This is a genomic window from Halorubrum sp. Boch-26 (assembly GCF_029889805.1).
Lineage (GTDB): Archaea > Halobacteriota > Halobacteria > Halobacteriales > Haloferacaceae > Halorubrum.
In genome coordinates this window covers 1-48,997 of the sequence record NZ_JARANT010000009.1, presented here as the reverse complement: position 1 = coordinate 48,997, position 48,997 = coordinate 1, and the positions used below count along the sequence as shown (strand labels likewise).

The following is a 48,997-nucleotide window of genomic DNA, read 5'->3' as shown; positions in this document are numbered from 1 at the left end:
TCGCCGGGCGGTTTTGCGAGGTTGCCGGCAGTTGTCTGCTGCTCGACCGGGATCTCGTAGGCCGCGCGGGCGTCGACGATCATCGGGAACGCCGCGGTCGCGACCACGACGGCGAGCGCGAGCGCCGCCGCAACGGCGAGCTCCCGCGACCCGATTCCGCCGAGAGCCGTCGCATCGTCAGCCGTCATCGTCGAACACCTCCAGCCGGTATTGGTCGTCGTTGTTCACGGTCGAGAGGATCTCCATGAGTTCGCTCTCCTCGCCGCGCTCGGCCTTCTCCCGCTCGCGGGTGATCGTGTTGAGCGCCGACTCGACCTCGGGGCCGAACAGCTCTTCCAGGTAGTTGCGCGGGATGCGGTCGGCGTCCACCGTCTCGCCGCTCTCCGAGGTTTGCGGCGGCGCGAACGGCGGGATGTAGTAGACGTTCGGCTCCGTCCGGTACTCGGGGTGGAGCCGCAGGGCGACCTCGTACTCGTTGACGAGCTTGTGTATCGGGCCGTCCTCGTCGTCGAGGAAGCCGACGTGCCGGAGCTGCGGCGGGCAGTCCTCGGCGCACGACGGCGGTCGGACCTCGCCCTCTGGCCCCTCCCCCTCGATCCGGGGGTAACAGAAGATGCACTTCTCGCTGGTCTTCGTCTGCGCGTTGTAGAACACCTTCTTGTAGGGGCACCCCTCGACGCAGTAGCGGTAGCCGCGACAGCGGTCCTGATCGACCAGAACGATGCCGTCCTCCTCGCGCTTGTAGATCGCGGAGCGCGGGCACGCCTCCACGCAGGAGGGGTGCGTGCAGTGGTTGCAGATCCGTGGGAGGTAGAAGTAGTACGAGTTCGGGTACTCGCCGGCGCCCTCGTCCTCGTCCCAGTTCGGCCCCCAGTCGGCGTTCTCCATGGGGCGGAGCGGCTCGTCGCTGCCCTCGTACATGATCGCCTCGTGGTTGAAGTCCCACGCGCGACCGTAGTCCTCTTGCTCCGGGAGTTCGCCGGGCGTTCGGGACTGCCCCTCCTCATCCCAGCCGCCGCCCATCTCCTCCCAGTCGCGCGGGTAGCCGGCGCCGGGCTTCGTCTCGACGTTGTTCCAGTACATGTACTCGCGCCCCCCGGACTCGGTCCAGTTGGTCTTACACGCGATCGTACACGTCTGGCAGCCGATGCACTTGTTCAGGTCCATCACCATCGCCACCTGGTGATCGACGCCCTCCGCGAGCGGGACGTCGCCGTCCTCGGTCTGATGAACCGTGTCGTCGGTGGTCTTACTCATCAGTCGTCACCTCCGAGTAGGTCCGAGATGCGACCCAACGCGCCGCGCGACTCGGACCCCGAACGGAGCGACGCTGACCCCGCTTCCGACGCCCCGAGCGAGTCGGAAACGATCGACGCCGCCTCCGCTTCGACCTTCTCGACTTCGATCCGAACGTCGCTGTTCACGCCGGTCGGTCCCCAGTAGTTCGGGAAGAAGTGGAGGTGCTCGCCCGTGTCTTCGGGGTACTGGACGAGCTGCGTCGGCTTCATGTACATCGGCACGAGCGAGTTGAAGTTGTTCCGGTCGGGATACTGGAACCGTTCCCAGCTGAAGAAGTGCCGGACAGTTCCCGGCTCCCCGCTCGGGTAGATCTTCGCCTGCACCTCCACGGAGTCGAGGTCGTTGTACACCCGCACGGTGTCGCCGTCCTCGATCCCCCGTTCCTCGGCGTCCTCGGGGTTGAGATAGACGGTCGGCTCGCCGCGCTGCAGTCGGAGCATCTTGCTGTCGTCGCGCCACGTCGAGTGGATCGCCCAGCGGCTGTGGGGCGTGTTGTAGCCGAGCGGGTACTCCGACTTCTCCTGTAACACCGGAGCCTCCTTGTGCGTCGGGAGCTGCTCGTCGAGCTCCAGGAACCAGTCGTGGTCGATGTAGTACTGCTGCCGTCCGGTGAACGTCGGCCACGGGTTCTTGTCCTGCACGTAGTCTTTCCACGGCGCGTACGCCTCGCCCTCCTCGATGTCCGACGACCAGTGGTCGCCGGCTTCGAGGAGGCGCCGCGGCTGCTCGTCGATGTCGTCGAACGTGAGCTGCTCGTCGGTCCCCTCGGGATTGGTCTCTTCGGAGTTATCGAGGATGAACTCCGCGGCCGCCTTGTCCTCCGCGAGGGCGCCGGGCTCCTCGTCGAGCCAGTCGCGGACGTAGTCGTCGTGAATCGACTGGAGATCGATCTGTCGGTCGAACTTCCGGTCGTCGACCGGCTCCGTGCCGCGCTCCGCGGCCAGCTCCTGGATCTTCGCGGCGAGCTCACGGAAGATCTGCCAGTCCGTCTTCGACTCGCCCAGCGGCTCGACAGCCGGCGTGAACGGGTGCACGTAGGTGTGCATGTCCGTCACCGACAGGTCGTGTTTCTCGTAGTGGCTCGCCGTCGGCAGGACGATGTCGCTGTTGAGCGCCGTCGAGTCCATCCGGAAGTTGATGTCGACGACCAGATCGAGCTTCGGCCACAGCTCCTCTTCGAGCGCGATGTTCCCTTTGGCCTGATTGAAGTAGTTCCCGCGCCAGACGAACATGAGTCTGGGGTCGGGGCGGCTGCCGTCGTCGCGCTCGCTCGGGTACAGCGGCATCCACCCCTTGTCGATCGACTCCCGGATCTTCGCCGCCGTGTCCGGGTCGGTGTTCTCCATGATCCCGGCGTGGTAGTACGTCCAGAGCGTCGTCGGGACGCCCCGGACGCTTCCGGTCGGGAACGAGAGGTTCTTCCAGCCGTTGAACGTCCAGATCTTCTCCTGACCGACGTAGTGGTCGAGGCCGGTCCCCTGTCGGCCGAGGTTCCCCGTGAGCGTGACGAGCAGCTGGATCGCGCGGTTTCCGAGGTCGTTGTGGTACCAGTCGTTTACCCCCTTGCCGTGGATGATCTTCGCGCGATCGACGTCGGCGAACTCGCGGGCGATCTTCTGGTGGGTCCGCTCGCCGACGCCGGTGATCTCGTTGACCTGCTCGGGGGTGTACTCCGACAGCTCGTCGCGGAGGTTCAACCACACGGAGCGCGTCTCGACGTCGCCGTCGGTCGTGTCGACCGTGCGCTCGACGGCGAGTTCGGGGTCGAAGTCGAGCTCGATGCTCACGGAGTGGTCGTTCTGGCCGTCGCGCTCGCCCAGCGATCCGGGCGCGGTGCGGAGGGTGCCGTCGGCGTCCTGCATGACGAACACCTTCTCCGGCCGGTCGGCGTCGACGTCGAGCCCGGACACCTCGCTCGCGCGGAGGAACTTCCCGGTGTCCTCGCGGACGAGCAGCGGCATGTCCGTCTGCTCTTTCAAGTGCTCCTCGTCGTACAGCCCCTCGTCGACGATGGTGCGCGCCATCCCGAGCGCGAGCGCGGTGTCGCTCCCGGGCTCCGGCCCGATCCACTCGTCGCAGTGGATGGCCGTCTGGCTGTAGTCGGTGAAGATCCCGACGCGCTTGGCGCCGTCGTACCCCGCTTCGAGGAAGTACTTCGCGTCGGGGATCCGCGTGACGTTGATGTTCGAGCCCCACGCGATGATGTAGTCGGCGTTGTACCAGTCCGCGCTCTCGGCGTTGTCGGTCTGGGTCCCCCACGTGATCGGCTGTCCCGGCGGAAGGTCGGAGTACCAGTCGTAAAAGGAGTGACTGACGCCGCCGAGCAGGTTGACGAGTCGACTCCCCGAGGCGAACGACACCGGGCTCATCGCCGGAATCGGGGTGAAACCGCTGATCGCGTCGTACTCCTCGTCTTCCACGGTGTCGATGACCTCCTCGGCGATCTCGGTGAGCGCCTCGTCCCAAGAGATCCGCTCCCACTTGCCCTCCCCGCGCTCGCCGGTCCGGCGGAGCGGGTGTGTGACGCGCTGGTCCGCGTTGACGTAGTCGGTGAAACACGCCCCCTTCTGACAGCCCCGCGGGTTGGGGTCGGGAAGCGACTCGTCGAAGCGCGGGTAGTCACCGGCCTGCTCCTCGCGCCATACCTGCCCGTTCCGCGTGTACACCTGCCACGAGCAGCTGCCCGTACAGTTGACGCTGTGCGTCGAGCGGGCCTTGTCGTCCCAGTCCCACTCCTCGCGATAGAGGTCCTCCCAGTCGCGGTACGGGTAGTTCCCGATCGGGTCGTCGACGACGTCCAGCGCGGTCATCTCCGTGAGGTCCTGCGCGGATCCCAGCCCGGTGGCGCCGACGGCGGCCGCCGCCCCGACCCCCTTCAGGAAGTCGCGGCGCGCGGCGCCGCTGCCGTCGCGTGTCGATTCGTTCGGTGTATCTGTCGTGTCAGTCATTGTTTCTCTATGAGAACGGTTGCGAGGCCGAGCGCGACGCCGAGCGCCGCGAACGCGACGCCCTCGGGGGTACCGCCGCCCGCGTCCAGCCCGGCGGCGATCAGCCCCACGCCGGCCAGTTTCGTCGCTCGATCCGCCCAGCGGTACCGACGGGGCGACAGCTCGGCCAGCCGGAACGCGCTCGACTCAGTCATCGCTCGATCCCTCCGTGGCCGACGCGGTTCCGTCGTCTTCCGACATCGTCGGCTCCGCGCCGCCCTCTCCCGAATCGTCCTCGAAGCCGCCGAGAATGGCGTAGGTGAGGGTGCCGGCCGCGGCCGGGACGAGCACGAGCGCCGCGGTCAGGTAGGGCCGGAGCACCGCCGTCGACGTACCGAGTATCTCGGCGAGGATCACGTCCATCCCGGCGATAGAGGCCACCATGACGAGCGTGACCCCGAGGATGCCGACCGCGGTCGGGAACGGGCGGTCGAGGTAGTTCCGGGTGAAGTGTTCCGGCTTCTCCGCGCGGTCGATGAACGGCCAGACCGCCACGGCGACGAACACCAGCCCGGGCAAGAGCAGGCCGCCCACGAACTCCGAGCTGACGTGGATCCCGAGCACGTCGAAGCTCAGCCACGAGGGAGTGAGCTTTAAGAATCCGTACCCCCACATCAGGAACCAGTCCGGCATGACGAGCGACGGCGTCGACGCCGGGTCGTTCGGGCCGTACTCGGCGATGTTGTGAACGGGAAGCAGCCCCGCGAGCAGCGAGAGCACGGCCATCGTGAGGAAGAACACGACCGCGCTCACGGCGGCTTGGTTCGGGAACGCGGGGAGCCCGATAACGACGCTGTCGTCGTCGCGGTCGATCAGGCGCGCGCCGCCGTCGGTCGCCTCGGCGCCTCCGCCCGCGGCCGCGGTGCCGCCGCTCGTCTCGGCGGCGGCCACGTCCCCGTCGCGCTGCGCCTCGGTGTGTTTCTGCCGGACGAGGATGGCCATATGTACCGCGATGAGTCCCGCGATCGCGGCCGGGATGAGGAAGACGTGGAGGAAGAACAGGCGCGGGATCGTCGCGCTCGTCGGGAACTGCCCGCCGAACACGATGCTCGCGAGCGGGTCGCCCACGATCGGGACAGAGGCGGCGACGTTGTAGCCGATGCCGACCGCCGTGCTCGCGAACTCGTCGTACGGGAGCGAGTACCCGGTGTACGCGGCGAACATCGCCAGCCCGGCGAGGCCGGTCCCGACGAGCCAGTTCGGCTCGCGCGGGTTGCGATACGCCCCGGTGAAGAACACGCGGAGCATGTGCAGGGCGATCGCGGCGACGAACAGGTGCGCCGCCCAGTGGTGCATGCGCCGCAGGAACATCCCGAACGGCACGTCGTAGGTGATGTTGAGGACGCTTTTGAACGCCGCCGGCACCTCTTGGCCTTGGTACTGCGCGACGCTGCCGCCGTACTCGACGGCGGCCGTGCTCGGCTCGTAGAAGAACGCGAGGAACGTTCCGGTCGAGACGAGGATGGCGAAACAGAACAGCGCGACCTCGCCGAGCAGGAAGGAGTCCTCCGCGGGGAACGCCTTCCCGAGGAAGTCGCTCCCGCCCTCCAGGTCCAGCCGCGAGTCGACCCAGTCGTAGGCTGACTCGGCCCGGTCGGTCGCGGCGTCGATCCGGGACATCACTCACCCCCCGGGCCGACCGGCCCCCGGAAGTCGCCCGTGGCGACGAGGTAGCCGTCGCCCGAGAGCGTGATCGGGAGCTGCGGCAGCGACCGCGGCGCCGGCCCCCCGACGACTTGTCCGCCGGTTACCGGGTCGAACCGCCCGGAGTGACACGGGCAGACGAGCACGTCGCCGTCGCGGTCGGCGACCATACAGCCCGCGTGAGTACACACCTTCGAGAACGCGGCGTACCCGCCGACGGTGTACTCGTCGCGCACGTCGTCGCTGTACGCCGACTCCTCGAAGCGCACGAGCAGCGTCGGGGCGTCCTCGACCCCCGGACGCGGCTCGGGGAACACCGTGAGCTGTTCGCCCGGAGCGATGCGGTCCTCCGCGATCCGTTCGCCGGCGTCGTCGACGAGGGGGATCCCGTCTTCGTACACCGGCCCCCGATACTTCGTGTCGAACACCCGAGTGAGCCCGGCGACGGGGGCTGCGAGACTCCCGACCGCGGTGATCCCCCCGACGGTCGCGAGGATCTTCGCGTAGTCACGGCGCTTGAGTTCGGCGCGCGCGTCCCGCCAGAACGGCCGGTAGATGCTCGGGTTGACCGCGAGCCCGTCGTCGTTCTCCGGGCACGCGTCGCACAGCTCGCCGCCGCCGGCGTCGGTCCGCCCGCTCGGGCCCTCGTCGCCGTGCGACGCGGCGCTCGGCGGGGCGTCGGTGCCGTCTCCCGTCGGTCGTGGGTCGGTTACGTCGTCTTCCATCAGTGGTCCCTCCGTTCGGCGACTTCGACGTGGGGCATGAACCACGCGTAGTACGACACCGTCGAGCCCAGCAGCGACATGAACAGCCCGAAGGCGTAGATCCCGAAGTACTGGGTCCGGGCGAGCGTGAGGTACTCGGCGGTGAGCAGCGCAGAGAACACGATGGCGAGGGCGGTGAGCCCGCCCATCGCGACGAGCCCCTCGATGGCGTCGCTCGCGTCGTGGTACTCGACGACCCACCGGTCCTCGGTCTCGAACCAGGGGAACGTCGCTCGATTCACTCCCTCCGGCGGCGGTGCGTCGAGTCCGCCGCCGTCTGTGGCCGCTGCCTCGGTTGTGTCGGCCGCATCACCCGGGCCCCCGCCGCTCGCGTCGGGCCGCGCGGCCCGGTTCATGAAGCGGTGGAAAAAGGCCATGGCTCCCAAGAGACCCAGCAGCGCGACCCAGACGATCACGCCGACCTGACTCGGCGAGAGCTTGTTCGGCGTGTCTACGAACCCCTCCAGCGGTTGCATCTCGCTCACGCTCTGGTCGATCCGAACCTCCTCCGACGGCGGCTCGCCGTGGAGCCCGACGTACCACGTCGGCAGCAGCACGGCGAGCACGATGAGGAGGATGGCAATCGTTCGTCGGTCCATTGTGTTGTATCGTGTGTCGTGTCGATGAGCCGGCTCAGCGGCGCGAACGCGCTCCCGCGGCGCCGGCCCGCCGTCCGCCGCGGTGATCGCTCGTGAGATCTCGATACCCCGTGGGCGTCTGGTCGGTGTTAATTACGGTGGACAGACCCCTGACATACTGTAACGTTGGACCGGAAACGAACAACTAGCTACTCCCGAACTATTCGGTGATTTAAATACGGTCGCCGGATGTCCGGGACAGACATGGCAGCTTCTCAGTCGTCGCCGAACAGCTGGGACAGCACGGTCGCCGTCACGAGCCGAAGGTGTTCCGAGACGGTCGACTTGGCCAGACCGAGGTCGGCGGCGATCTCGTCGGCAGTGGCGGCGTCCGGCTCGAAATATCCCTTCTCGACCGCGACGGCGGCGACCGTCGCCTGTCGCTCCGTCACGCCGGAGAGGTCGATCGGGATCACGGTCGGTCGTCCGTCGTCTTCCCCGTCACCCGCGTCCCTGTCGACGAGGATCTGCCGGACCTCCACCGTACCGAGCGCGTCGACGATCGCCTGTAGCTCTCCGTAGCCGGTCAACACGAACGTCGCGATCAGCTCCCCGTCGTCGATCCGCGTCTTTCGCGGCAACACCGGGAAGCTGGCGAACGCCGGCGGGAACCGGGCGCAGGCGCAGCCACCGCGGGCGCCGCCGTTGAGGTCGTACCGCCCGTGCGACTCGCCGGCGAACTCCACCACATCCAGTTCGCTCGGCGGGTCGGGGGGAGGGTCGCTCGCGACGAACTCGACGCGCTCGTCGTCGGGGTCGACTCGGACCTCTCGCAGGGTTGTCCGTTCTGAAAGCGCGGCTACGGGACAGCGATCGCAGGCGGCGGCCGCCAGTTGGACTTGGATCGTGTCGACCACGCCGTTCGCACGTACGGAGGGCGGTTTCAAAAAGATTGGAGTCAGCCTCGATCGGGTGTCCCCGCTCGAAGAGCGCGCTGCCGCCCCGCACGCGGCGGTCGCCAACGAGGGAACGTTTAAAAACATCCGGCCGGAACGAGGGGTATGCCCACCTTCGAACTGAACCTCTCGGACGACGTCTACGCGGAGTTCCAGCAGCTCGCCGACCAGGAGTTCGTCTCCGAGGAACAGGCCGCAGAGGACCTCATCGCCTCCGGCATCGAGGCGTACAACGTGAGCGTCGTCGACGACGAGCCGCGCGACGAGATGCTCGACGGCGCGGAGAACAACATGTTCGACACCGCACAAGACCCCGGTAGCCTCGAAGACGACCGGCTGTAAGCGGGTCCGCTTTCACACCGAGTCTGCTCCGTCAGTACCCGAGCCCGAGCAGCCGGTTCGCGAGGAGCGCGGCTAGCCCGAGCGCCATCACGCCCGCGAGCAGCCCGAACGCGGCACCCCAGCCGGCCGCGTCGGACACCGTCCCGACGACGACGCTGCCGGACGCGCCGACGACCATGTAGGCGGTCCGGACGAGCCCGAACCCGGCGCCGCGCTCCTCGTCCGAGAGCAGGTCCATGAACCGCGACTGAACGGGCGCGCCCCACGACATCGCGACGCCGACGAGACAGACGGCGACGACCGTCGGCGCGAGGCCGAGATCGAACCGCGCCGTCGCGACGAGGAGGGCGTAGCCGACGATTCCCGTACTCATCGTGCCCATCGCCGTCACGTCGCGGCCGAACCGGTCGGAGAGCGAGCCCGTGATCGGTTGGGTCCCGCCGTGGACGAGGAAGTACAGCGAGAACAGCAGCGCCGACAGCGCCGTCGAGAGCCCGCTCCCGACGTCGAGGAACGTCGGGAGGAAGGAGGCGGTCGCCTGCCACGTGAACGCGCCCATCGTCGCCAGCGCGGTCGTGTAGAGGATCGGCGGCCGCGAGAGCAGCTCGACGAGCGGCGCGAGCGCGAACCTCTCGCGCATCGGCTGATCGGGACGGATCGGTTCGGTGGGCCGCACCCGCCACGCGAACAGGGCGAACACGGGAACCGCGACCGCGACGCCGAGGAGGATCCCGGCGCGCCAGCCGTACCGCGAGCCGACGAGCGCGGCGACGGGCGGCGCGGCGAGCCCGGCGATCGGTCCCCCGGCGACGTGAACCCCGATCGCGCGGCCGATGTCGTCGAACTGCTTCGCGAGGAACGTCGTCGCCACCGAGTAATGGAGGCCGGCGCCCGCGCCGAGGACCACGGTGAACAGCATGAAGACGCCGATCGACGGCGAGACGGCGATGAGGAGGGAGGAGACGGCGGTGGCGCCGACCGCGGTCAGGATGACGGCGCGCTCCCCGTACCGGTCGCCGAGCACCCCGGAGGGGAACTGCGCCAGCGCGTACGCCAGCCACATTCCCGAGAGCGCGAGACCGACGGTCGCGTTCGTGACGCCGAACTGCGTCGTGATCCGCGGGACCAGCGGGCTGATGGCCAGCCGCGCGACCATCGTCGCGGTGAACGCGAGCGTACAGAGGGCGAGCGCGGTGTGCCGATACCGCCAGTTCACGGTCGCCGTTCTCGACCCGGGTGGAAGCGGGTTCCGGTCGCGGCCAGCCGGGCCGGATGTGGTGTGCGACCGGTCACCGAACCGCGGCGGGACCGACGCCCGAACCCCCTCAGACCTCGAAGGCGATCGGGTACTCCGTGAGGTTCTCGTACCCGTCGTCGGTGACGACCACGAGGTCCTCGATCCTGACGCCGCCGACGTCCGGGTCGTACAGCCCCGGTTCGACGGTGATCACGTGGCCCGGCTCCAACTCGCCCCCGCCGCTCGCGAGTCGGGGAGACTCGTGGACGTCGAGGCCGATGCCGTGGCCGGTCGAGTGGATGAACCCCGTCTCCGTCTCGGGGTCGGTGCGGAACGTCGGCTCGTCGGCGTCCTCGTACACCTCACAGGCGGCGGCGTGGACGTCTTCGCCGGTCGCGCCCGGCTCGACGGCGTCGAGGGCGGCGACCAGCGCGCGCTCGGTGAGATCGTACCACTTTCGGAGCGCGGCCGGCGGCTCGCCGACGCAGAACGTCCGGGTCATGTCGGCGTTGTACTTCGTCGCCTTCGACCGGGGAAAGACGTCGACGATGATCGCCTCGTTCGCCCGGAGCGGGCCGGAGCCGCGGTCGTGGGGGTCGGCCGCCTGCGCGCCGCCGGCGACGATCGTCTCGTCGAGCGCGCAGCCGTTGCGGAGCAGGGTCGCCTCGATCTCCTCCGCGACGCGCTCGCTGGTGAGCGGCTTTCCGTCCGCGAGCAGGAGCGTCCCGGCCTCCACGTCGCCGTCGACAGGCGCGTCCTCGCCCGCCACGTCCGCGCTCGCGAGCAGCTCCTCGGCGGCGCGCATCGCGGCCTCGTTCGCCCGCTGGGCCTCGCGGATCGCGTCGACCTCCTCGTCGGTCTTCACGGCGCGGACCTCCCGGAGGAGGTCGTCGCCGTCGACCGCGACGTCGACCCCGCGCTCGCGCATCGCGTCGGCGGTGCCCACCGGGCCGCGGGGCGGCATCGACACCGACTCGACGCCCTTGTCGCGGACGAACGCGGCGTACATGTCGTAGCGCTCCTCGCGGCCGCCGTACTCGTAGCCGTAGTCGGCGTGGCGCTCGACGGTGTCGGCGGCGGCCTCCGTTCGCGCCCGCCCGTACTCCAGCCCGGAGACGAGCACGTGAACCTCGCCGCCGGCGTACAGCGTCAGGAAGGGGTCTGGGCCGGTGAACCCGGAGAGGTACAGCTGGTTCGCGTCCTCCTGCGAGGCGTCGAGCAGGTAGCCGTCGGTGTCGAGGTCGGCGAGCGTCTCGTTGAGGCGTGTCCGGTTCATACGCGAGTTGCTCGGGCGATCCCCAAATCGGTTGCCCTCGCGGAACCCCGTCCCCGCAACGAGCCGGATCGGCTATCACGAAATATCTATATAGTAGCGCTCGACGCACCGCCGAGATCCGTCCGCAGTTGGCGAACTCAGATCAGCTCTCGGCTATGATCGCCGTGATGGCGTTTGCGATGCCCTCTTCCGCCGGTTTTCAATTCTGAGATCGGCACAAGGATTTAAATGCTCTCGACCCTTATCTGTTAGTGAGGAAACCAGCCGAGGCGCGTCCCTCGGTCCCCTCGTTCCCTCCATCTGAACCAACCAATGAGCGAAAACGTTCGAACGTACACGGCGGAGCACGTCGACGACGAGGAGGAGACCGAGTCGTCGGACGAAGAACTGCGATGTCCCGAGTGCAACGGTCAGCTCGCGACCGACACGGAGCACGGCGAAACGGTGTGTGTCGACTGCGGGCTCGTCGTCGAGGAAGACGAGATCGACCGCGGGCCGGAGTGGCGCGCGTTCGACTCCAAGGAGAAGGACAGCAAGTCCCGCGTCGGGGCCCCGACGACGAACATGATGCACGACAAGGGGCTCTCGACGAACATCGGCTGGCAGGACAAAGACGCCTACGGCAAGTCGCTGTCCAGCCGCCAGCGCGAGAAGATGCAGCGGCTCCGCACCTGGAACGAGCGGTTCCGAACCCGCGACTCCAAGGAACGGAACCTGAAACAGGCGCTCGGCGAGATCGACCGCATGGCCTCGGCGCTCGGCCTCCCGGACAACGTCCGCGAAACCGCCTCCGTCATCTACCGCCGCGCGCTCGACGAGGATCTCCTGCCGGGGCGCTCCATCGAGGGCGTCTCGACCGCGTCGCTGTACGCGGCCGCCCGGCAGGCGGGCACGCCGCGCAGCCTCGACGAGATCGCGGCCGTCTCCCGCGTCGAGAAGGACGAGATCGCCCGGACGTACCGCTACGTCGTCCGCGAGCTCAAGCTTGAGATCCAGCCCGCGGACCCCGAGAGCTACGTCCCGCGGTTCGCCTCCGACCTCGGCCTCTCGGACGAGGCCGAGCGCCGCGCCCGGTCGCTGCTCGGCACCGCGAAGTCGCAGGGGATCCACTCCGGCAAGTCGCCGGTCGGTCTCGCGGCCGCGGCGGTGTACGCCGCCTCCCTGCTGGTCAACGAGAAGGTGACCCAGAGCGAGGTCAGCGACGTGGCGAACATCAGCGAGGTCACGATCCGGAACCGCTACCACGAGCTGTTAGAGGCCGAGGACGGCGTCGCGCTGAACTGAACCGAGGCCGTCGACGCCCGCCGTTTTTCCGAACGCCCAAGCCACAGCGGGCCGAGCCACAGATATGGAGACAACCCGTCACTTCACCGCGACGACGTACGTCGTCAACGACGGTGCGACCGCGCTTCACGCCCACGATCGGCTCGGGATACACCTCCCGCCGGGCGGCCACGTCGACCGCGACGAGCTGCCCCACGAGGCGGCCCTTCGCGAGGTCCGCGAGGAGACCGGCCTGACCGCCGAGCTGGTCGCGACCCGGTCGCCGATAGCGGGGCCCAACACGCGCGGGCTGCCGGAGCCGGCGCATCTCATGCTCCACGACATCAACGTCCACGAGGACGGCTCCGTGGGCCACCAGCACGTCGACCACCTCTACTACGCTCGCGTCGGCTCCCGCGAGATAGCGCCCGACGGCGACGACGAGGCCGACCCGGACGCGTGGCGCTGGTACACTCCGGCCGAACTGGCGGCGAGCGATCTCCAGCCGGACGTGATCGAGCTCGGACGCGAGGCGATCGCGGCGGTCGAGGACGCGTAGCCGATCGACGGCGTGACGGATTCCGGTCCGAATCGCGCCGGGCGACGCGCCGACCGTCCCCGACCGAACTCCGTCCGATCGGCGTCAGACGGTCCGGAAGGTATTTGGGCCGTTGTAGGCGACATAAACCAAGATGGACGCAGAGCGACGATCGGAGATCACCGGGTGGGACGCCCGCGAGTTCTCTGGCGGGTTCGCCGAGCTCGGGCGGCTCGTCGACCGCGGGTTCTCCGGCGCGGTAACCGACGGCACGGCGTGGCTGTTCGTGTTCGAGGGCCGCGTCGTCGGGGCGGTAGACGGCGACCTAGAGGCGTTCGCGGAAGCCTCCGGCACGCTGTACGAGGCCCCCGAAGCGGTCCTCCCAGTCCTGTTCGCCATGCAGGAGCGAGGCGGCGAGCCGCGGGCGCAGTACTACACGAACGACACCCCGCTCTCGGAGGCGGACCGCAAGCTCTCGCAGGGGGGGTTCACCGGCTACGTCGAACTCTCGGAGAACGTGCTCTCGGGCGACTACTACGTCACGTACACGGCGGGCGAATCGATGGCCGCTGCGTACGTCGGCAACTCTCGACGGCTGGAGACCGGCGAGAAGGCATTCTCGCTGGCCGACGACGAGGTCGGCATCTACACCGTCTACGAGGTCGATCTGAACGTCCGCGAGATCCCCTCCGGAGACGACGCCGGGACCGGGGCGTCGGCGAGCACCGCGTCGACGGAGACCGCGTCGGACGACGGGGGAACCGACGACGCGGAGTCCGACGACCGGTCCGCGTCCGACGAGACGGGTGCCGGCGACCGGTCGGAGCCCGACGACATCGCCGCGTCCGACGAGCCGACCCCCGACGATTCGAACGGCGTCGCCGAAGGGGGCCGAGCCTCGGGGGTCGGCGGAGCCGAGGCGGCCGACGGAACCCGCAAAGATTCCGACGGCCGGAGCGAGGACGAGTCCGACACCGACGCGCGGCAGTCGCCCGTCGAGGTCGGTGCGGCGGATGATCACGACGAGAGCGGCGGACCCCGGACCGCGGATGACGAGAGCGGCGGACCCCGGACCGCGGATGAGACGCCGCGCGCGAACGACTCCGAAAGCGCGGGGAACGCCACCAGTGCGCGATCGGCCGACGCCACCGCCGACCGGAGCGACGAGGTCGGGGTCGCCGACGCCGCCGACCGAGACGGATCCGGAGACGCGGGGGACGAGCCGCACCCGAACGACGACGTGTTCTCGGAAGAGGAGCAGTGGCGCGAGCAGAAGTCGATCCCGGCGCTCGACCCGTCGGAGGCGAGCGATCCGTCGAGCGCCCCCGACCGCAACGGGACGACCGCCGCGCGCGGGTCCCGGCAGTCGCACGGGTCGAACGAGGCCGCACGTCGCGACGACGCCGATCGGGCCGGGCGGTCCGCGGAGGAGCCGTCGCCGGAGCCGCGTTCCACCGGCCGGACCGAATCGAACCGGTCGGCCGTGTCGCAGCGTTCTCGGGGGCCCGACCAGTCGCGCGGCGAGGGGTCCCGGGGAGAGCGCCTTCGGCAACTGGAGGGCGCGCTGGAGGAGTCCGAGCGGGAGCGCGAGTCGCTGGCGGCGGAGTTAGACGAGGTCGCTGCGGAGCGAGACGACGTCGCCGCGGAACGCGACGAACTGGTCGCCGAAGTCGATCGCTTGGAGTCCGAGGTCTCGACTCTCCGGGAGGAGCGGGACCAGCTCCGCGACGAACTCGCCGCGGCCCGCGACCAGCTCCCCGAGAGCGACCGATCGCTCTCGCCCGCGGAGGCACGGAGCGGGACGAATCTCTTCGTCAGGTACGACTCCAAGGGCGGCGCGACGCTGGAGGACGCTCACGGCGGGGCGGTGGACCGCGACATGCTCCGCGAGAACCTGCGGATCGAGCACCACACGAGCTTCGAGACGGACGGGCTCTCGGTCGACGGGAAACCGTACGAGGAGTTCCTGCGGAACACGATCGAATACGGCTTCACTCGGTGGCTCGTCGAGGACCTCCCGTTCGAGGTGAGCGGGACCGGCAACCAGAGCGTCCTCCGCGACCTCTACGACGCGCTCCCCGAGATCGACCGCGCCGAGATCGGCGGCTCGGTGTCGATCGCGATCCGCGAAAACGGCGAGGAGACGCGCGAGCAGCGCGCGTTCGATCTCGTCTTGCGCGACCGGATGGGGAACCCCCTGTTCGTCGCCGACCTCAACGACAGCCGGGACCCGACCGCCAAGGGAACGTTGGAGTCGCTCGTGGGCAACGGCCGCGACATCGCCGAGTCCAACGACTCGTTCGCGGGGGCGTTCGCGGTGACGGAGAGCTTCTTCGAGCCGGGCGCGTTGGAGACCGCGAGCGACGCCGTCGGCGGCGGGCTGTTCAGTCGGTCGAAGCGCGCGAGCTTCGTGAAGCTCTCGCGCAAACGGGGGTACCACCTCTGTCTGGTCGAGGCCCGCGACGGCGGCTTCCACATGACGGTCCCCGACCTGTAGCGCTGTTCCATCCGAGACGGAGAGCGGGGGCCCGGCTCCGAACGGATTCTCCGCTGAGGCGACGGGCTACCGACGCGAACGGACCACAGTCAAAACACGGACTCTCGGCCGGCGGTACGTGCGAACGCGAACGTTCAGTTCTCGAGTTCGGCGGCGTCGTCGATCCGCATGGACCCGAGCTTCTCGACCGTCTCGTCGAGCTTCTCGTCGAGTTCGTCGACGAACTCGTGGGTGCGCTCGGTCGTGATGGCTCCCTGGCTGGACGGCTCGATGAGGTTCTCCTCCTCGAGCACGCGCAGCGAGTAGCGGACCTTGTGGTGGGGGTAGCCGGTCTCGTTCGACATCTTTACGATGCCGATCGGTTCGTTTTCGATGACCATCCGCAGAACCTGGAGGTGTCGTTCCAGCATGTCTACCTCCTTCTCTAGTCGATCTATCATGGCACATGTTAACTCGTCGTGCCCCGGTTTAAAAGTTGCTGTCGGCGGCCGGGTCGGGGTCGCTCGATCCCACGATTCGACGTGACAGTAGTTAACGTGTTCGATCGGCTCGAGTCAGCGCGGTTCGCGAGTCGGCCGGAGCGATCGGTCGGGGTCGATCACAGCGAGCGGGGAGAGCGGGCGATCGACAGCACGAACGGGGACATCTCACGCGAACGCACCTCGATGTGATACACGTCCGTGGGGTATTCGCGTCCGCGGACCGTAATCGGTTTTACCCCCCGGCCGGAAGTTGCGGGCCGTATGACACTCACCATCGTCGGCTCCCAGCTGGGTGACGAGGGCAAGGGCGCGCTCGTCGACCGGTGGGGAGGGGACGCGGACGTCGTAGTCCGTTATCAGGGCGGCGACAACGCCGGCCACACCGTCGTCGAGGGAGGCGCAGAGTACAAGCTGTCGCTGGTCCCGAGCGGCGCCGTCCGGGGCACGGTCGGCATTCTCGGCAACGGCTGCGTCGTCAACCCGCGCACGCTGTTCACCGAGATCGATGACCTGCGCGAGCGCGGGCTCGACCCCGACGTGCGGGTCGCCCGCCGAGCGCACGTCATCATGCCGTACCACCGCGTGCTGGACGGGATCGAAGAGGAGGTCAAAGCGGACGACGACGCCGGCGACGAGGTCGGCACGACCGGCCGCGGAATCGGCCCGACGTACGAGGACAAGGCGGGGCGACGGGGGGTCCGGGTCGCCGACCTGCTCGACCCCGACGTGCTCCGAGAGAAGCTGGAGTACGCCGTCCCGCAGAAGCGCGCGCTCGTCGAGGACGTGTACGGGCTCGAGATCGACGCCGAAGAGGAGCGCGCCGAGGCGTTCGACGTCGACGCGCTCCACGAGGAGTTCACCGCGATCGGCGAGCGCCTCGCCGACGAGGGAATGACCGTCAACTGCAGCGACTACCTCTACCGCCGCCGCGAGGCCGGCGATCAGATCCTCTTCGAGGGCGCGCAGGGGACGCACATCGACGTCGATCACGGGAACTACCCGTTCGTCACGTCCTCGAACCCGACCGCGGGCGCCGCGGCCGTCGGCTCCGGGGTCGGCATCACGACGGTCGGCGACGGCGAGGTCGTCGGCATCGTGAAGGCGTACCTCTCGCGGGTCGGCGAAGGACCGATGCCGACCGAGCTCGACGGCGACACCGACGAGGAGGCGCTCGCCGACGAGATCCGCGAGAAGGGCGGCGAGTTCGGAACCGTCACGGGTCGCCCGCGCCGGATCGGGTGGCTCGACCTCCCGATGCTCCGCCACGCCGCGCGCGTCTCCGGCTTCACGGGCGTCGCGGTCAACCACGTCGACGTGCTCGCCGGGCTCGACGAGCTGAAGGTGTGTACCCGCTACGAGCTCGATGGTGAAGTGATCGACACCGTCCCCACCACGACCGACCGCTGGGAGCGCTGTGACCCGGTGTTCGCGGAGCTGGACACCTGGGAGGAGTTCGACTCGGCCGCGGTCGCCGAGGGCGGCTACGACGCCCTCCCCGAGGCCGCCCGCGAGTACCTGAAGTTCGTCGCCGACGAGATCGACACGCCCGTCTACGCGGTCGGCGTCGGCCCCGACCGGGAGGAGACGGTCGAGCTGACCAACCCGTTCGACGAGTAGGTCGTCCGACTACCCCTTTTAAGCTGAGTCGCCGCTACGGCTGCGGGTCGATCTCGTTCAGCGCGGCCGCGTCCTCGTCCGTCAGCGACAGCTCCGCGGCCGCGACGTTCGATTCGAGGTGCTCGACGCTGGACGTGCCCGGGATCGGGAGCGTCACGTCGGAGTGGTCGAGGAGCCACGCGAGCGCGACCTGCCGCGCCGTCGCGTCGTTCCGGTCGGCGACCGCAGCGAGCGCGCCCGCGACGCCCGCCTCGTCCACCGTGTACATCGGCCCCCACGGGATGAACCCCACCTCGGTGCGCTCGCAGGCGCGGAGGACGTCCTCGTCGTCGCGGTGCCCGACGTTGTACCGGTTCTGGACGGTGGCGATATCGACGATATCGGTCGCGGTCTCCAACTGCTCGACGGTGACGTTCGAGAGCCCGACGTGAGCGATCTGCCCGGCGTCTTTCATCTCCGCGAACGCGTGGACCGACGCCTCGAAATCGCTGTCCGGATCGGGCCGGTGATACTGGTAGAGGTCGATCGTGTCGGTATCGAGCCGGTCGAGGCTACACAGCACCTGATTCTTGAGGAAGTCCGGATCGCCGTGGGGGAGCCAGTCGCCGTCGCGGTTGCGGAGCAGGCCGGCCTTCGAGGCGACGACCACGTCGTCGCGGTCGCCGAGCGCCTCACCGATCAGGCGCTCCGAGACGCCCGGTCCGTAGGAGTCGGCGGTATCGACGAAATCGACGCCGAGCTCGACGGCCCGTTCGAGGACTGCCTTCGCGTCGTCCTCGTCGTCGGGCCGACCGACGATGTCGTCGCCGGTGATCCGCATCGCGCCGAGGCCGAGGCGGTTGACGGTCAGCTCGCCGCCGACGTCGAACGTGTCGCTCCGAGCCGTGGTGTCTGAAGCCATGGTCGAGCGATCGCGCGCCACGCTGAAAGCCGTGGGGATGGCGGAAGGAGCGTCGCCGGACGGCCGCGGTCCGCCGTCCGGAGCGCTCGCCCGTCTTGCGCACGTCGCTACTAATAAACCGCCCCCGTGCGATCGGTAAGTATGGACGCCGAGCGCGAGGTACTCGACGTGTTGGCGCGGAACGCCCGCGAGGACATCGACGACATCGCGGCCCAGACGGGCCTCGACGCGGACGCGGTAGCGGACGCGATCGACGCGCTGGAGGCGGACAACGTGGTCCACGGCTACCAGGCGGTCGTCGACTGGGACCGCGTCGACGAGGGGAAGATCCGTGCGGTCGTCGAGATCAACGTCGAACTCGACCGCGAGACCGGCTACGAGCAGGTCGCCGACCGGATCGCGAAGTTCCCCGCGGTCGACGCCCTCCACCTCGTCTCCGGGGACTACGACTTCGCCGTCGAGGTCCTCGGCGAGACGATGCAGGACGTCTCGCGGTTCATCTCCGAACAGGTCGCGCCCATGCCGGAGGTCACCCAGACGGTGACCCACTACATCATGGAGACCTACAAGGACGGCGGGATCCGGTTCGAGGACGGCGACGACGACGACCGCCTCTCCGTGTCGCCATGAGGCTCTCGGACCGCGCCAGCGACCTCCCGGAGTCGGGGATCCGGAAGTTCTTCGAGCTCGCGGAGGCGCGCGACGACGTGATCTCGCTGGGCGTCGGCGAGCCCGACTTCTCGGCGCCGTGGGCGGCCCGCACCGCCGCGATCGACTCGCTCGAACGCGGGAAGACCTCCTACACGTCAAACCGCGGGATGGCCGCGCTCCGCGAGCGGATCGCCGCCCACCACGAGCGCTACGACCAGTCGTACGACCCGACCGACGAGGTGCTCGTCACCACCGGCGCGAGCGAGGCGGTCGATCTGGCGTTCCGCGCGCTCGTCGACCCCGGCGACACGGTCGCGGTCCACGAGCCGACGTACATCTCCTACGGACCGGGGATCGAACTGGCCGGCGGCGAGCAGCTGACGGTCCCCACGCGGGCCGAGGACGACTTCGCGCTCACGCGGGAGGCGCTGGAGGCGTCCGGCGCCGCCGACGCGGACCTCCTCGTCTGCTGTTACCCGAACAACCCGACGGGAGCGACGATGACCGAGGAGGAGTACGCCGAGGTCGCGGCGTTCTGTCGCGACGAGGACCTCCGGGTGATCGCCGACGAGATCTACGCCGCGCTTACTTACGGGGCCGACCACGCCTCCATCGCCACGCGGCCGGGGATGCGCGAGCGGACCGTCGTCGTCAACGGCTTCTCGAAGGCGTACGCCATGACCGGGCTCCGGTTGGGGTACGCCCTCGGACCGAGCGAAGCGATCGACGCGATGAACCGGATCCATCAGTACACGATGCTGTCGGCGCCCACGACGCCCCAGTACGCGGCCATCGAGGCGCTGGACCGCTGCGACGACGAGGTTCAGGAGATGATCGACGAGTACAACCGCCGCCGCCGGCTCGTCGTCTCTCGGTTCAACGAGATGGGGCTCGACACGTTCGAGCCCGGCGGCGCGTTCTACGCGTTCCCCGACTGCGGCGGCGACGACGAGGCCTTCGCCGAGGAGCTGCTGGAGGCCCAGGGCGTCGCGGTCGTCCCCGGCTCCGTCTTCGGCGCGGGCGGGGAGGGGCACCTCCGCGTCTCGTACGCGACCTCGATGCGCGAGCTGAAGGAGGCGACCGATCGGATCGCGACGTTCGTCGAGAACCGCTGAGGCGACTCTCGACGGTCGCGTTCGCTGATCGGAGTGGGGGGACCGGCATATAAACGGACAACTCTTTTCGAATTGTTCGGCGTTCGCCAACGATTATCACGGTTTACGCTGATACTCGAGGTATGGAGTTCCAGCTAACGGACGAACAGAAGCAGCTACGCGAGGAGGTACGGAAGTTCGCCGACGAGGAGATCCGGCCGGTGGCGACCGAATACGACGTGGAGGAGGAGTACCCCTACGAGGTGATGGAGAAGGCGGCCGACATGGGACTGCTCGCGCCGCACGTCCCGGTGGAGTACGGCGGCGTCGGCTACTCCTCGCTAGAGAACGCGATCCTCACGGAGGAGCTGTTCGCGGCCGACCCCGGGATCGGCCTCAGCGTCTCCAGTGCCGGCTTCGGCGCCGAGGCGCTGATGGAGTTCGGCACGGAAGCACAGAAGGAGCGCGTCCTCCCCGAGGTGACCGCCGGCGACGCGGTGATGGGCTCGGCCATCTCGGAGCCGCAGGCGGGCTCGGACGTGACCTCGGTCGCGACCCGGGCCGAGAAGGACGGCGACGAGTGGGTGATCAACGGCTCGAAGATGTGGATCACGAACGGCACCGTCGCGGACTACTTCGTCGTCGTCTGCGAGACCGACCCGGAGATCGACGACCGCTACTCCGGCTACTCGCAGATCCTCGTCGAGGGCGACCGCGACGGGCTCACCCGTGACAAGATCACTGGCAAGCTCGGGATCCGCGCGAGCGACACCGCGGAGCTCCGCTTTGACGATGTCCGCGTCCCGGAGGAGAACCTGATCGGCCAGCGCGGGATGGGCTTTCTTCAACTCATGCAGTTTTTCGACGAGACGCGCACCGCAGTCGCGGCGCAGGGCGTCGGGATCGCCCGAGGCGCAGCCGAGCGTGCGCTCGAGTACGCCGAGGAGCGCGAGCAGTTCGACCGCCCGATCGCCGACTTCCAAGCAATTAAACACAAACTCGCGGAGATGCACACGAACACGGAGGCAGCCCGGTGGCTCACCTATCGCTCCGCGTGGGCCGTCGACAACGAGTCGGGGGACCTCACGGCCCTCGCGTCGATGGCCAAGGAGTTCGCCTCGCGGGTCGCCGTCGACGTCGCCGACGAGGCGGTCCAGGTCCACGGCGGCGCCGGCTTCGTCAACGACCACGACGTCGAGCGGCTCTACCGCGACGCGAAGATCACTCAGATATACGAGGGGACCACGGAGATCCAGAAGAACATCATCGCCCGCGAACTGCTCGACGACGGGATCTGAGCGCGGACGCTCCCAACGCCGGCATCCCCGCAGTCGATATATAAAAACGGCATGAAGACCAACCAACCATCGATGGACGACGCCTGTGGCGACGGCACCGAGACCGATTCCGATCGCGAGGCGAACGCCGAGGAGCGTCTCAAGCGCCAGCGCGACGACCTCCGACTGTTAAATCAGGTTATGCGCCACGACATCCGCAACGATCTCCAGCTCGTGGAGGCATACGCGGAGCTGCTCGACGGTCACGTCGACGAGGAGGGCGAGGAGTACCTCTCGGTGATCAAAGAGAGCGCGCACAACGCCGTCGGACTGACGACCTCCGCGCGCGACCTCGCGCAGGTGATGCTTCGCGACGAGGCCGATCCGACGAGCGTCCCGCTCGATCGGGTGCTCGCCCAGCAGGTCGAGGAGGTCAGGTCGGCCTATCCGGGAGCGGTCGTGACGGTCGATGGGTCGTTCCCGGAGCGCAGAGTCGTCGGCGACGATCTGCTCGGCTCGGTGTTCCGGAACGTCCTCCGGAACGCGATCCAGCACAACGACGAGACGCCGGCGGAGGTCGACGTATCCGCCGTCGAGCGCGACGGCATCGTCGAGGTGCGGATCGCCGACAACGGGCCGGGAATCCCCGAAGACCACCGCGAGGAGGTGTTCGGGAAAGGCGAGAAAGGGCTCGACAGTCCGGGTGCGGGGATCGGGCTCTATCTGGTACAGTCGCTCGTCGACCTGTACGGCGGCGACGTGCGGATCGAGGACAACGAGCCGAAAGGCACCGTGTTCGTCCTCACGCTTCCGATATACGAGGACTGACGCCCTGTAATTCCTCTCCGTCCGTCTCGCGCGACGAGTCCCCCGGCCGTCGGGAGCGACCTACTCCTCGTCGTACTCCATCGCGACCGAGTTGATGCAGAACCGTTCGCCGGTTGGCTCGGGGCCGTCGTCGAACACGTGCCCGAGGTGCGAGTCGCAGTTCGCACACCGAACCTCGGTGCGGCGCATCCCGTGACTGGTGTCAACCGTCGTCGTCACCGACTCCTCCTCGGCGGCGTAGAACGCGGGCCAGCCGCAGCCGGACTCGTACTTCGTCTCGGCGTCGAACAGCACCGCCCCGCAGGCCCGACAGCGGTACTCCCCGTGGTCTGGGTGGTGGTCGACGTACTCGCCGGAGAACTTCGCCTCCGTGCCGCTCTCGCGAAGCACGCGGTACTCCTCCTCGGAGAGTCGCTCGCGCCACTCCTCGTCGGTCAGTTCCTCGGGATCGATTCCCTTTCGCTCGTCGGTTTCGCTCATACAACGGATACGGGACCCATGCTCAAGGCGGTTGCGGCGACCGAGGTCGCCACAAACCGTATACCGACCGACGCGGATGTCCGAACATGGCACGCGAGGTAACTCACGAAGAGCGGGGACCGGCACGACTCGACGAATCGGATATGGGTGACGACGATATGATATACGTCTGTCAGTGCGGCCTCTCGGGATCGAAGCCCTTCTGTGACGGATCGCACAACGCGACGACCGACGAGGCGGACGATGTCCGTTATAAGTACGACGGCGACGACCCGGACGGAAAGCGTCGCGAGATTGCCGCGATCGAGTACGAAAGCGGATAAGCGGACGTAATGCGTTCAGGGGTCGGAGAGGGTGGCAGCCACTCAAGACTCGACCGGGGGCCGTTCCCTGAGAAACGCAGTAATGTCGTTCGCATCGCCGGTTCTGCCGGAGTCGACGTAGTAGGCGGCACAGGCGTTTCCGCACGCCAACGCGAGATCCCAATCCCAACCACACGCCAGCGCGTGGCCGAGCCCGCCGGTGAACCGATCGCCGCCACCGGTGTGCCGGACTGGACGCTCGACGCGATAGTTGCTGACCCGCAGTTGGTCGTCGCACGTGACGACGGCAGCCTCATCTCTCGCATGCATCGCCGCGGCCGTGATACCCGTTTCCTCTCGGATCGCGGCGAGCCGCGCGAGGTCGTCGTCGAACGGTCCAGACAGGGCTGCAGCCGTCGTCCGCACTTCCTGCCGGTTGGCAGAATACACCACGTCAAACGTGTCTTGGAGGGCGGCGATCGCGTCGAGTAACGCGCCGATTTCGTCGGGCCGGACCCCGACGATGTCACCCGGATCGAAAACGAACGGAACCCGTGACAAGCGTGTGTCGCTCAGTTGGTAAAACGCGCTCTCGAGCCCCCTCACGGAGCCCCAGTTACTACAGCAGACCGCGTCGCCCGTGAACACGTCCGAGAGGTCACCGAAACGGCGTAACTCCGCGAGGGTCCACTCCGTGACCTCGGCGGTCTCGACGAACATTACGTCTCTATCGCTGAAGCTGAACACGTACACGAGCGCAGGCGATCCCATCGACACCGTGGTGAACGGCAGCGATTCGAATATCGGCGCGTCGAGATAGCCGTAACAGGTGACCGATCCGCCGAGTGCGTGCAGCTGTTTCGCTGTATTGACCGCCTGTCCCCCGGGCTCAGTCGTCTCGACGGCGAACGAGAACGACGACCGATCTCCCAGAATCTCGCGGCCGAACGCGTCACGGGTCTCAATCGACCCGGCGGCGTCTCCGACCACCGTACAGAAGTGGTCGACACTTCCGTCTGGGAGCGTCGTCACCGCCGGGGACCCCGATTCGCGGAGACGCCGCCGCAGCCGATTATACGGCATGCTGCACTCGCTGCTCAGATCACGCCCATCTCTCCGAGCCGCTCGGGGAGGTAGGTGTCGGTGACGAAGTCGAGGCCGCGGCTCGCGAGCGACTGCTGTTCGGACTTCTTCCCGATGTCGAGCTGGAGCTCGATCTGTTCCTCCCAGTAGTCGGTCTGGAAGCGCGGGTCGTCCAGCTCGGATTCGAGGGCGTTCACGTCCGAGTCGGAGAGCGGGTCGGCCGGGAGGTCGTACTCGACGATGTCCTCGGGCTGGATCCCGACGAACTGCGCCTCCGGCGTCGCGAGGTACTTCGAGAGGTGCGCGGACTTGATCGAGCCGTACGCCACGGAGCCGTAGATCCGGTAGGACCACGGGTCACCGTCGGCGAAGACGGCGATGGGGACGTCGAGCTCGTCGTGGACGCGCTTCGTGATCCGGCGGGTCGCCCGCGCCGGCTGACCTTTTAAGTGGATGACGAGGCAGTTGTACGCCTCGTCGAACCCGTTCTCGACGAGCCGGTCGCGCATCCCGCCGGTCTCCACCGCGAGCGCGAAGTCGATGTCGTCGTCGAGGAACTCGATCATGTCCGGGTTGTTCGGGATCTGGTACCCCCCCTCGCCGACGTCCTCCTGACAGTGGATCTCGCGCTCGCCGCGGCGGGTCTGCTCGCGGATCTCTAACGGTCCCATCAGGGTCGCGCCCGACTCCTCCGGGCGCATGTGGAAGTCCTCGCGGGTGACGCCCGTGACGATCTCCAGGTCCTCCACGAGGTCGTTGGACTCGTTCTGCGACTTGAACTGCGCCTCGTCGTTGTCCCACGACTCCGAGAGGTAGTACAGCTCCCGCAGCGTCGAGGAGCGCCCCTCGTCGAGTTGGTTCGCGAGGAACTCGATCGTGTACGCGGCCTTCAGCAGCTTGCGGGCGCCCCGCACCGAGTTGGCGCTGCGCGTCGACGTGCGGTCGCCGTACGTCCACACGCCGCTTTCGGTGTCGTACTCGATGTTGCTCTTCGTCCGCGTCGGAAGCTGTAACTCGGGGATCTTCCCGCCCGCGAACTGGTCGTAGAAGTCGGCGGCCAGGTCGATCAGCTCGTCTCGTGCGTCGCTTTCGGTCGTCATTATGCGTTCACCGTGAGTTTCTCCGTCTCGACGCCGCCGACGCTGACCTCGAACTCGGCGTCGCCGTCGACCGCGTACGTCAGTTCCCGCTCGTCGCCCGAGGGGACCTCGGGCTTCCACTGGACGAACCACTCGCCGTCCATGTCGACGACCGTTCCCTCCGAGGGGTCCGTCGGCTCGGTCGAGACGATGTCGGTGATATCCAGCTGCTCGTTCACGTCGGAGTGGTTCTCGACGACCAGCGTCACGGTGCCGTCCGACACCTCGCGCTCGACGCTGACGTTGTTCATGATCCGGGCCAGCGCGCCGTCGATGTCGGGGCGCGGGCGACCCGTGACCTCGGAGACCTTGTCGGCCATCTCCGGGAGGATCTTGCCGAGCACGTCCTGCTTCTCGCGGCGCTGCTGCATCGAGCGGCGCTTGTTGAGGAACGACTTCAGCTCCCGAGCGGCCTCCCGCACGGCGAGTTCGATCTCGTCTTCGATCGCGGGGACGTTCGCGAGCGCGTCCTTCGACTCGCTCGTGAACGGGACGTTGGTGGACGCGACGTGGATCGAGATGACGGCCGGGCCGTTGGGTAACCCCGACCCGCCGGGCTGGTCGAGCCCGTAGTTCCGCCAGCCGATCTGCTTTATCACGTCGGTCGTCGCGCAGGCGCCCCGCTGGTAGACGAGCGGGACGCGGTTCGCGAACCGGAGCAGCTCCACGGAGCCCTCGGCCGGGATCGACCCGCCGTAGGCGATGCCGGCCTCGACGATGAACGGGTCCCCGCCGTGGACCTCGGCGTCGCGGGTCGCCGCCGCGTAGAAGTCGGCGTCGTACTCCTTGCGCAGGCCGGCCTCGACCAACTCGGCCGTGATCGGCGCGAGACAGTCGGTCGGCGGCGCGAGGATGTCGGTGGCCCGCATCGCGGCCAGCAGGTCGGCAGACGTGTCGCGGTCGCCGGCGACGTCACGCACCTTCGGCGGGTCGTCGGGTACGGTGCGCGCCCGCGACCAGAACGCCTCGACGACGTTCTCGCGGGCGGTCTCGCCGAACGTCGCGTCGTGCTGCTCGGCGACGAAATTGGCCGCGTCGGCGACGAGCCGTTCGAGGTCGTCGCGAGCGATTCGGAACGCGTCGCCATCGAGGTTCAGGAACCGACGCGTCAGGGCGTCGGCCATCGCCTGCACCGCGGCGTCGTCTTTCCGAGTCGAGGTCGCCTCGTCGACGAGGGCGTATACGTCGGCGACGAGCGGCGATTCCGCGCCCTCGTCGCCCGCCTCCTCGTCGCCCGCCTCCTCGCCGCCCGCGTCCCCGACGGTTCCGGTCACATCTCCGGCGGTTCCGGTCGCGTCACCGTCGGCGTCGACGCCGGTGATCGCCCGCCACGCCGCGTCGACCGCGTTCTCGCGGACGGTCCCGCCGAACGTCTTGCCCGTGTCGTCCTCGACCGTCTCCGCGACGTTCCCGACGATCGTCGCCAGCTCGGACCGCGAGAGGCGGTCGTTGTTCGCGACCGTCTCCGCGACGCCCTCGGCGAAGTCGGCCGTCGCCGCCTTCCCCTTGTTGGCGACCGCCTCGCCCACCGCGGCCGCGACGTCGCGGTCGTCGTGGGCGCGCGGCGGCGTCCACGAGAGCTCGCGGCCGTAGTACACGTCCCGGAAGTTGCCGATGACGCTGTCGGCGGTCTTCTTGCCGACCCGCGTGAACTCCTCCTGTAAGAATCCGGAGACCGAGTACGACTCGGTCGCCTCCAGCATCTTGATCAGCGCGCCGAGCTCGACCCCGTGGGGGTGCGGGCGGATCTCCTTCGTCTCCGCCGGCAACTCGTCCGTCGCCCGCTCGAACTTCATCGGCTCGTCGAGCCCGGGTTCGCGGAGCTCGATCCGGGCGTGGGGGTTGACGACCGCGGTGTGTTTCACGTAGTCGTGGAGCTGGCCGCGGGCGCGCATGTTCGCCTCCATCTCCAGCTCGATCCGCGTCCCGTGGGGGCGGTCCCACGTCGTCTCATCGTCCGCCTTGATCTCCGGCTCGTTGGTGTCGGTGTCGATAATGAGCTCGAAGTACTGCGCCCGCGACTGCCCCTTCGGGCGCGAGGTGATCTTCGCGGGCTGGCCGGAAGTCAACTGAGAGTACAGCACAGCCGCTGAAATCCCGATTCCTTGCTGTCCACGTGACTGCTCTCTGGCGTGGAACCGCGACCCGTACAGGAGCTTTCCGAACACCTTCGGGAGCTGTTCTTTCGTGATGCCCGGCCCGTTGTCCTCGATGACGAGCCGGTAGTAGTCGCCCACCTCCTCGATCTCGATATAGATATCGGGGAGGACCCCGGCCTCCTCGGTCGCGTCGAGGGCGTTGTCGACCGCCTCCTTGACGGCGGTGACGAGCCCGCGGGCGCCCGAGTCGAACCCGAGCATGTGTTTGTTCTTCTCGAAGAACTCGGCGATGGAGATCTCGCGCTGGCCCTCGGCCAGCTCCTCCGCGATCCCCTCCTCGTCGCCGATAGTCGACTGGAAGGACGTCATTCGGTGTGGGTACTTTCCGCCGAAGCACCTAAAAACGCACCGGCAGCGAGGTGAAAGTGAATCCCCGCGTCAGACGCCGTCTCGTCGGCCTGATCGGGAATATCTCGCACGAACGGGAAACGCCGGATCCCGCCGACAGGTTTCTCCCTGTAACGCTCCTTCCGTGACGTATGGTAGAATGGACCGCCGAAGACATGCCGAAGTTGGACGGAAAGACGGTAGTCGTCACCGGCGCGAACAGCGGGCTCGGCCACGAGGGGACGCGCGCGTTCGCCGCGAAGGGTGCCACCGTGGTGATGGCCTGTCGGAGCGTCGAGCGCGGCGAGCGCGCAGCGGACGAGATCCGCGCCGACGCCGGCGACGTTGCCGGCGAACTCGACGTGCGCGAGTGCGATCTCGCGTCGCTCGACTCGGTGGCGTCGTTCGCCGGGGGGCTCGCCGCCGACTACGACGCGGTGGACGCCCTCTGTAACAACGCCGGCGTGATGGCGATCCCGCGGAGCGAGACCGAAGACGGCTTCGAGACGCAGTTCGGCGTCAACCACCTCGGCCACTTCGCGCTCGCTGGCCGACTGTTCCCGCTGCTCGACGCCGCCGAGGGGATAGACGGGGAGGCCCGCGTCGTCACGCAGTCGTCGGGCGCCCACGAGCAGGGCGAGATGGACTTCTCCGACCTCAACTGGGAGGAGTCGTACGGGAAGTGGAAGGCGTACGGCCGGAGCAAACTCGCGAACCTGCTGTTCGCTTACGAGCTCCAGCGTCGGATCGACGACGGTGACGACGCCAGCGAGGGCGGTAGGAACCGCGCGAGCAACGAAGTCGACCTCCGGAGCGTCGCCTGCCACCCGGGCTACGCGGCCACGAACCTCCAGCACCGCACCGCAGAGGAGAGCGGCAACCCCCTGCTACGAGTCGGGATGAAGGCCGCGAACGCGGTCCTCGGGCAGGACGCCGCGACGGGCGCGCTCCCCATGCTGTACGCCGCCACCGCCGACGTCGACGGCGGTGCCTACGTCGAGCCGAGCGGCTTCATGAACATGCGCGGGACGCCGACCGTGGGACGGTCGAACGACGCCTCCTACGACCGCGAGGACGCCCGCCGCCTCTGGGAGTACTCCGAGGAGGCGACGGGCGTCGAGTTCCCGCTGTAGCCTCGCCAGAACTCCGCCGGCCGGGCGTGACCGTCAGTGTCCAGAGAACTAGTGCAACGTCCCTTCTCGGACGGTATCGTCGTGTGCGAACAGCGCGTAGCCGACGTCGACCGCGCGGTAGCCGGTATCGTCCGCGATCTCGCGGATCGGCTCGATCATGGTGACGTAGTCGGCGGCGTCGAACGACTCCTTCCGCTCGTCGACGTACCCCAATCGATCCAGTGACGCCCAGACGCGGGTGTCGACGACGGCGTGCCGGTCGCCGTCGAGCGCGGCGAGCACGCACGACGCGGTCGGCGCCCTGAACCCGGAGAGTCCGGTGAGCAGGTGGACCGTCGAGAAGTCGCCGTCGACGAGGCGCGCGTTACGAGTCACTTCCCGGCAGCGCTCCGCCGGGTTCGTCCGGACGTGGTGGGCGCTCCGCGTCGACGACTCGTAGGCGACCTCGTACAGCTCCTCGCGCGTCAGGTGCCCCTGCGAGCGGTACCGCTCGCCGAACTCGTCGAGCCGCTCGGGGAGGACGCCCTGCGTCTCGGCGTAGCGGGCGAGGTTCTCGGCGACGAACGCGTCGAGGTCGTCGGTGTCCGCGTCGAGGTCGGCGGTGTCCGCGTCGAGGTCGGCGGCGTCCATACCGGGACTCCGCGCTCGGCGACCAAAATCCCGGCGCCGTCGCTCGCGGTGTCATATACGCGGAACGCGTTTCGAGAGCTGTCCGTCGTCGCCGGTCGTGGATACGGCCGAGCGAGCTACAGCCGAGTGAGGTTCGTCGCGCGCGGACCCTTGTCCGCCTCCTCGATCTCGAACTCTACCTCCTGGCCTTCCTCGAGGTCCGGGCCGCCGACGTCTTCCATGTGGAAGAACACGTCCTCGTCAGCCTCGTCGGTCTCGATGAATCCGTAGCCGCCGGTGTCGTTGAAGAAGTCGACCTTGCCTGTCGCCATCGCACTCGAGATAACTCCCGACTGGGTGATAAGTGTTGTGTGCGCACCGGTATCCCCGTATTCGGACGTTCTCTGCCCTTCTCGTCGCTGATACGGGTTTTCCGGGGCGAAAAGTCAGTGAACGGAGCGTTTCGCCGACGGGCGATCCCACCGCGAACCGGTTCCCGAAACGTTAGGTCGCGAGCGGGCGTGCCCTCAGTCAGAACTCGCCGTGGGAAACGACGACGCCCGAGTCGACATGACGACGGGGGCGATCTCCCCGAAGCTGTTCGACCTCGCGTGGCCGCTGGTGCTCGGGAACCTCCTCCAGACCCTGTACAACCTCGCGGACATGTTCTGGGTCGGGCGGGTGAGCACCGAGGCCGTCGCCGCCGTCTCGCTCATGTTCCCGCTCTCGTGGCTGTTCGTGTCGACGGCGATGGGACTCACGGCCGCGACGATCGCGTTGGTCTCCCAGCACGTCGGCGCCGGCAACGACCGACGCGCCGACGAGGTCGTGGGGCAGACGGTGCTGCTCGCCATCGCCGTCTCCGTCGCCCTCGCGGTCCTCGGCTTCGCGGCGCGCCACCGGTTACTGTACTGGATCGGCGCCCGCGACGCGGTGTTCGTCGAGGCGCTCGCGTACATCGAGGTGATCCTCCTCACCCTTCCGCTCACGTTCCTCTTCTTCGCGTTCCGCGCCTCGCTGCAGGGCGCGGGCGACACGACGACGGCGATGTGGCTGGTCGGGATCTCCGCCGGTATCAACATCGTCATCGACCCCGTCTTCATCCTCGGCTGGGGACCGGTGCCCGCGCTCGGCACGCGCGGAGCCGCGATCGCGACGCTCGTCGCGCGCCTGTTCGCGACCGCGGTGGGGATCGGAATCCTGCTGCGCGGCGACTGGGGGGTGAAGCTGTACGTCCGCGACCTCGTGCCGAACCCGGAGATACTCCGCAAGCTGATCGGCGTGGGGTATCCGGCGACGCTCGACGGCTGGGCGCGGTCGTTCGCCGCCGTCTTCATGGCGGCGCTGGTCGCGCGGTTCGGCCCGGCCGCGACCGCGGCCTACGGGATCGGCGTCAGACTGATGTCCGTCTCGTGGTCGGTCGCGGGCGCGGTCGGACAGGCGACCGCGACCGGCGTCGGACAGAACCTCGGCGCGGGGACGCCCGACCGCGCCGTCGCCGTCACCCGCGTCGCCACCCTCGGGACCATGGCGCTTCTGGGCGTCGCCGGGGGCGCCGTCTGGCTGTTCCCGGCGGTCGCGATCGGCGTCTTCATCGACGACCCGGCGACGGTCGCCGAGGGTGTGGTCTTCCTTCGCGTCATCGCCCTGTCGTGGGCCTTCTTCGGCGGCCTCATGGTGATACAGGGCGCGTTCCGCGGCGCGGGCCACACCAAGGCGGCGCTCGTGTTGTCCCTGCTCTCTCGGTGGGGCGTCCGGATCCCGCTCGCCGCCCTGCTCGCGTTCGGCGCCGTCGGGGTCACGCTCGGTGGGACCGCGGTGGGCCCCGTCGACATCCCTGTAGTCGAGGTCGGCTACGTCGGCCTCGACTGGGGCGTCGTGGGGCTGTGGTGGGCGTACGCGACGGCCGCCGTGGCCTCCTTCGCGGTCGGCGTGGCGTGGTTCCTGCGCGGGACGTGGACGGCGAGGATCGTCGGCGAGTCGGACGACGCGGCGGTCGCGCCCGAGGCGGACGCCGACGACGAGGACGGCGGAGAGAGTCCGGAGTCGTCCGCCGAGACGCTCGACGACTGAACGAGGAAACGAGATCCGTGACTACCGCCGCTGCTTCGCCAGCTCCAGGGAGATGAAGAAGCCGAAGTACGCTGGAATCCCGGCGAGCATGAACATGTACAGCACCCACTGCGGCGCGCTCGCGAACGCGAAGTCGTACAGAAGCGACACGAGCGTCACCCACGCGATCGCGAACACCAGGTCCTGGAACATGCCGCCTCGGTTCTCGCTCACGTGCGATCGGAGGCGGTCGACGAGGCCCTCCTCGTCCGGGTCGCCGATCGGGTCGGTCTCGGTCATGAACGTGGGTGTCGGTCGGGGTACGTCGGTGTTCCGGAAACGGACCGAGACGGCGCCGTGATAACGGGACGCCGGACGACCCGACGCGGTGGCGGCTCAGTCCTGGTCGAGGTAGTCGACGACGAGGACGGGCACGTGCGTCGAGCGGAGCGTGCGCTCGGTGACGCTCCCGAGGAGCGCGCGCCGGACGCCGGCGCGCCCGTGGCTCCCCATAACGATGAGGTCCATCTCGTGGTCGTCGGCGTAGTCGGCGATCACCTTGTGCGGGCGGCCGCCGGAGATGTGTTCTACGACGTCGATATCGCGGTCCGCACCGCGGGTGGCGACGGTGCCGGTCGCCTCGTCGGCCTTCTGTTTCAGCTCTTCCATCTCGCCGAACCGACCCTGCTTGAGCCGGTCGACCTGCTCGGTGCCGAGACTGAGGTTGACCGAATCGATGTCGACCACGTACAGCGCGTGGACCTCGGTCTCGTATTTCTCAGCGAGATCGAGCGCGTGCTCGACCGCGGACTCTGCGACGTCGCTTCCGTCGGTCGGGATCAGAATGCGTTCGTACATGGATTACTCCTCCGTGGTCGCGTCGTCTCCCGCACGATCGACATCGATACCCGCGTCGTCCGCTGCGCGGCCCCCGTCCGTCGCCACGTCCTCGCCACCGTCGGCGACGACGTCCTCTGCCGTCTGCTGTTGGCGCATCGGCTCCGGGCTGTGACACTGTCGGACGATCCGCTTCGTCTCAATCGGCGGATCGTCGGTCGCCATCGAGACGACGATGGTGACGGCGAAGACGACCGGCACGGCGATGAGCGCGGAGCCGATCGCAGGCATCCACGCCGCGAGCGTCGCGTTGAGCGGAGCCTCCACCCCGCCGATGTACGTCGGAACGACCTCGTTGACCATCGAGATACCCCAGATGGTGAGCCCGGTGGTCATGCCGGCCAGCGCCCCTTCGCGGTTCGTGTTCTCCCACCACATGCCGAGGAAGAACATCGGGAACAGCACCGCGCCGGCCAGCGAGAACGCGTACGAGACCAGCGCGGCGATCGGCGCCGCGGGGTCGAGCGCCGCCAGCGTCGTCAGCACGCCGAGCGCGACGATGCTCAGTCGACCGACGAGCACCTGCTGGCGCTGGGTCGCGTCGGGGTTGATGATGTTGGTGTAAATGTCGTGGGAGATCGCCGAGGAGCCGGCGATGAACAGCCCGGCGGTCGTCGCGATGGCGGCCGCGATCCCGCCGGCGGCGACGAATCCGACGAACCACTGCGGCAGGTTCGACAGCTCCGCGGCCAACACGACGATCACGTCGGCCGCCTCGCTCGTCATCCCCGGGTCGCCGTACACCGCGCCGATGTTTCGCGCGTACAGGTCGGTTCCGAACGCAGCGAACGCCGGCGCGCTGAAGTAGAGGATACAGATGAAGAACAGTCCCCAGACGGTGGACCAGCGGGCCGTCCGCTCGTTTTCGACCGTGTAGAAGCGGACCAGCACGTGCGGGAGCCCGCACGTCCCGACGATGAGCGAGAACGCCGTCGCGATCCACAGGTAGTAGCTCTGGTTGATGAACGGTTCGGAGAACTCGGCGCTCAGGTCGGCTATCAGCGCCCCGTACTCGATCTGCGGCAGGATCGTCGAGTAGTCGTTCGTGAACCCGACCGCGAACAGCCCGGCGACGAACGCGACGATGAGAATGACGTACTGGACGGCCATGTTCTTCGTCGCGCCCAGCATGCCGGACAGCGTGAGATATCCCACCGTGATCGTCATCATGATGATGACCATCGCCTGGTACCCGCTCAGTCCAAAGACCCCGAGGTCGCCGAAGATGTACAGCCCGACGAGCCCCATCCCGCGGGCCTGTCCGATCGCGTAGACGAATCCGATGAGGAACGTCGTGACCGCGCCGATAGCGCGCGCGGTGTCGGAGTTGAAGCGGTCGCCGACGAAGTCCGGCGCCGTGTACTTCCCGAACCGACGCAGCTGCGCGGCGAGGAAGATGAGCAGGATGAAGTAACCGGTCGTCCACCCGACGACGAACGCGAGCCCGTAGACGCCGGCCGTCGCGATCAGCGCCGCCATCCCGAGGTACGACGCGGCGGACATCCAGTTGGCGCCGATCGCCATCCCGTTCTCGACGTTCCCGATCGAGCGCCCGGCGACCCACATGTCCTCCGTGTCGGCCACGCGGAAGACGAATCCGATGGCGATGAACACGAGGAGCATGCCGATCACCAGTATCGATGGGAGCGCCTTGAACGAGACGGTGAACTCCTCGGGGAGCAGTCCGCTCTGGAGCAGCATTGCGGCGAGCGCCGTCATGCGTCACCCCCCGTGCTGTCGTGATCGATCCCGTACTTACTGTCGAGCTCGTCCCGCCGCTGGGCGTACCACGCTGATAAGATCAGCGCACCCCCCGGTGCGCCGATGGCGATGAGGAAGTAGTGGAGCGGGAAGCCGATGACCGGCATCGCGGTCGTCATCGTCCCGGGGGCCAGATAGGTGGCCGTCACCGGACCGAAGACGATAACGGCCCAGATCGCGAACCCCGTCCAGACGATCCGGAGGTGCTCGCGCATGTACGGCGTGCTCGGATTCAGCAGGTTCACCTCCGAGCTGAGGTAGTCGGTCTGTCTGTGCTTCTGTGCCGCACCCGCCGCGACGCCACCGTCGGTGGCAGCGTCGCCGGAGTCGTGTGAGCTACTATCTGTCATCTATCGTGGTGTGTCGTTGTGAGACTCGTCGTACGTCGTATATCTGATTCGATCGTGACGTTCGTTCGCGTATCGAGGTCGTCGTGCCGATCTGAAAACGGGGGCGTCGGACGCCTATTCGCCGTCCGCTTTCTGCTGGATCTCTTCGACGATCTCCGGGTTCCGGAGCGTGCTCGTGTTACCGAGTTCCTTGCCGTCAGCGATGTTCTCCAGCAGGCGGCGCATGATCTTCCCCGAACGGGTCTTCGGCAGGTCGGGCGTGAACACGACTTGCTCCGGCCGAGCGATCGGACCGATGGCGTCCTCCACACCGGCGATGATCGCGTCGCGGAGCTCGTCGTTGCCCTCGTACCCGTCCTCGGTGGTCACGTACGCGTAGACCGCCTCGCCTTTGATGTCGTGGTTCCCGCCGACGACGGCGGCCTCCGCGACCCCCTCGACGCCGACGATCGCGGACTCGATCTCCATCGTCCCCAGCCGGTGGCCGGAGACGTTGAGCACGTCGTCGACGCGGCCGAGCACGGTGATGTAGCCGTCCTCGTCGATCTTCGCCCCGTCCTCCGGGAAGTACACCCAGTCGTCGGGGTCGTCGCTGTCGGTATCCGAGTACTCCGCCCAGTACTCCTCGATGTAGCGCTCGTCGTTGTTGTACAGCGTCCGGAGCATGCCGGGCCACGGCTTCTGCACCGTGAGGTAGCCGGCCTTTCCGGGCTCGACCTCGTCGCCGAGCGTGTCGAGGATCTGGACGTCGAGCCCCGGGAGCGGGGGTCCGGCGGCGCCCGGCTTCATGTCCTTGATCCCGGGCAGCGTCGTCACCATCATCCCGCCGGTCTCGGTCTGCCACCACGTGTCGACGATCGGACACTCCTCGTCGCCGATGTGCTGGTAGTACCACTTCCACGCGCGGGGGTTGATCGGCTCGCCGACCGTCCCGAGCAGCCGCAGCGACGAGAGGTCGTGACGGTCCGGGAACTTCTGTCCCCACTTCATGAACGCGCGGATCGCCGTGGGAGCCGTGTACAGCTGGGTCGCGTCGTACTCGTCGACGATCTCCCAGAGGCGGTCCTGCTCCGGGTGGTCCGGCGTGCCCTCGTACATCATCGTCGTCGTCCCGAGCGCGAGCGGCCCGTAGACGATGTACGAGTGACCCGTGATCCAGCCGATGTCGGCCGAACAGAAGTACGTGTCATCCGGCTTGATGTCGAGGACGGACTGCGAGGTCCACGACACCCACGAGAGGTAGCCGCCCGTGGTGTGTTTCACGCCCTTCGGTTTCCCCGTCGTCCCGGAGGTGTACATCAGGAACAGCATGTCCTCGGCGTCGCGGGTGACCGGCTCGACCTCGGCGCCCTCGTGGTCCGCGACGAGGTCTCCGTAGTCGAGCTGGTCGTCGCCGAGCTCGTGGCCGAAGTCGTCGCCGTTCGGCCCGAGCCGATCGACGACGACGGTCGTGGTGCCGTGGTCGACGCCCGCGAGCCCCTCGTTCGCCTTGTCGAGGTGGTCGAGCGGGTCGCCGCGCCGGTAGTAGCCGTCGCAGGTGACGAGGTACTCCGACTCCGCGGAGTTCATCCGGGTCGCGAGCGCGTCCGCCGAGAACCCGGCGAAAACGACGCTGTGGGGGGCGCCGATGCGGGCGCACGCCAGCATCGCGATCGGCAGTTCCGGGATCATCGGCATGTACATCGTCACGACGTCGTCCTCCTCGACGCCCTGCTCGCGGAGCGCGGACGCGAACTCGTTCACCTCTCGGTGGAGCTCCTCGTACGTGTACGTGCGATCGTCCTCGTCGACCGGCTCGCCGACCCACTCGATCGCGGCCTCGTCGCCGCGCTCGTCGAGGTGTCGGTCGAGGCAGTTAGCCGACGCGTTCAGTTCGCCGCCGGTGAACCACTCGTAGAATGGCGGGTTGCTGTCGTCCAACACCTGATCGTACTTCGATTCCCAGTCGAGGAGGTCGGCCGCGGCCTCCCAGCACTCCGGCCAGTTCTCCTCGAACTCCTCGTAGATCTCGGGGTCGGAGACGTTGGCCCCCGATACGAACGATTCCGGCGGCTCGAACACCTCCTGCTCTTCCAGTCTCGCTTCCAGTTGTCCGTCGTCCTCTGTCATGGTACGGTCGTATCCACCCAATCTCACCATATAAACGCTGGCGCTAAATACGAAAAATCGTGATAATCTCGCACCGTCGCGCGCGCCGGTTCTCGCCGGTATCTGGTGTCTATCGCCCCGGTATCGGGTGCCTCTCAGGTGCGTCTCGGCTCAGATCCGATCCCGGTGCTCCTCCTCGAAGAGGCCGTCGAGGAGCGCGCGTTGCGCCTTGCGGAGGTGGTTATGAAACGTCGGCGAGGAGACGTCCATCGCGTCGGCGACCTCCTCGGCGGTGCTCCCGCGGGGCCAGTCGAAGTAGCCGCCGTGGTACGCGGCCGACAGGGCGGCCCACTGGCGGTCGGTGAACCGGTCCGCGACCCCTTCGCGGAAGGAGGACTCGGACCGCGCCGACCGGCCGACGGACTCCTTGCTCGCGAGACGGGCGTCGGCGAACGCGGCGCGGAGGCCGTCGGCCACCGGTCTGACGTCGGCGCCCTCGGGGAGGTCGGCGACGACGCGGACGCGGCCGTCTTCCCCGACCGCGTCGCGGACGGTCGCACCGTGTTCCGTGAGCGTTCGGACGGCCGACCCGCCCTCGACGTGCACCGACACGGAGCAGCCGTCCTCGCGCGTCTCGATCACTCGGAGGTCCGAAACGCCGTCAGCGCCGTCGACGACCTCGGCGACGCCCTGCGGTCTCGCTCCCGCGACGGAGAGGTACAGCCGAGAGGCGTCGTCGGTGACGCCGACGGTCGAGTCGAGTGCGATCCGACAGCCGAGGCCGGCGCTAGCCCGGGCGAGAAACGCCCCCTCGTCGGCTGTGTGGAACTCGACCTCGGTGACGGCGTCGGAGTGGAGGAGGTCGCGCCACCGGCCGGCCGTCACCGCCCAGCCGAGACACCGCCCGAGCGCGACGAGTTCGCGGCGCTCGGTCTCCGAAACGGCCGCTTCGTCGGCGACGACGCAGAGCGCGCCGTGCGTCACGTCCCGGTAGCTCGCGGGGACGGCGATTCCCGGCCGCCCGTCGGCGGTCGGCTCGTCGTCTGCGAGGACCGGGTCTCCCGTCTCGACCGCGTCGAGCCACGGCCCGTCCCGCGTGACGCCGCGGTCGACGAGGACCTCCCGGTCGACGCCAGCGGCGCCCACGACCTCGGTCCGGCCGCCGTCGACCGACCCGCGGACCACCCACGCCTCGACCCACCGGTCGGACTCGACCAGTCGCTCCGGGACCGTCGCCAGCGGCGACCCGCGGTCCTCGCCGTCGGCGAGCGCCTCGAACCCGCCGAGCGCGGTCGGTGTCGTTCCGTCGGTACCGGCGGCCGGATCGGCGGCTCCGGCGGACCCAGCGGTCCCGGCGACCGCGAACGCCTCGGCGATCTCCCGGCCGTCGAGCGGGCCGAGAAACTCGTCCAAGGTTCCGAGCGTCTCCCAGCCACCGGCCTCGCGGACCGCGTGGGGGTCGACGCCGCGGTCGACGAGGAGTCGGCGCGCGAAGGCGTCGCGGAGGTCGCGAGGCGTGACGTCGGCCGGGACCGCGCCGTCGGTCCGCGCCGCCGCCCGCCCGGCGGTCTCGTTCACGATCATCTGGACCCGGCGGGGCGAGACGCCGACGAACGGCTCCGCCTCGCCGAGCCCCTCGCTCTCGGCGTACCGCCGGAGCTCGGCCGCCAGCGAGGCCGGGACGACCGTCTCGCGGTCGATAGATTCGGCCGCGTTCTCGGCCGGAACGGCGAGGAGTGACGCCTCGGAGGCGACGCCCGCATCCCGGAGGTGCCGCGGCGCGACGCGGGTGATCTCGCCGGTCCGGAGTCCGGCCTCCCCGGCGAGCCGAACCACGACCGCGGCGCGGTACGTCTCGGCCGCGGCCACGAGGGCGTCGTACGCGTCGGCGTCGATCGCGTCGACCATCTACTTCGTGAACAGACGAAAAGCCGAAAGAAAAATCTTCGCACGTCCTGCTTTTCTCGCGTGTACCGATCCACGGCCTCTCTATTCGGTCTGCTCAACGGATGTGTCTCGAGACGCATTGTTTCGGTATACAATTCATTTCCGAAACACGTGACGACTCCTCTCGAACGGGCTGACACCTCCACCGGAGGGGTGACCGACTCAGACGCCGTCGGCGACGCCCCACGCGACGTGGTCCCACAGCCGCTCGTAGGCGTAGTACGTCGCGGTCTTGACGACGTTGGTGAACAGCCCGATGTTCACGGCGGCGCCCACGTCCTCGACGACCGCCCACGCCACGAATACGGTAATTATGACCATGAAGACGCGGTAACAGAGCGCCTTGGCGACTGCCCGCTTCCGATCGTGGAGCGCCGAGCGAGAGACGAGCGTTCCCATACCGGTTCCTCGGAGCCCGCCCATATGAACGTTTGAGACGGTGCTGAAACGGTGTGGGGAATCCGTATCCGGTTACTCCTCGCGAACTGACGACTCGATCTCACCGACGACCTCCGGGTTCCGGAGCGCGCTGACGTCGCCGAACTCCTCGCCGCGAGCGATGTCCTCCAGCAGGCGGCGCATGATCTTCCCCGAGCGCGTCTTCGGGAGGTCCGGAGTGAACACGATCCGGTTCGCGCGCGCCACGTCGCCGACGGAGCGGGCCAGCTCCTCGCCGATCGCGGCCCGGAGCGACTCCCCGGGCTCGACGTCGCTCCGGGTGGTCACGTAGGCGACGATGTCGCCGTCGTCGTCGCCGACGACCGCGGTCTCGGTGACGCCCTCGACGCCCACGATCGCCGACTCCAACTCGGCGGTGTTGAACCGTCGCGCTCGCACGTTGATCACGTCGTCGACGCGACCGAGGATGCTCACGTAGCCGTCCTCGTCGACCGTCGCGCCGTCGCCGGTCCGGTAGCGCCACCCGTCCTCGGCCTCGACCCAGTACTCGCGGCGGTAGCGCTCGTCGCCCTCGCGGAGCCCGCGCAGCATCCCGGGCCACGGCGACCCGATCGTGAGGTACCCCGGATCGCCGGGGGCGACCGGCTCGCCGTCCTCGTCGACGACGCGCGCGTCGATCCCGGGCAGCGGCGGCCCGACCTTCCCCGGCTTCATCGGCGTGATCCCGGGCAGCGTCGCGAGCGCGATGGCCCCCGTTTCCGTCTGCCACCACGTGTCGACGATCGGCGCCTCGCCGCCGCCGACGTGCTCGCGGTACCAGCGCCACGCCTTCGGCGTGATCGACTCGCCGACGGTGCCCAGCAGGCGGACCGACGAGAGGTCGTGGCGGTCGGGGTACTCCGCGCCCCACTTCATGAACGACCGGATCGCGGTGGGCGAGGTGTAGAAGACGCTGACCGCGTTGCGCTCGATCAGGTCCCACACGCGGTCCCGGTCCGGGTAGTCTGGCGAGCCCTCGTAGAGGACGGTCGTGGTCCCGACCGAGAGTGGCCCATACACGCCGTAGGAGTGACCCGTGATCCAGCCGATGTCGGCCGCACACCAGTAGGTGTCGTCGGGGCGCACGTCGAGGACGTTCCGGGTAGTCCACGCGACGTGCGAGAGGTAGCCGCCGGTCGCGTGCTCGACGCCCTTCGGTCGGCCGGTCGTCCCGGAGGTGTACATCACGAACAGCAGGTCGGTGGCGTCGCGCGCGACCGGCTCGACCGTCTCGCCGTCGTGCGCGTCGACGAGGGACTCGTACCCGTACTCGTCGTCGCCGAGGGACACGTCGAGCGCGTCCCCGAGCCGGTCGACGACGACCGTCGCCGCGAGATCGGCGTCGGCCCGGAGTCGGGCGTTGTCCGCCTTCGACTTCTGGTTGAACGCGTCTTCCCGCCGGTAGTAGCCGTCGCAGGTGACGAGGTACGACGAGTCGGCCGCGTCGAGGCGGGTCGCCAGCGCCTCCGCCGAGAGCCCCGCGAAGACGACGTTGTGGGGCGCGCCGATCCGCGCACACGCCAGCATCGCGACCGGGAGCTCCGGGATCATCGGGAGGTACAGCGTCACGACGTCGTCCTCCTCGACGCCGAGCTCCCGTAGCCCCGCCGCGACGGCGTTCACCTCGCGGTGGAGGTCGAGGTAGGTGTACGACCGCCGCTCGCCGCGCTTGCCGAACCACCGGATCGCGAGCTGGTTGCGCCGCTCGTCGAGGTGTCGGTCGACGCAGTTCACCGACGCGTTGAGCCGCCCGCCCGGAAACCACTGATAAAAGGGCGGGTCGGCGTCGTCGAGCACCGCGTCGTACTCGGTCTCCCAGTCGAGGAGGTCGGCGGCGCGCCGCCAGGCGTCGGGCCCGTCGGCCGCGAACGCGTCGTACACCCCCGCGTCGCTCGCGACGGCCCGCTCGCGGAACCCCGTCGGCGGCTCGATAGCGTCGTCGGCGGCGACGAGTCGGTCCCGCCGCCGGCCGTCGACTCCGGCGTCGTCCATGATACCTGTTCGCAAGTGGAGGAATGTATACTTTGTCCGATGCCACGCGCGCCCGATCCGTCATGCCCGTCCGCGACGTCGCGTGAGTCCTCGCCGCCCGACGCGCCGACTCGCCGCCCGGCGCGCCGACTCGCCGCCTACGGCGACTCCGCGGGGGCGAGCGCGGCCGCTTTCGATCGGGCGCGGGCCACGATCGAGGGTTTGGCCTCGAAGTCGACGGTCACCTGGTCGCTCGCGTACGACTCCTCGTCGACGTGGCCGTGGTCGTGGATCCACGAGACGAGGCTCATGGCCTCGTCGGAGACGGGGAGGACGAGCCGCTCGCGCTCCCAGTCGGGGAGTTCGTCCTCGACGCGGTCGCGAAGCTCCGCGACGCCCGCGCCCGTCTTCGCCGAGACGGCGACGGGGTCGGGCGCGACGCCGGAGAGCGCGCCGCGCTTGTCCGCCAGCTCGCCGGGCACGAGCCGGTCCACCTTGTTGAACACGGTGACGACGGGGGCCTCGTTGCGCTCGTAGAGGGTATCGTGGCTCGTGACGAGCTTCTCGCGCATCGCCTCGACCGGCTCGCTCGCGTCGACGACGAGCAGCACGAGGTCGGCCCGGTACACCGAGTCGAGCGTCGATTCGAACGACTCCACGAGCCAGTGGGGGAGGTCGGCGATGAACCCGACCGTGTCCGTGAGGAGCACGTCGCGCTTCTCCATCGCGGCCCGGCGGGTCGTCGTGCCGAGGGTGGTGAACAGCATGTCCTGCGACTCGGCGGTCGTGTCGAGGTCGGGGTGTCGGTCGACGTTCTCGTCGACGTCGATCTCGGCCGCGAGCCGGCGCATCAGCGTCGACTTGCCGGCGTTGGTGTAGCCCGCGAGCGCGACCAGATCGAAGCCGGAGTCGCGGCGCTGCTCGCGGCGCGCCTCCTCCTTCTCGGCGATCGACTCCAGCTCGTCTTGGATCTCGGAGATCTGTCGTTTGATGTCGCGCTCGACGCTCTCGTCGTACTCGCCGAGCCCCATGAACCCGGGGCGCTCGTCGCGCTTCGCGAGGCTCGCCTTCGCCTCGGCGCGCGGGAGCTCGTACCGGAGCTCGGCGAGCTCGACCTGCAGCTGCGCCTTCCGAGTGTTCGCGCGCTGGCCGAAGATCTCGAGGATGAGCGTGAACCGGTCGATCACCTCGACGCCCTCGGGGAGCTCCCCGCCGATGTTGAACGTCTGGTACGGCCCCACGTCGTTGTCGACGATGACGGCGCCGGCGTCGGTCCGGCGGACCCGGTCGCGCAGCTCCGCGACCTTCCCCTCACCGAACATGAACGCGGCGTCCTCCGTGCGGGTCTGCGAGAGCTCGCCGACCACTTCGTAGCCTGCGGCCGCGGCGAGCTGGGTGATCTCGGTGAGGTCGGCGTTGCCGGAATCGACGCGCTTGGCGACGACCGCGCGCCGCTCTCGAGGGACCGATTCGTGGGTTCCGTCGGCGTTCGCCCCCTCGACGCTCCCGGTCATAAGAGGAGGTCTCGGGCGGCGTACGCGGCGTGGTGTGCTGCCTGCACTGTTTCGCGCTCACCTATGCTCTCGACGTATTTAAACTCGGGTCGGAAGCTGAGCCCGACCCGCTCGGGGGGTTCCTCGTAGAACTCGCCGTGCTCCGCGACGATCGGTCCCGCCGGTGGCTCCGGCAGGTTCCCGACGGCGGTCGCCACGACTGCCAGCGTCGCGTCGAGCGTCGGTCCCTCGCGCGCGGCGGCGAAGCCGGTCCCCTCGACCGACCGGATCCGGGTCGAGTCGATCCGGGCGTGCACCGCGGCCGCGACCATCAGGTACTCGCCGTCCTCCTCGTGGCGGCCGCTGATGTCGACGCCGACCACCTCAGGGACGGGCGCCGGCCACCTCGGTTCGGCCGGGGAGCTGTTCCGAGCCCACGGGTGCTGTGCCCATACGACCGGGTTGATCGCCCGCCGAATTGAACGTTTCCGTGCGTGCGTCTGATCTCCGACCGCGCCGCCTCAGGCCGACAGCGCCGTGACCGCGCCGCCTCAGGCCGACAGCGCCGTGACCGCGCCGCCTCAGGCCGACAGCGCCGCGACCGCGTCGCCGATCCGGTCGACGGCGGCGTCCACGTCGGCGGCGTCCACGTCGAGGTGCGTCGTGAAGCGGGTCGTGTACTCGTCGAACTCGACGCAGCCGACGCCGGCCGCCTTGCAGGCCTCCACGAGGTCCGCGGCTGGGATCCCGGCGTCTTCGGTGTGCGCGACGACGATGTTGGTGTCCGGCGCGGGCGCGTCGACCCCGTTCAGCGCGTCGAGACCGGCGGCGAGCCGCTCGGCGTTGGCGTGGTCGTCGGCGAGCCGGTCGACGTTGTCGAGGGCGAGCAGCCCGGGCGCGGCGATCATGCCGGCCTGTCGCATCCCGCCGCCGAACAGCTTCCGGACGCGGCGGGCCGCCTCGACGAACGCCTCGTCGCCCGCGAGGATCGAGCCGACGGGTGCGCCGAGTCCCTTCGAGAGACAGAAAGTGACGCTGTCGGCGGGCGCGACGACGTCGCTCGCGTCGACGCCGAGCGCGACCGCGGCGTTGAACACGCGGGCGCCGTCGAGGTGGACCGGCACGTCGGCGTCGCGGGCGACCTCGGCGGCCGCGGCGATCTCCTCGACCGGGACCGCGACCCCGCCGCGGTAGTTGTGGGTGTTCTCCAGCGAGAGGAGGCCGGTCCCGGGCCGATGGAGGTCCTCGCTCACGAGTCCCTCGGCGACCGCGTCCGGGGTCGGAACGCAGCGCTCGCCGGCGTCGATCGTCCGGGTCTGCGCGCCCGAGAGCTTCGCCGCGCCCGCGAGCTCCCACCGGTAGATGTGCGACTCGCGTTCCAAGAGGAGCTCCTGGCCGGGCTCCGTGTGAACGTGGACGGCGATCTGGTTCGCCATCGTCCCGGAAGGGACGTACAGCGCGGCCTCGGTGCTGACAGCCTCGGCGGCGCGGCGCTCCAGCTCGTTGACGGTCGGGTCGTCGCGGTACACGTCGTCGCCGACCTCGGCGTCGCGAGCGGCCTCGCGCATCTCGTCCGAGGGCGTCGTGACGGTGTCGGATCGCAGGTCGATGGTGTCCTCGTCGGTCTTCATTCGTTGCCGGCGGTTCGGCGGCCTCTCTGAAATAGGTCGCGCTCGGGGCCGGTTCGCCCGGATCCGCGCGGCGGACGGCCTCCGTGACCCGTCGTCGCGTCCGTTCCGGATTCGGTCCCTTCTTAATCCGCGCGACCGATCCGTGACGTATGGCAACGGAAGCCGCGGCCGACGACGCGACCGACGCCCCCGAGGCGTACGAGGCCCTCCTGGACCGCGTTCGACGCTGGAACACGGTCGGGAGCGCCGCCGGCGTGCTCGGGTGGGACCAGCAGGTGATGATGCCCGAGGGCGGCACGCCCGCCCGCTCGAAGGAGCTCTCGACGCTCTCGTCGATCCAACACGACATGATCACGGATAGCGAGACCGGCGAGCTGCTCGCCGAGCTCGACGACGCCGACCTCACCGACGAGCGGGCGGCGGTCGTCCGCGAGGTCCGCCGCGAGTACGAGCGCGCCGACGCCGTGCCCGTCGAGCTCGTCGAGGAGATCTCCGAGACCGGCTCCGAGGCGCTGCAGGCGTGGGAGGAGGCGAGAGCCGAGGACGACTTCGAGGCGTTCGCCCCGTACCTAGAGAAGCACGTCGAGCTCAAGCGGGAGTACGCGGAACACATCGACCCCGACCGCGACCCCTACGAGGTCCTCTTCGAGGATTACGAGCCGTGTCTCCCTATCGACCGCGCCGAGGCCATCCTCGAGGAGCTCCGCGAGACGCTCGTTCCCATGATCGACGCGATCCGCGGCGCCGACGCGGACCTCGCGGTCGACACCTTCGAGGGGACCTTCTCCGAGGACGACCAGGAGGCACTCGCCCGCGAGGCGCTCGAACTCGTCGGCTACGACTTCGACCGCGGTCGGCTCGACGTCTCCTCGCACCCGTTCACCTCCGGCAACCAGTTCGACTGCCGCGTGACGACCCGGTTCGACGAGTCCGATCCGCTCGGTGCGATCGGCTCGACGATCCACGAGTACGGGCACGCCCAGTACAACCTCGGACTCCCGCAGGAGGAGTGGGCGACCCCCCTCGGCGAGTCGCGCGACCTCTCCGTCCACGAGTCGCAGTCGCGGCTCTGGGAGAATCACGTCGGGCGGAGTCGGGCGTTCTGGGAGCTGTTTCTCCCCTCGTTTAAAGAGCAGTTCCCCCAGACCGAGGCGGCGACCGTCGAGGACGCCTACGAGGCGTTCAATCAGGTGTACGAGGACAACTTCATCCGCGTCGAGGCGGACGAGCTCACCTACCACCTCCACATCATCGTCCGGTTCGAGATCGAGCGCGACCTGATCCGCGGCGACCTCGCGGTCGAGGACGTGCCGGAGGTCTGGAACGACAAGTACGAGGAGTACCTCGGGATCCGCCCCGAGACCGACAGCGAAGGCTGTCTGCAGGACATCCATTGGAGCCACGGGAACTTCGGTTACTTCCCCACCTACTCGCTCGGATCCGTCATGGCCGCGCAGCTGTTCGACGCCGCCGAGAGTGAGATCGACGGCCTCGACGCGAAGATCGCCGACGGCGACTTCGGCGATCTCCAGGCGTGGCTCGGCGAGAACGTCCACCGGCACGGCTCGCGCTACGAGACGAACGAGCTGGTGGAACGCGCGACCGGCGAGGAGTTCTCGGCTGACGCGTTCGTCGACTACGTCGAGGAGAAGTACGGCGAGCTGTACGATATCTGAGGCGGGGACTCCCGATATCTGCGCCGGGCTACCCGAGCCGGAACCCGCTCATCAGGACGATGAGCGCGAGCATCACGGCGCCCTCGAACAGCCCGACGACGAGGTTCTTCTTCTCGATCGATTCGAGTCGGGCGGCGTCCGGATCCGGCGTCAGCGTCTCGTAGTACGCGCGGAGCTGGAGCCGGTGTGGGACCACGAGACCGAACGCGAACAGCCCCCAGCCGACGCCGAGCGCGGCCGACGACCAGCGGCTCGCGAACCCGTAGCCGAGCCCGAGGTCGGACGTCAACAGCACCGTGCCCGAGAGCACCGTCGTGAGCGAGAAGCCGACGAGGAAGAAGACGGCCTTCGGGACGAGCGTGGCCGTCACCGCGGCCGACGCCTCCTCGTCGAGTCCGCCGAGGGTCGGGCCGATGATCGCCGGGAAGATCAGCGCGAACCCGAACCACACGGCGCCCGCCGCGACGTGCGTGTAAAAGAGCAGTCCGGTGCTCGCGAGCGCGAGGCTCGCGGCGAAAAACGCCAGCGGCACGAGAATGCTCCCGGCCGCGAACGCCGGATTCGCGGCGTCCGCGAGGTGGCGGATCCGTTCGACGACGCCCGACTCCGCGACGCGACGATCGCCTTCGTTAGCGACTGTCATGGGAACCGGATGCGGAGTGACGGTGAAATGCGTTCTGGTCGACACGATCCCGGCCGGTTTCGTGCGCCCGCGGCGCGGTCACCGTTCCGCGACCGGGACGGCGGCCCGGCCTCACTTCTCGATGATACTCTCCTCGACGGCCTCCCCGAAGTGGCGCGCGACGTCCTCGTAGTAGACGAGCGCCTCGTCGCCCGGCTCGACGTCGGTGACGGCTTTCCGGCCCTCGGTCGTGGCGATCTTCACGGTCTCGGCGTTCTGGATGAGCGTCTCGATCCGGTCGGAGCCGTCCTCGGTTTCGACTTCCGCTTGGATCCGGAACATCGGGCGTTTCTCGATCTTCACCCGACCCACCACGGCCTCGCGGGTGTGGCCGTCGGTGTCGACGACCTGGACCTCGTCGCCGCTCGACAGCTCCGCGAGGTAGTTGGTGCCGCCCTCGGAATTGCGGACGTACGCGTGGACTGCGCCCGCGTTCACGCGGAACGGCCGCGAGGCGACGTACGGCGACTCCGCGGTCTCCGCGTGGACGAAAAAGAGCCCCCGCGACATCGAGCCGACTAACATTCCCTCGCTGTCGTCCATCAGCGACCCCGTGTCGATGCAGACGCGGTCCGCCATCCCGGTCTGTTCGATCTCGGTCACCTCGGCGTGCCGGAGGTCCAGCGTCTCGCGGTCGGCGGCGTCGCGGGCCTCGACCGCGCCCCGGATCTCGTCGGGAGAGTCGGAATCGAGGAGGACGCCGTCGGCGCCGATCTCCAGCGTCTCGAAGGCGGTCCGGGCCTCCGCGGCGGTCGTCGCGCCGGCGACGAGGTGCGTCTCCTCGCCGACCCGCGCGATCAGGTTCTCCAGCGGGATGATCGACCAGTCCTCGCCGACGACGATCGTGTACTCGGCGTCGTCCGCCGCCTCCTCGGCGAACCGCTCGTACTCGGTCCCGAGCACGCGGACGTAGACGCCCTGCGCGCGGTCGTCGCGCCGCCGGACCGTCGTCAGGTCCGCAGAGCCGGAGAAGTCGTCTGGGAGGTCGATCGTCCCGTCGCCTTCACCGCCCTTGCCGACGAAGTAAGCGTCGGCCTCGGCGTCGCTCTCGGCGTCGTCGATGACGTCCGCCTCGGAGCGGAACGCCGCGACCGAGACGTCCCCCAGTTCTCTGACGCGGCCCACGTCGGCCTCGTCGACGAGGACCCAGTCCGCGCCGGCCTCGATGGCGGCCGTGATCCGTCGCTTGCGCGCCTCCCAGTCGCCGACGCTCCCGTCGGCTTTCACCCAGACCGTGCGTGTCATTGTCGAAACCTCACGGCGGGCGGGCTTGAAAACTGCGGAAGGGTCGCGCGTTGCGGACGACGGCTCGACGCGATCGGACGCCGCGGGCGACGGCTCGGCCCGAAGACGACAAAGCACTTATCACTGAGATCGTATCCTACGACGTACACCTCCGAATGACGCCACCACGCCAGCCGCTCTCGAACGTCGGTTCCCGCTACGCGGCGGCGCGCGAGTCCCTCCGCGAGCGCGCCGCGCCGTACCTCGGGATCGATCCGCGCGCGCTCGGCGCGTTCCGGGTCGCGCTGGCGCTCCTGCTCCTCGGCGACCTACTCCGCTACCGGCTCCCGGGGATGCGCGCGTTCTACACCGACGACGGCGTCCTGACGCGGTCGACGCTCGCCGAGCTGTATCCGCTGTTGGAGACCGTCTCGATCCACGCGGTGTCCGGTTCGACGTGGGTACAAGCCGGGCTGCTCGCGATCGCCGCCGTCGCCGCCGTCTCCCTGCTCGTCGGCTATCGAACGCGGGCGTCGACCGGTGTCTCCCTCGTCCTGCTCGCGTCGCTGTACGCGCGGAACCCGTACGTGATCAACGGCGGGAACACAATCCTTGTCGTGTTCCTGTTCTTGGGCCTCTTTCTCCCCCTCGACGCCCGCTGGTCGCTCGGTTCGAGCCGCCGGAAGGTCCGCAGCGACCGGATCGAGATCACCGCGCGAGGTGAGGAGGAAGGGAACGACGGCGTCGATCACCGGGTCTGTTCGCTCGGGACGGTCGTCACCCTCCTGACGCTCGTGTCGATCTACGCGGCGAACGTGGTGTCCAAGTACCGGAGCGACGCGTGGATGTCGGGCATCGCTGTTCCCCGGATATTCCAAGTGGAGGAGTTCGTCGTGTTCTTGGGCCCGTTCGTCGCCGAACGGGCCGCGGTCCTCGCGGCGATGAACTGGCTCTGGATCGCGCTGCTCTCCGTGTCCGTCCTGCTGATCGCCCCCGACGAACGGCTCAGGGTCGGGGCCGCCCTCGCGTTCGTCTCCGCGCACTTGGGCATGGCCGCGACGATGCGGCTCGGCGTGTTCCCGTTCGTCATGATCGCGGTCCTGCTCCTGTTCTTTCCGCCGAGGGCCTGGGACGCCGTCGAGGCGCTCACGTCGAGGGTCCACGCACCCGCGCCATCCGGTGGCCGCGCGTACCGAAGCGACGGCGGGAGCGCCGACGCGACCGCCTCTTCGGGCCCGTCGGCCCACTCGCGGGGGCGACGGGGGGTCCGGGCAGTCGGTTATACACGTCTCCGCGCCGAGGCGCCGAAGGCGGGGGGCGTGGG

The 48,997-nt window shown here is 68.7% G+C and carries 44 protein-coding genes and 1 pseudogene; 14 read left to right on the top strand and 31 right to left on the bottom strand.

Annotated features, from left to right (window positions below):
- The 8 genes and pseudogenes from OQF71_RS02550 to OQF71_RS02515 all read right to left on the bottom strand — a co-directional run.
- Positions 1–188: pseudogene (locus tag OQF71_RS02550) on the bottom strand (DMSO reductase); the annotation flags it as partial.
- On the bottom strand, positions 178–1,257 hold the full coding sequence (locus OQF71_RS02545; RefSeq protein WP_280585604.1) for a 4Fe-4S dicluster domain-containing protein: 1,080 nt from the start codon (positions 1,255–1,257) through the stop codon (positions 178–180). The gene OQF71_RS02545 and the pseudogene OQF71_RS02550, both read right to left, overlap by 11 nt.
- On the bottom strand, positions 1,257–4,247 hold the full coding sequence (locus tag OQF71_RS02540) for a molybdopterin-dependent oxidoreductase (protein WP_280585603.1): 2,991 nt from the start codon (positions 4,245–4,247) through the stop codon (positions 1,257–1,259). Before OQF71_RS02540 ends, OQF71_RS02545 begins: the two co-directional genes overlap by 1 nt.
- Positions 4,244–4,441, bottom strand: coding sequence for a hypothetical protein (locus tag OQF71_RS02535; protein ID WP_094525538.1), 198 nt, complete (start codon positions 4,439–4,441; stop codon positions 4,244–4,246). The genes OQF71_RS02540 and OQF71_RS02535 overlap by 4 nt, the downstream gene beginning before the upstream one ends.
- On the bottom strand, positions 4,434–5,906 hold the full coding sequence (locus OQF71_RS02530) for a cytochrome bc complex cytochrome b subunit (protein WP_280585602.1): 1,473 nt from the start codon (positions 5,904–5,906) through the stop codon (positions 4,434–4,436). The genes OQF71_RS02535 and OQF71_RS02530 overlap by 8 nt, the downstream gene beginning before the upstream one ends.
- The gene (locus OQF71_RS02525) at positions 5,906–6,655 is read right to left on the bottom strand and encodes a ubiquinol-cytochrome c reductase iron-sulfur subunit (protein WP_280585601.1); all 750 of its coding nucleotides are present in this window, start codon (positions 6,653–6,655) and stop codon (positions 5,906–5,908) included. Before OQF71_RS02525 ends, OQF71_RS02530 begins: the two co-directional genes overlap by 1 nt.
- The gene (locus tag OQF71_RS02520) at positions 6,655–7,293 is read right to left on the bottom strand and encodes a hypothetical protein (protein WP_280585600.1); all 639 of its coding nucleotides are present in this window, start codon (positions 7,291–7,293) and stop codon (positions 6,655–6,657) included. The genes OQF71_RS02525 and OQF71_RS02520 overlap by 1 nt, the downstream gene beginning before the upstream one ends.
- 254 nt (positions 7,294–7,547) lie before the next feature.
- Positions 7,548–8,189, bottom strand: coding sequence for a helix-turn-helix domain-containing protein (locus OQF71_RS02515; protein ID WP_280585599.1), 642 nt, complete (start codon positions 8,187–8,189; stop codon positions 7,548–7,550).
- Positions 8,190–8,333: 144 nt separating this feature from the next.
- Between OQF71_RS02515 and OQF71_RS02510 the strand changes: the two genes are divergently transcribed.
- Positions 8,334–8,570 (top strand): hypothetical protein, encoded by a 237-nt coding sequence (locus tag OQF71_RS02510; RefSeq protein ID WP_280585598.1) that lies wholly within the window; start codon positions 8,334–8,336, stop codon positions 8,568–8,570.
- A gap of 31 nt (positions 8,571–8,601) precedes the next feature.
- Here OQF71_RS02510 and OQF71_RS02505 read toward each other — a convergent pair whose 3' ends face one another.
- Both OQF71_RS02505 and OQF71_RS02500 read right to left on the bottom strand, forming a co-directional pair.
- Positions 8,602–9,786: an MFS transporter gene (locus OQF71_RS02505; RefSeq protein WP_280585597.1), complete on the bottom strand. Its 1,185-nt coding sequence runs from the start codon at positions 9,784–9,786 to the stop codon at positions 8,602–8,604.
- Between the two features lie 109 nt (positions 9,787–9,895).
- Complete coding sequence (locus OQF71_RS02500; RefSeq protein ID WP_280585596.1) at positions 9,896–11,083, bottom strand: Xaa-Pro peptidase family protein; 1,188 nt, start codon at positions 11,081–11,083, stop codon at positions 9,896–9,898.
- Positions 11,084–11,395: 312 nt separating this feature from the next.
- Between OQF71_RS02500 and OQF71_RS02495 the strand changes: the two genes are divergently transcribed.
- From OQF71_RS02495 to OQF71_RS02485, 3 genes are all read left to right on the top strand, one after another.
- Entirely contained in the window at positions 11,396–12,367 is a 972-nt protein-coding gene (locus OQF71_RS02495; RefSeq protein ID WP_280585595.1) for a transcription initiation factor IIB, read from the top strand.
- 64 nt (positions 12,368–12,431) lie between these two features.
- Positions 12,432–12,905, top strand: a complete 474-nt coding sequence (locus OQF71_RS02490; RefSeq protein WP_280585594.1) for an NUDIX domain-containing protein — start codon at positions 12,432–12,434, stop codon at positions 12,903–12,905.
- A 133-nt stretch (positions 12,906–13,038) separates the two neighbouring features.
- The gene (locus tag OQF71_RS02485; protein WP_280585593.1) at positions 13,039–15,381 is read left to right on the top strand and encodes a hypothetical protein; all 2,343 of its coding nucleotides are present in this window, start codon (positions 13,039–13,041) and stop codon (positions 15,379–15,381) included.
- 134 nt (positions 15,382–15,515) lie between these two features.
- Here OQF71_RS02485 and OQF71_RS02480 read toward each other — a convergent pair whose 3' ends face one another.
- Positions 15,516–15,821: a hypothetical protein gene (locus OQF71_RS02480; RefSeq protein ID WP_004595838.1), complete on the bottom strand. Its 306-nt coding sequence runs from the start codon at positions 15,819–15,821 to the stop codon at positions 15,516–15,518.
- A gap of 303 nt (positions 15,822–16,124) precedes the next feature.
- Here OQF71_RS02480 and OQF71_RS02475 point away from each other — a divergent pair, with 303 nt between their 5' ends.
- Positions 16,125–17,480 (top strand): adenylosuccinate synthase, encoded by a 1,356-nt coding sequence (locus OQF71_RS02475; RefSeq protein WP_280585584.1) that lies wholly within the window; start codon positions 16,125–16,127, stop codon positions 17,478–17,480.
- 34 nt (positions 17,481–17,514) lie between these two features.
- On the opposite strand, the gene OQF71_RS02470 is transcribed toward OQF71_RS02475, so the two are convergent.
- Positions 17,515–18,381, bottom strand: a complete 867-nt coding sequence (locus OQF71_RS02470) for an aldo/keto reductase (RefSeq protein WP_280585583.1) — start codon at positions 18,379–18,381, stop codon at positions 17,515–17,517.
- 141 nt (positions 18,382–18,522) lie between these two features.
- Here OQF71_RS02470 and OQF71_RS02465 point away from each other — a divergent pair, with 141 nt between their 5' ends.
- The 4 genes from OQF71_RS02465 to OQF71_RS02450 all read left to right on the top strand — a co-directional run bounded on the left by OQF71_RS02465 (position 18,523) and on the right by OQF71_RS02450 (position 22,231).
- Entirely contained in the window at positions 18,523–19,011 is a 489-nt protein-coding gene (locus OQF71_RS02465) for an Lrp/AsnC family transcriptional regulator (protein ID WP_280585582.1), read from the top strand.
- Entirely contained in the window at positions 19,008–20,147 is a 1,140-nt protein-coding gene (locus OQF71_RS02460) for an aminotransferase class I/II-fold pyridoxal phosphate-dependent enzyme (protein WP_280585581.1), read from the top strand. Before OQF71_RS02465 ends, OQF71_RS02460 begins: the two co-directional genes overlap by 4 nt.
- Before the next feature lie 122 nt (positions 20,148–20,269).
- Positions 20,270–21,424, top strand: a complete 1,155-nt coding sequence (locus OQF71_RS02455) for an acyl-CoA dehydrogenase family protein (RefSeq protein ID WP_280585580.1) — start codon at positions 20,270–20,272, stop codon at positions 21,422–21,424.
- A gap of 72 nt (positions 21,425–21,496) precedes the next feature.
- Positions 21,497–22,231 carry a HAMP domain-containing sensor histidine kinase gene (locus tag OQF71_RS02450; RefSeq protein WP_280585578.1) on the top strand — a complete coding sequence of 245 codons (735 nt, stop codon included), beginning with the start codon at positions 21,497–21,499 and terminating at the stop codon, positions 22,229–22,231.
- A gap of 60 nt (positions 22,232–22,291) precedes the next feature.
- On the opposite strand, the gene msrB is transcribed toward OQF71_RS02450, so the two are convergent.
- Positions 22,292–22,711, bottom strand: a complete 420-nt coding sequence (msrB, locus tag OQF71_RS02445) for a peptide-methionine (R)-S-oxide reductase MsrB (RefSeq protein WP_280585576.1) — start codon at positions 22,709–22,711, stop codon at positions 22,292–22,294.
- An 86-nt stretch (positions 22,712–22,797) separates the two neighbouring features.
- Here msrB and OQF71_RS02440 point away from each other — a divergent pair, with 86 nt between their 5' ends.
- A complete protein-coding gene (locus OQF71_RS02440; protein WP_280585575.1) occupies positions 22,798–23,034 on the top strand; it encodes a CDGSH iron-sulfur domain-containing protein in 237 nt (78 codons plus the stop codon).
- A 42-nt stretch (positions 23,035–23,076) separates the two neighbouring features.
- On the opposite strand, the gene OQF71_RS02435 is transcribed toward OQF71_RS02440, so the two are convergent.
- The 3 genes from OQF71_RS02435 to OQF71_RS02425 all read right to left on the bottom strand — a co-directional run bounded on the left by OQF71_RS02435 (position 23,077) and on the right by OQF71_RS02425 (position 27,703).
- Positions 23,077–23,733, bottom strand: a complete 657-nt coding sequence (locus tag OQF71_RS02435; RefSeq protein WP_280585574.1) for a PfkB family carbohydrate kinase — start codon at positions 23,731–23,733, stop codon at positions 23,077–23,079.
- 377 nt (positions 23,734–24,110) lie between these two features.
- Positions 24,111–25,196 carry a DNA topoisomerase IV subunit A gene (locus tag OQF71_RS02430; RefSeq protein WP_280585573.1) on the bottom strand — a complete coding sequence of 362 codons (1,086 nt, stop codon included), beginning with the start codon at positions 25,194–25,196 and terminating at the stop codon, positions 24,111–24,113.
- A complete protein-coding gene (locus tag OQF71_RS02425) occupies positions 25,196–27,703 on the bottom strand; it encodes a DNA topoisomerase VI subunit B (RefSeq protein ID WP_280585571.1) in 2,508 nt (835 codons plus the stop codon). Before OQF71_RS02425 ends, OQF71_RS02430 begins: the two co-directional genes overlap by 1 nt.
- 170 nt (positions 27,704–27,873) lie before the next feature.
- Between OQF71_RS02425 and OQF71_RS02420 the strand changes: the two genes are divergently transcribed.
- Positions 27,874–28,854: an oxidoreductase gene (locus tag OQF71_RS02420; RefSeq protein ID WP_280585570.1), complete on the top strand. Its 981-nt coding sequence runs from the start codon at positions 27,874–27,876 to the stop codon at positions 28,852–28,854.
- A 48-nt stretch (positions 28,855–28,902) separates the two neighbouring features.
- On the opposite strand, the gene OQF71_RS02415 is transcribed toward OQF71_RS02420, so the two are convergent.
- Together OQF71_RS02415 and OQF71_RS02410 are read right to left on the bottom strand one after the other, a co-directional pair.
- A complete protein-coding gene (locus OQF71_RS02415) occupies positions 28,903–29,484 on the bottom strand; it encodes a hypothetical protein (RefSeq protein ID WP_280585568.1) in 582 nt (193 codons plus the stop codon).
- A gap of 116 nt (positions 29,485–29,600) precedes the next feature.
- On the bottom strand, positions 29,601–29,795 hold the full coding sequence (locus OQF71_RS02410; protein WP_092565973.1) for a cold-shock protein: 195 nt from the start codon (positions 29,793–29,795) through the stop codon (positions 29,601–29,603).
- Between the two features lie 238 nt (positions 29,796–30,033).
- Here OQF71_RS02410 and OQF71_RS02405 point away from each other — a divergent pair, with 238 nt between their 5' ends.
- Positions 30,034–31,536 (top strand): MATE family efflux transporter, encoded by a 1,503-nt coding sequence (locus OQF71_RS02405; RefSeq protein ID WP_280585567.1) that lies wholly within the window; start codon positions 30,034–30,036, stop codon positions 31,534–31,536.
- 21 nt (positions 31,537–31,557) lie between these two features.
- Here OQF71_RS02405 and OQF71_RS02400 read toward each other — a convergent pair whose 3' ends face one another.
- The 11 genes from OQF71_RS02400 to OQF71_RS02350 all read right to left on the bottom strand — a co-directional run bounded on the left by OQF71_RS02400 (position 31,558) and on the right by OQF71_RS02350 (position 44,091).
- Positions 31,558–31,815 carry a hypothetical protein gene (locus OQF71_RS02400; RefSeq protein ID WP_280585566.1) on the bottom strand — a complete coding sequence of 86 codons (258 nt, stop codon included), beginning with the start codon at positions 31,813–31,815 and terminating at the stop codon, positions 31,558–31,560.
- A gap of 96 nt (positions 31,816–31,911) precedes the next feature.
- Positions 31,912–32,373 carry a universal stress protein gene (locus OQF71_RS02395; protein ID WP_280585565.1) on the bottom strand — a complete coding sequence of 154 codons (462 nt, stop codon included), beginning with the start codon at positions 32,371–32,373 and terminating at the stop codon, positions 31,912–31,914.
- Positions 32,374–32,376: 3 nt separating this feature from the next.
- Positions 32,377–34,131, bottom strand: coding sequence for a cation acetate symporter (locus tag OQF71_RS02390; RefSeq protein WP_280585563.1), 1,755 nt, complete (start codon positions 34,129–34,131; stop codon positions 32,377–32,379).
- A complete protein-coding gene (locus OQF71_RS02385; RefSeq protein ID WP_280585562.1) occupies positions 34,128–34,523 on the bottom strand; it encodes a DUF4212 domain-containing protein in 396 nt (131 codons plus the stop codon). Before OQF71_RS02385 ends, OQF71_RS02390 begins: the two co-directional genes overlap by 4 nt.
- Positions 34,524–34,637: 114 nt before the next feature.
- Positions 34,638–36,632 (bottom strand): acetate--CoA ligase, encoded by a 1,995-nt coding sequence (acs, locus tag OQF71_RS02380; RefSeq protein WP_280585560.1) that lies wholly within the window; start codon positions 36,630–36,632, stop codon positions 34,638–34,640.
- Between the two features lie 150 nt (positions 36,633–36,782).
- Positions 36,783–38,519 carry a bacterio-opsin activator domain-containing protein gene (locus OQF71_RS02375; RefSeq protein WP_280585559.1) on the bottom strand — a complete coding sequence of 579 codons (1,737 nt, stop codon included), beginning with the start codon at positions 38,517–38,519 and terminating at the stop codon, positions 36,783–36,785.
- Between the two features lie 201 nt (positions 38,520–38,720).
- Positions 38,721–38,957, bottom strand: a complete 237-nt coding sequence (locus OQF71_RS02370) for a DUF2061 domain-containing protein (protein WP_280585558.1) — start codon at positions 38,955–38,957, stop codon at positions 38,721–38,723.
- 72 nt (positions 38,958–39,029) lie between these two features.
- Positions 39,030–40,988 (bottom strand): acetate--CoA ligase, encoded by a 1,959-nt coding sequence (gene acs / locus OQF71_RS02365; protein WP_280585556.1) that lies wholly within the window; start codon positions 40,986–40,988, stop codon positions 39,030–39,032.
- 137 nt (positions 40,989–41,125) lie between these two features.
- The gene (gene hflX, locus OQF71_RS02360) at positions 41,126–42,481 is read right to left on the bottom strand and encodes a GTPase HflX (protein WP_280585555.1); all 1,356 of its coding nucleotides are present in this window, start codon (positions 42,479–42,481) and stop codon (positions 41,126–41,128) included.
- On the bottom strand, positions 42,478–42,843 hold the full coding sequence (locus tag OQF71_RS02355; RefSeq protein WP_280585554.1) for a DUF2209 family protein: 366 nt from the start codon (positions 42,841–42,843) through the stop codon (positions 42,478–42,480). The genes hflX and OQF71_RS02355 overlap by 4 nt, the downstream gene beginning before the upstream one ends.
- A gap of 198 nt (positions 42,844–43,041) precedes the next feature.
- A complete protein-coding gene (locus OQF71_RS02350; protein ID WP_280585552.1) occupies positions 43,042–44,091 on the bottom strand; it encodes a GntG family PLP-dependent aldolase in 1,050 nt (349 codons plus the stop codon).
- Between the two features lie 149 nt (positions 44,092–44,240).
- Here OQF71_RS02350 and OQF71_RS02345 point away from each other — a divergent pair, with 149 nt between their 5' ends.
- Positions 44,241–45,767, top strand: a complete 1,527-nt coding sequence (locus OQF71_RS02345) for a carboxypeptidase M32 (protein ID WP_280585550.1) — start codon at positions 44,241–44,243, stop codon at positions 45,765–45,767.
- 28 nt (positions 45,768–45,795) lie between these two features.
- Here OQF71_RS02345 and OQF71_RS02340 read toward each other — a convergent pair whose 3' ends face one another.
- Positions 45,796–46,410: a hypothetical protein gene (locus tag OQF71_RS02340; protein WP_280585549.1), complete on the bottom strand. Its 615-nt coding sequence runs from the start codon at positions 46,408–46,410 to the stop codon at positions 45,796–45,798.
- A 111-nt stretch (positions 46,411–46,521) separates the two neighbouring features.
- The gene (locus OQF71_RS02335; protein WP_280585548.1) at positions 46,522–47,694 is read right to left on the bottom strand and encodes a 3-dehydroquinate synthase II; all 1,173 of its coding nucleotides are present in this window, start codon (positions 47,692–47,694) and stop codon (positions 46,522–46,524) included.
- Positions 47,695–47,849: 155 nt separating this feature from the next.
- Between OQF71_RS02335 and OQF71_RS02330 the strand changes: the two genes are divergently transcribed.
- The coding region (locus OQF71_RS02330) for an HTTM domain-containing protein (protein WP_280585547.1) at positions 47,850–48,997 on the top strand (1,148 nt) is incomplete at its 3' end.

Coding starts and splice junctions, on each gene's coding strand:
- OQF71_RS02545 (WP_280585604.1), bottom strand. CDS start 1,257: ATGAGTAAGACCACCGACGACACGGTTCATCAGACCGAGGACGGCGAC.
- OQF71_RS02540 (WP_280585603.1), bottom strand. CDS start 4,247: ATGACTGACACGACAGATACACCGAACGAATCGACACGCGACGGCAGC.
- OQF71_RS02535 (WP_094525538.1), bottom strand. CDS start 4,441: ATGACTGAGTCGAGCGCGTTCCGGCTGGCCGAGCTGTCGCCCCGTCGG.
- OQF71_RS02530 (WP_280585602.1), bottom strand. CDS start 5,906: ATGTCCCGGATCGACGCCGCGACCGACCGGGCCGAGTCAGCCTACGAC.
- OQF71_RS02525 (WP_280585601.1), bottom strand. CDS start 6,655: ATGGAAGACGACGTAACCGACCCACGACCGACGGGAGACGGCACCGAC.
- OQF71_RS02520 (WP_280585600.1), bottom strand. CDS start 7,293: ATGGACCGACGAACGATTGCCATCCTCCTCATCGTGCTCGCCGTGCTG.
- OQF71_RS02510 (WP_280585598.1), top strand. CDS start 8,334: ATGCCCACCTTCGAACTGAACCTCTCGGACGACGTCTACGCGGAGTTC.
- OQF71_RS02500 (WP_280585596.1), bottom strand. CDS start 11,083: ATGAACCGGACACGCCTCAACGAGACGCTCGCCGACCTCGACACCGAC.
- OQF71_RS02495 (WP_280585595.1), top strand. CDS start 11,396: ATGAGCGAAAACGTTCGAACGTACACGGCGGAGCACGTCGACGACGAG.
- OQF71_RS02490 (WP_280585594.1), top strand. CDS start 12,432: ATGGAGACAACCCGTCACTTCACCGCGACGACGTACGTCGTCAACGAC.
- OQF71_RS02485 (WP_280585593.1), top strand. CDS start 13,039: ATGGACGCAGAGCGACGATCGGAGATCACCGGGTGGGACGCCCGCGAG.
- OQF71_RS02480 (WP_004595838.1), bottom strand. CDS start 15,821: ATGATAGATCGACTAGAGAAGGAGGTAGACATGCTGGAACGACACCTC.
- OQF71_RS02475 (WP_280585584.1), top strand. CDS start 16,125: ATGACACTCACCATCGTCGGCTCCCAGCTGGGTGACGAGGGCAAGGGC.
- OQF71_RS02470 (WP_280585583.1), bottom strand. CDS start 18,381: ATGGCTTCAGACACCACGGCTCGGAGCGACACGTTCGACGTCGGCGGC.
- OQF71_RS02465 (WP_280585582.1), top strand. CDS start 18,523: ATGGACGCCGAGCGCGAGGTACTCGACGTGTTGGCGCGGAACGCCCGC.
- OQF71_RS02460 (WP_280585581.1), top strand. CDS start 19,008: ATGAGGCTCTCGGACCGCGCCAGCGACCTCCCGGAGTCGGGGATCCGG.
- OQF71_RS02455 (WP_280585580.1), top strand. CDS start 20,270: ATGGAGTTCCAGCTAACGGACGAACAGAAGCAGCTACGCGAGGAGGTA.
- OQF71_RS02450 (WP_280585578.1), top strand. CDS start 21,497: ATGGACGACGCCTGTGGCGACGGCACCGAGACCGATTCCGATCGCGAG.
- msrB (WP_280585576.1), bottom strand. CDS start 22,711: ATGAGCGAAACCGACGAGCGAAAGGGAATCGATCCCGAGGAACTGACC.
- OQF71_RS02440 (WP_280585575.1), top strand. CDS start 22,798: ATGGCACGCGAGGTAACTCACGAAGAGCGGGGACCGGCACGACTCGAC.
- OQF71_RS02435 (WP_280585574.1), bottom strand. CDS start 23,733: ATGTTCGTCGAGACCGCCGAGGTCACGGAGTGGACCCTCGCGGAGTTA.
- OQF71_RS02430 (WP_280585573.1), bottom strand. CDS start 25,196: ATGACGACCGAAAGCGACGCACGAGACGAGCTGATCGACCTGGCCGCC.
- OQF71_RS02425 (WP_280585571.1), bottom strand. CDS start 27,703: ATGACGTCCTTCCAGTCGACTATCGGCGACGAGGAGGGGATCGCGGAG.
- OQF71_RS02420 (WP_280585570.1), top strand. CDS start 27,874: ATGGTAGAATGGACCGCCGAAGACATGCCGAAGTTGGACGGAAAGACG.
- OQF71_RS02415 (WP_280585568.1), bottom strand. CDS start 29,484: ATGGACGCCGCCGACCTCGACGCGGACACCGCCGACCTCGACGCGGAC.
- OQF71_RS02410 (WP_092565973.1), bottom strand. CDS start 29,795: ATGGCGACAGGCAAGGTCGACTTCTTCAACGACACCGGCGGCTACGGA.
- OQF71_RS02405 (WP_280585567.1), top strand. CDS start 30,034: ATGACGACGGGGGCGATCTCCCCGAAGCTGTTCGACCTCGCGTGGCCG.
- OQF71_RS02400 (WP_280585566.1), bottom strand. CDS start 31,815: ATGACCGAGACCGACCCGATCGGCGACCCGGACGAGGAGGGCCTCGTC.
- OQF71_RS02395 (WP_280585565.1), bottom strand. CDS start 32,373: ATGTACGAACGCATTCTGATCCCGACCGACGGAAGCGACGTCGCAGAG.
- OQF71_RS02390 (WP_280585563.1), bottom strand. CDS start 34,131: ATGACGGCGCTCGCCGCAATGCTGCTCCAGAGCGGACTGCTCCCCGAG.
- OQF71_RS02385 (WP_280585562.1), bottom strand. CDS start 34,523: ATGACAGATAGTAGCTCACACGACTCCGGCGACGCTGCCACCGACGGT.
- acs (WP_280585560.1), bottom strand. CDS start 36,632: ATGACAGAGGACGACGGACAACTGGAAGCGAGACTGGAAGAGCAGGAG.
- OQF71_RS02375 (WP_280585559.1), bottom strand. CDS start 38,519: ATGGTCGACGCGATCGACGCCGACGCGTACGACGCCCTCGTGGCCGCG.
- OQF71_RS02370 (WP_280585558.1), bottom strand. CDS start 38,957: ATGGGAACGCTCGTCTCTCGCTCGGCGCTCCACGATCGGAAGCGGGCA.
- acs (WP_280585556.1), bottom strand. CDS start 40,988: ATGGACGACGCCGGAGTCGACGGCCGGCGGCGGGACCGACTCGTCGCC.
- hflX (WP_280585555.1), bottom strand. CDS start 42,481: ATGACCGGGAGCGTCGAGGGGGCGAACGCCGACGGAACCCACGAATCG.
- OQF71_RS02350 (WP_280585552.1), bottom strand. CDS start 44,091: ATGAAGACCGACGAGGACACCATCGACCTGCGATCCGACACCGTCACG.
- OQF71_RS02345 (WP_280585550.1), top strand. CDS start 44,241: ATGGCAACGGAAGCCGCGGCCGACGACGCGACCGACGCCCCCGAGGCG.
- OQF71_RS02340 (WP_280585549.1), bottom strand. CDS start 46,410: ATGACAGTCGCTAACGAAGGCGATCGTCGCGTCGCGGAGTCGGGCGTC.
- OQF71_RS02335 (WP_280585548.1), bottom strand. CDS start 47,694: ATGACACGCACGGTCTGGGTGAAAGCCGACGGGAGCGTCGGCGACTGG.